The organism is Rheinheimera oceanensis, assembly GCF_018831085.1.
GTDB lineage: Bacteria > Pseudomonadota > Gammaproteobacteria > Enterobacterales > Alteromonadaceae > Alishewanella > Alishewanella oceanensis.
In genome coordinates, this window is record NZ_JAGPNM010000015.1 from 1 (window position 1) to 40500 (window position 40500).

The window sequence follows — 40500 nt, forward strand, 5'->3', positions numbered from 1 at the left end:
AATTCAACGATGGTGTGCCACCGGCAAAAGCGGAAGATCTATCTAATTTACTGTCCGGAATTAGTTGACCACTACACTTTGATTTGGTAAACGTCGACAATTAGCATGCAAAGGAGTGCAGGTGGTTTTTTCTACTGTTGAATATGACGGTCAAATCGATTTCAGCAAAGCGGCAAAGGCTGTTCGAGCTAAAAATGAAAAGTTGCTACGCGCTTACTTGAAGAAATTTGGCAGCAAAATAGCTGGCAGCGTAAGAATCGATTTCAGTAATTTGGATGGTATGGAGGAAGGTCGGCTTTTTAACGAAGTGGTATGCCATATTTTATGGCATGTGAAATTTAGTCGCGCTACGGATATCTTGCCATCTCTGTATTCTGCTTATGAGTGTGCAGTTCAATTAGATCCAGACGGAACTTACTCGAATGAACACTTCGCTATGCATTTCAGCAAACATATTCAAAGTATTACCCCGTCCGACGTTATGTCATTTTTCGAGAAGAAGAATACAAATGTTCCATTCTTATTCGGCTTTACCTTCTTTGCAGCCCAATATCATAGCGCGTGTACCTCGCATACTAAGCCTTCGTTGGACGATGAACTCCAGGCGCTTTTTGCGGTATTAGATGGTAATTGGAGCATCTACTTGCTCTTTGTTGCATTACGGCATGTCAACGACAGAGAATCACTTCATACCATCTTAAAAAGAGAGCTTTTGCATCTTGGGGAAGATCAATGGGGTATGGTACAAGCGCTGCTAACACCGGGTGATAATGCTTTCCTCCCAATAGCGGAGGGCGACATTCATTTAAGCGCCTATCGAGACTTCCTATGGACTCTTGAGAATGACGCTGAACCTGGATACAGCGATGTGAGGCGAGTGTTAGAAGCACTGCTCTATGTTCAGCAAAGTGTTACCTCGTTTTTCCGTGAATATCAGTCCATGTTGGATGATTTTCATATCATCATTCCGATGGTGATTTTCTATCAACGTCTTAAGGAATTTGATTGTATATATGCCTCCGCAATCAGTAAGTTGATAGAAGCGAAACATCTACCCGGCATGCCAGCTCGACCGTTTGAGACTATCAAGGCATTCTGCGACTATTTTTCCGATAGTGAGCGAAAATGGTTAGCAAAATGGGATATGACTCTGTGTTCCTTTGAACTGCAATATTATGCTGATGATTACAGCCATTCTGGGCTAAGAATGCGACTCATTGATTTACTGTGTTCAGTGGGGCAAGAAGACTCATATTTCGAAGAGTTCAATTTACTGGAAAAACCCGAGTTTGATGACGATGGCGAACAAATTAATGATATCAAAGCACACCTTAACGTTGCAGATTATATTAGGGAAGAAATGTATGGTAAGTGCGCTATCCAGCAAGTCCGCTCGGCATATAGGGTAGTCTACAGATGGCTTTCTGCCCATAGCCAGGCTACGTTAGCAGAGGAATGGGAGGACTCGCCTGACCCGGGAATACTCGATCCCTTCAGGTTGCAGTATTTTTACGACGAGATAATTGGCGATATTGTTCATCATCCAAAATACAATGACCTAGAAATTGCAGCCAAACTTACCAACAGTGTTTACGCTGCACTCGCAGAAACCCCATATTGCCTTAGTTTGCCACTTAAGTTCTTTAAAGCATATTTTTCAAAAGACTACGACGAGGCGATATCTCTATACCACGACGTTGTGAATAGCGACTCTGGTTACAGCAATTCGGCGGCCAACAATCTGGCTCTTATTTATATCAAACGTCAGGACTATGTGTCGGCTCAAAATGTAATTAATACTATGGATGAGGGGGAGTCGAAAGCTGCCAGACAAAAGCAATTGGAAGTTAAACTTAAAAAAGAAGCTGAAATTCAGAGTATCCTCGCAATACCGAAGTCAGAACTCATTTTATCCAATGTCAGCAATTTACACCTACTATATCTGGCAGCAGCCGTCTATATGGCGCATGCAAGCAAAGAAACCTTCATCCATCTCCGGCCAAACCCCATAGTGTCGTTGTTGGTACCCTATTATCACACATCACACACGATCATCAGAGAGTTAATGACTACTGAGGTACTGAGGTTTAGCGGAAATGGATTCGCGGACTTTGATCCTGAAACAGCGACTCAATATTCACTGACATCGCTTCCTCTAATACCCAACATAAAAGGCTATTTCAATATCGATATCTGCTTAGATTTGCTAAGAGATGAGATCAAGAAACGGACTTTTGAACAATCAGAAGTCACAGAGTGTGAGAACAAACTCAAGGTAGCATGGCTTCTGAATAGTTTCTATTACAACTTGAGTAAGGTATTTGACACAGAAGATGTTGTATTAACATCAGGCGATTATGAGGATATAACTCCTCTCGTAGAGCGTTTTACTCCCAGCCAGCTTTATTCCATTGCATGGAGCGCAGTTAACTTTGTATCCGGTAACATGACAATGTACGGGTTTGGACAAAAGACCGCTTGTGAGCGATTGCTGCCGAGATTGCTGAAAAGTTTAAGGGAGTATTCTCATATTGATTTTAAAGCCAAGACGTTTGGTCGCCCTAAACTACCAACTTTTCACCTAGAGCGTATACTCTTTTGGGTCGATGGAATTTCACCAGAAGATAGGTTCATTTGAAATTACATGTTTGAGATTAAAATGCCCTCAACCACTGCACGAGCTCTCTGTATTTCAAAACGAAAGAGCTCGCGTGCAGCCTCTTATTTCAAGACTAGTAAGGAGCTACGATATAATTTTGACTTGGATGCGTAGAGTACAGAACCCTGACTCGATAAACTCTAATCAGGACTCTTCGTTTTAGCCGCTTTTCTGGCTGCAGTTCTCTCTATTCGAGAAATCACAGAAGACATGGTCACTTTTCTCATACCTGCTTCTTGAGATGAAAAACTACCAGCTCGAAAGGTGCTAGAGAAAGCACTTCGTTTTTCCGCTGCTGTTTTGGTCATTTCAGTTTGCTCCAATTCTTGGTAGAGATAATCGACTTTAGTTCTAAGGTATGAAGTATAACGTAACTGATCAAACTCATCCAACAAATTGTTCATTTGTCGTACAAGATAACGCCCCGATTGCCAGATATCAATACTTCTCTTACCACCAGTGGCGACATCCTTGACGGAAGCATACCTCATCGCCCCTTCGAGGTTACACCCTAAATTACTGAGTTTCTTCTTTCTATGAGTATAGTAAAAAAAGTCAGCCGCATGCACACCTCCTGAACCCAAGTAAAATATAGGTTCATTGTTTATGCTTTTAGGATAGAGATTCGAATCTTGATGATCAATTATTGAACCGTCCCCTAAGCCAATAACTAGCTTTTCCAGTTTTTGTTCATGTTCAGAAACCATAGCCATCAATCTTAGATAATCATCGATCTGTATGACATCCATAGACCAAGCTTGATCAACGATTATGGCAATTTCATCACCTGCATACAGCATGATTTCATTATCAAAAAGGATAGCTTTTCTGGTATCGTGCGCATCGCTAAAATGATGGGTACCAATAAATGTCCATCGTGAATCAGCAGCCCAGAAATGCTGATTAATGCCAAAAACAGTTGTCATCTTAAAGTTGTGAGTTCCATTCTGACTCAGCTTAAATCAGGCATTGAATTGATGATTTACTGTGAATTTACATGACAATCATCGGGTTGTCATGCGTAATATTGATACTGAAAATTTAGTGCTCATAAATTATCCAGTTTCAGGAATCTAATAGCATGCTACAAATTTTAGGATGCATTTTTCTATTTTAGGTAAATTAACTTAATTCCCGAGGCGGCTATTAAGGGACTTGTTTAACGTCACCCGGCTAACACCAAAATGCTTTGCCACTTCGGTCTTAGTTATTCTAGGGTCCAACAGCATAGCAGCGGCTTTCTGAATATCCGCTGGGCTCATCGAGAGTTTCCGGCCTCCTTTGCGCCCTCTAGCCCTTGCGGCAGCCAAACCAGCGAGCGTTCGTTCCCGAATAAGGTTGTGTTCAAACTCGGCCAAAGCTCCAAATATGTGGAACACTAACTTACCGCCGGCGGTGGTCGTATCAATCGCCTCGGTAATCGAGCGAAAGCCGACCTGTTTTGCTTCAAGCTCAGTAATGAGCTCAACCAAGTCTTTGAGTGAGCGTGCCAGGCGGTCGAGTTTCCAAACAACTAGTACATCACCTTTACGAAGCATCCGCAGGCAGTTTTGCAGTTCAGGCCGCTCGCGCTGCTTGCCGGTGATCTTCTCACTAAAAATCTCCTCACAGCCGGCTGTTCTTAATGCATCGTTTTGGAGATCAAGAGATTGGTCTTGAGTACTCACCCGGGCATAACCAAAAATCATCGCACACCTCTGACAACAGACTCACCATTTGGATTCTAGCTCAAATGCATAGAAAAGGTACCTAACCTTTACATAGATTTATTTACAAAATTTATTTACACGTTTTGAGGTTGAAGGGAGTTGATTTGAGCGTCGGCAGGGAGTGTAAAGAAAACGGTCGTTTCCCTATTATCAAGACGACATAATACATTTCGTACCTTGAAAATGGCCGATTTATTCAAGAAATTAATTACAGTTCAGGTCAGAGTTAACAGGCACCCCTTAATAAGCTCAACATTATCTACTTCGGAGATCTCTGATGATAATAAAATCGACCAGTATTACCGTCATCACAACCAAACTTGAAGATACTCGAAAATTCTACGAAAACTACTTCCAAGCCTTTCCAGTTTTCGATTGCGGATGGTATGTAGTACTTCGCCTTGGATCCGTGAACTCCGGGCCAGAAGTTTGCTTAATGACACCCAGACCAGATATGGAGCCATTTAAAGGTGGCATTTTTCTAAATATTAACGTTGAAGATGCTGATATAACATACAAAAAATTAACTGACTCAGGGTTGTCGATATTAATTCCACTTGAAGACCACCCTTGGGGGGATAGGGGATTTGGATTAGTTGACCCATCAGGCGTAGTAGTTTACTGCTACCATCCAATTAAGCCGACCAAAGAGTTCCAGAAATTTATAATTGAGCATCATTAAATCGGCTAAATACACTGGGAGCAGTGAGTTTATCCGCCACTCGCTCCTTGTTATGACGTATCGCCCTCGGACTAGAACCGAACCAGTGTTGCATTTCTCTACTCATGTGAGCTTGGTCAGAGAAACCACTCTCAATAGCTATAGAAGCAAGAGGCGCTTCAGATCGTATCAGCTCCAAACCAGCATACCTGACACGAGCTAAAGCATTCCAAAATCTTGGAGGAGCACCAGTAATTTGGACCAACTTCCTTCTAATACTTCTTTCGCTCAAGGAATTGAGAGGGCTAACTTTATCGAACGATAAATCCTCAAAATAGTCATCAAGCCAAACTGGCGCAGGCTCAACCAAAGCTTTTACTGCTTCCAAAAGCTGAACAGCCACATCTTCGCTTTCAACATCGTTATTCAAGCCATGGCTTACCTTGGGAAAATAACTCGTCACGTCTATATCTTTAAGTTTGCAAGAGTTATGCCGCTTATCCCAAGAAAAAGACACCCCCGGGCTTAGCCTCACCCCGATGAATTTAGTGTCTTCTCTACAAGAAATCATCCTAAAAGTAGTATCCAATCCGCTACAAATAATATTGGATGAATGATCTTTCCCCAGAATGACGATGATATCTCTGCAACCATCCGGAAATATTGATTCAGTCCCTTTTTTAAGATATGCCGTCCAAGAGCAAATAATTTGTTCCACTTAGGTTTTCTCCAAGATCAATGATAGCCTAACCTTCATGAGGTATCATCTATTTACACTTCGGATGCGTTCCACCTGCAGACTTTATAGCCTTGCGTGGGGATTTAGACATAATTTTCTCTCCTTGAATAATATTCTCTCGACCAATGCTGAGTGAGTATAGATACGGAAATTGATTGTGCAAACTTTGGGTAAAAGATGCTTATTTCAAATGCCTCGTTGACCTGCACGGAAAAAAATGTCTTTACGACTAACATTTCTTTGGGTTTAGAAGTACAACCAACCAGAAAACTCATGACCCAACTTGCCTTTCTGGACTGATAAAAAACACACCAACTGTACATGTCTCTTTTTCACAAAAGATCATAGCCTTAAATAACACTTTGACAGCTTCATCATAACTAATTGACAAAGCATCGCCTCTTTGTTACCAAATAAAGAACAAAATTTAGTCGTTATTAAAGGAATAATTATGTCGGGAAGAGATTCAACGCCAGGTTCACTGACGCCAACGGGTGGTACAGGGGGAGTAGATTGCTCCCAGCTGCGCTTCAACACTTACATCAGTAGCCCTAAACCGACTGTGTTACCTCAGTTAAATCCAGGCACAATATTGCATGTTGACGTCTACAAATTGGGGGCAACGGAAACTGTTGCAGTGTTTCTAAATGGCACACTCGCCGGCGGTATCGTTGATCAGTCAGCAAGGCTTTTTCAGTGCATTACCAGTGGCTTCATGTTTAAGGCCACGGTGGTATCCAAAAATGGTGCCCAAATTGCTATTCGGATAGAGCCTGCTTAAGGAGTGAGCAGTTATGCGATTAAATATCGTTGGGGGATGTTACAAAGAGATTTGTGATTGGCCCGATAAGCAGGAGTTGATGGGCTCAGCTGGTCGTGCTGTTCAAGTGATCTCGCAACTTTCAAATGGCGGCGAGGTAACGCTACACACCAAGCTTGATCCAAAGCTGAAAAACGAGTTGCAGGGGCAATTACTGTTTACCGAGTGTAAATTTGAAATAGTAGACTCAGAATTTACCCCGACATTTCGCTATCAACACCCACTCGCCATCCCAGAAATCACTCCAGAAAAGTGTGTTTATGGCCATAAACCGCCATTTAAGGTAAGAGACCTATCGAAAGAGAGCGCGCTTATTTTTGGTATGATTGAAGCCGAAGCGGAAGTGAATGCTGATACCGTTGTTTATGATCCTCAAAATGCAATTTCACCAAAGCTGTTTAGAGAAACCAAGTGCTCAGCTAAGAAGCTGGCCTTGGTGTTAAACCACTATGAAGCATCCAGCGCCTACACCCGTATTACAGGCCAAACCCTGCCTGACACTGAGTCCCTCGCTGATTGGGTTTTAACACATCAAAAAGCAGACGCCGTCGTTATTAAGTGCGGTAAACGAGGGGCGTACGCCACGTGCGCGACCGGTGCGAATGGCTGGGTTGAACCCTACCAAACAAGCAATGTTTACCCTATAGGTTCTGGCGATACTTTTGCTGCGGCATTCTATTTTTATTGGGTTAGCCAACAGTTATCTGTTTACGATGCCGCCAAACGTGCCAGCGGTGTTGCTGCATTTTATTGTGATACAAAAACCTATACGGACGATCAGTCACTGAATGACTACCTTGCTAAACTTCAAACCCATAAGCCACAATCCCAGAAAAAGCTGAATGTTTACCTGGCCGGCCCTTTCTTCACGTTAGCGCAGATGTGGTTAATTAATGAGACCAAGCGCTGTTTGGAAGAAGCTGGAATGAAGGTCTTCTCGCCCTACCATGATGTTGGTGTTGGTACTGCGGAGCAAGTTGTACAGCATGATGTTGACGGCATCCATAACTGTGATGTTGTTTATGCGCTATTTGATGAACACGATCCGGGAACACTATTTGAAATTGGAATGGCCATACAAGCCGGGAAGAAAGTGGTTATTTTGGCTGAGAACTCGACTAACGAACATTTGAAAATGTATGAGGGGACTGGCTGTCAGATCTATAAGGACTTTGCGACTTCCATTTATGCCGTAGGATGGTTGCAATGAGTAACACCAGGCAAAATGTAGGCCTCCTGTTGTCTGGTGGCATAGATTCCATTTGCCTGGCCTATCTGATTAAGCCCAAAGTGGCCTTCACTCTAAATTATGGGCAAAACGCTGCTGAGGCGGAAATCCAAGCTGCTAACTTCATTTGCGGCGAACTTGCTATACAACATGAAGTCATTTGCGTTGATTGCAGTGTGCTCGGTAGCGGTGATCTTTCTTCGAAGGAAGAGTTGGCCATCGCACCTAAATCAGACTGGTGGCCATTTAGAAACCAACTACTGGTTACACTTTGCGCATCACGCGCTGTGACGCTGGGTTTAGAGTCATTAATCACAGGCTCAGTAAAGTCTGACGGTTACCACAAAGACGGTACGGCAGAATTTTACCAACGTCTGAATGATGTCATGTCCTTTCAAGAGGGTGGGCTTAAGATTGAGGCGCCTGGCTTAGACTGGACGACAGAAGAGCTCATTGCGTTGTCCAAAATTCCAAAGTCTCTCCTTTATGCCGCGCATTCATGTCACAAGGCGAACATCCCATGCGGAAATTGTCGTGGCTGTAATAAGTATGAAAGCATCATGGCGGGAGTAAAAAATGCGTGATTTACTTGAACCTGTGCCAAAGTTAAATCCGACCCCAATTTCCAGATGGAAGCCAGAGGGTAAACATAGTTTTCTATTGCAACGATTGGCCGGGGCGCGTCCGGAAGAACCATTCCTCGATGTGCTTCATAAGCGTGAATGCCGTCGCAAATTTAGCCCAGCTTCTCCCGCTCGATTTGGTGAGCTCCTCCACCTGGCACATTCCGCCAAAAGCAGTTATATAAATGACGCCGGCTTTGAGGTGGAACAACGAAATGTAATATCGTCTGGCGCCTTGCATGCAATCCATATTCTGTTTAACCAACCTTCTCAACCGAATTGGTATTGGTACGATCCTCACACTCACAGTGCCATCGAGGTAGCATTACCGCGAAGTGTGTTGGCAGATAAGGCCAGAGATTTCTTTAATTCGAGCACAGCCGCTACCGTCATTTGGTATGTTGCGGATTTAGATCTCATCTCAGCGAAGTACGATAACCCATTATCACTGGTGTGGCGCGATGCAGGCGCTGTGCAATCAGCACATTCGCTGATTAGTGAACATATTGGCCTGGCATATTGCCCACTTGGCATTTCTGGGATGGCCGAAGCGGCGCTCTTATCAGACGAGCGCCAACTGCAGGGCATGGGGCTGGCGTTGGTTGGTGATCGGATTATCTGATAATTCAGTCTGAAGCCCCTGCGCAGACTTTCTGCTTCTTAGAATGTCCAGAATAAAGGGGCTTTCCTGCATCTCAAACCACATCACAGCATCTAATTCAGATGCTTTGGCGCCAATAGCCTTAGCGACGTTAATAAACGTCTCCTCCAGTTCCAGATAATCTTTTTCAATCACTTTATCTTCAGTGAAAAAGCCACCGAGTAAGCCAGCACGATAAATATGGATATCAAGGATTGCTACATCGTCAGCGTCCATCCAGTTACGAGCAACCCACGACGCTGTTTTTAGGCCAATACCTTTGATTTTGGTCAACCTGTCTCTCAACGCACGGCCGGTTGATGGTAATTCAGTGTCAGTAGAGAGCTGCAATATCGCATCAGCCAAATATTTCGCTTTTTGCTTAGCAAAACGGTACTTGACCATTTTTCCTCTCGCATTGAAGGGAGCTGACAACCACTCGTAAAGTTGTTCCTCAGAAATCACTTCACCACTAAATGCCCCTAGCTGCTTCAAATGCTCATAGGCGGCCAAGCCAATATACGCTGGGATCCCATGACCTCCCAGTAGGCACGCGCCAACTTCCTCAAGCAATGAGCGACCCAGTTTATACTGCACAGTATTGTTCATGAGTCGTCGTTGCAGGACTTTATACGTCCAATATGCCAGGCTGGGAAACGCCGCAACGTTTCCCCAATGAACGCCTGGTAATACTTGCTCATTTTCGTCAGGCAACTCTATTTGTACCATGGAGGCACCAATGCTCAAGAAAGTCGTTTGGCACATGTCATTACCTCGCATATGTTTGTTGTAACCAGTCCATGAGCTCCAATCGCTCACAGGGTGGCATGGCTTTGAATTTATCCTTCATTCGGGATAAACGCCTTTTGATATTCTGTCGTTCTCTGAAATTCTTGCCTAAATACCTTGTGTCATGCAGCTCACCAGACAGACTGTAGTTAAACCATAGTGTCTCAGTCCGCGGCCCCACTTGACTCTGTGCTGTAAAGCAATATTTGTTCCATCCAACCAATTCAGCGTTATAAAGTGCGTTGTCGTAACCAGATAGAAGCACCATACAATCGAGAGACTTCAGCTTTCTCAGTAAGGTTTTATGCTGTTCCAGGTCGAATTCGTACTCATAAATCTTTGTCTTGCGCCTCACTTCTGGTACGTAAGGTGGGTCGCAATAAACCAAGGTTTCATGGTTATAGATATCGAGAGATAAAACATCTAAGGCATCGCCCACGTAGGCTTCCAGGCCGTCGATTTCAAGATTTAGTTCGCTGACGAATTTTGGGTTGATATCGTTAATGATGGTTTTATGAGCAGGCTTTTTATTGGCAACCACAGCCCCACTTCCAACAAACGGCTCTACATAGAGTTTATGAGGAGGCATGTGATTAATTATGTGCTGGAAGCTTTTACCTTTACCACCTGGAAACGCCACACTTAATTCCCTAACAAATTACGACCGGTCTATTATCGGCAAAATTGCCGATGGTTGCAAGCGTGAAGTCAACCTGAAACATCTATATGAAATGCCGTCCTGCTGCCGATATCGCGCGGACTCCGGATAGAGTCGCTATTGGCTTGGCGAGAGCAGTGTTGTAGAACTTAAGGAAGGTGAGTTGCCCCTCATATATCTTAACTAGGGGCTTACGGGTTTGGCCTGTCATAGGCAATGATTTTTACTAGGGAGCTGGCCGTCACTTTTGTGTGCCAATCAAGTGTCGACCCAAACGAGTGAGAAAGCACTGTTGAAGTCTATTGGTGATATGGCAAACCCACATCACTATTGATAGAGCGTTTTTTAATCGTGACTGTCTAAAAACTCTTTGGGGCGCCAACCACTTAGATATTTTTCAACCAAGTCACGTAAGTCTTGATCAATATCTACGCTGCTTTGCATAAGTGAGGCAATTCTTTCGTGAAGGACCTCTTCATTGCCAAAAACTTTAACTAAACCATCCCAGTAAAGACGTGGTGTTCTGGTAACAGCTCTACTTCCCATCGGCTGACTTCTCGTCTCGCTTTTTGCGGATTTGAGTAAGGACAACGTAATTGTTGGTTTATCAGGAATAGAGAGTTTAGGCTCATCAGCAGATGACTCTCCGATTACTGTAAGCAGCGTTGTTAGCAAATCTGCTTCTTGGGAAAGACGCTCGGCGCTGGCGGCGCGGACTTCAGCTCGCCACTCCTGTTCGAACTTTCCGGCTGCGTCCTCACTGACTAACTGGTTACCAACTTTTTCTCGATAACCTATGATGTTTATCAGAGCGAGCTTGTAAGACAGTTGTTGGAGCTGAGGCAGGATCTGCTGAGTAGCAGCTTCTATCTCGCTTGGCTCTTTAAGTGCTTTTAAAAGACGATACACCACCCGGGTAACTGTCATTTGGGGCCCAAAGTCATAAATGCTTAATTGAACGTTAGGAATGATTTGCTGCAAGTTCAGTAAGACTATCGAGCCAGAAACTGCGTGCTCTTGAGCATACGATTCTTCATATACTTCAAGCATTGAGATCACATCACGAAGCTGATTCGGAGGAAGAGAACGCATGTAAGCATCAAAAGAGTTCTGGTCAGCCAATATTGACCATGCAACTTCAGCACAGGTATAAGCCTGTAATTTCTCTCCAGCGACTCGTTCTAGGTAAAATCGGAGAATATCTTCATGCGCAACTTTCCGCTCCTTAAGCCATCCATTCTTCCATGCGGCACCAAAATGGGTGTTGCCAATGTGCCGTTGCGCAGCGGGGAATAACCGTATAATAAGATTTCGAATAACGTTCTGCTGCTCACCCGCAGATCCAATCAGCGCGACAATTTGCTCTTTCAAATACTCGGGTTCCCGCTCTCCATAGGTATGCTTAGAGGTTGTCGTTAATCCAGCAATTGATTGGTGGAGTTTAGTGAACACATCTGGCAAGAAGATCCTTACGGCTTCAAGTGCCAGACAGTCAACGAGTGCAACACCCCCACCAAGCTCTTTAACAGTGCCATGGATAGCGGCACCATATCGTCTAACATCACGCATATTCCTTATTAATGGACGAATGACCTCCATAAATACATCAGGCCATAAGGTCTCATCGAACGCCCCCTTGTTCTCAATTCCTGAGAGCGCACCTTCGATGCCGGCGAAGATTTGCGAATTCAGGACATCAAAAGGGACTGCTGGCAAATCTATACCTATCTGTAAAATTTTCTCCAGATAGTCTCGACCGGGAATACCATGTTCCCCGAGAGCTTGTTCCACTCGGGCACGATCAAAGGCCAACAAATAAATAATATTTGGGAAATTCGCGGTAAGGCGGACCAACTTGAATACATCGCGTATTTCCGCCGTGGTTAAGCGATCGATATCATCTAATACGACAACGATGGGCTTGGGGATATTGCTCAGCGCTTTTGTTACCTTTGCATGTCGGCTTCCAGCGCCCTCTTTTCTGCTCTGGAGTAACTTGGAGGCTGCTACAACAGCTTTATGACCGCCTTCAATCCATGTGCCAACAAAGGGCAGCCAACCAAGCCCTGAAAACGCCTCTCCATATTCCTCAATTTTCTCACCAATTTCTTTAAGATCCGGCCTAAGCTTCAATTGCGCAGTCAACTCGATGAAAAATGATTGCACCAACTGGTCGGCGCCGCTGAACATCCAGGGATTAAAATCAAGTACTGGAATACCTGAACCCACCAGATGATGGCGAGTCAGATTTACAAAAGACGTTTTACCCGAGCCCCATGGTCCCAGCACGCCAACGACTAAACCGTGCCGCGCATCCATGTTTTGGATTTGCTCTGCAAATGCAGACGCCATTTTAGTTCTATTTAACGCATCAGCGTCAGGACTCGATATGGGATTATCCGCGGTCACCGAGACAGCGGGCGCTTCCGGAGGGCTTTCGCTCTCAACCTCATCAGGAGAGCTCGCTTTAACACTTGAGCCCAGTGATAAAATCCGTTTTAACCAGCCTAGTCCAAGCATACCGTCTCCAAAACTCACCCAAATTATCTGATTCTATACATAATGTTTATCCGTCGCTTCACGAAATTCGTCGAGAAACATTAGCAGCCTTTGTAATGAATTTTAAGTTCTCTGTTGATCGGGGAGTCTTTGACTACTGAGTCTGACAAATGCCAGAACTGATAAGCTTCAACGCTGATGGCAAGCAACGTCCTATCCAGCACTTCCGTATTAACGTTTTTTCTGAGTGCAATCACAACAGCCTTATGAGCATTATCTGGAGAGAAGTTATGTTGTCTTCGGACACTTCGTATTTCGTCCAGAAGCTCTTCTGGGGGTGAAAAAGCCTTAATAGCTTCATTGGGATCCCAATCAGCGACAAATAGTGCTCTGATCCCTGGCGGAAGGACATTGGCAAATTTCAGGGCATCCACGACACTTAGCCGTCGTCTGAACGCCTGCAAAACACCAACGACCATGTTCCAGGCCATATTAGTCGTATTCAGATTTGCAGCATCCCGAGCGTCCAACATGAAATTCTCGAACTGCTCAGTCGCGTGATAATATTCCATGGGTGCCGGCATACTACTTACTTAACCTTCGTTACTGCATCTAACTCGACAAGATCCCATTTCCCGTTATGACGATAAAGCCTTTTCCCTTGACGAGGATAATCGCAAATATCTGTTGTTGTTTTATTTCCAATCACCAAACATTGGAGAGCCTCAGAACCTGTAACAAATATCGAGTGGGCAATGCCATTGGTTGGGAAACCAAGGAAATCGCCTTTACTGATATGAATTTCTTCATCACCAATTGTCGCAATTCCTGTGCCTGACAATACGTAGATTGCCTCTTCATCTATATGATGAAAATGATGCTCTGTTGTGAAATGCCCGGGTTCTACCGTAATGATGTGCACCCCCAAACTTTTTAAGCCGACGAGGTCACCTAGTGAAATATTCAGACGTTGAGCCTGGGGATTCAGGAAGTGCGTCTTTTTTTCACCTGGTTCGTCTGCAATTTGCTGGCGAGATAAATACATCTAACCTCCTCGAACTACTCTGAAAAATGACGATTGCTCACAAACATATCCAATTTTAGCGCTATCTCGCATAAGTCGCAGTTATTGTGGCGCGTGCGAGCGAACTGCTATTTAGCATGAAACCAACTAATGCGGCTGATGGCGCTTCAGGCAAAGGTAGCTTTTCCACATCTAAAGCCCAAACAGTAAACTGATATCTGTGCATGCCATTGCCAACAGGTGGACAAGCTCCACCATATGCAGAAGAACCGAAGTCATTTCTTATAGCACGGGCTTTGACGAGGTTGATATCCTGACCTTTTGATAACTTAGTGGCCGATGCGGGAATATCAACTACCAACCAATGCCACCAACCACTTCCGGTTGGGGCATCTGGATCGTAAACCGTTACGGCAAAACTCTTTGTACCTTGTGGAGCGTTTTCCCATTCGAGTTCTGGCGAAATATTTTCACCGGCACACCCGAAACCATTGAACACTTGCTGTGTAGCCATCAAAGTGCCTTCACTCAGATCCTTGCTTTTGAGCACAAACTCACTTGAGAAGACCGATGTAGAGCACATCAATAATAACGAAACGAAAACCTTGTTCACGATACACCTCGACTCATAACTACCTATTGTTGACAGGTTCTAACTCATGAAAACTAACTGAGTAGGCCACGACGATCTTGTAATGAAATATCAGCAGCAAATACTTAAAGTTCTCCAGTCCGAAGTAATCGAACTCGAAAAATAGAACGATAAACGCACAATATAGCGATGCAGCAACAGCTCTTGATATGTAGTTTGGCGCCAATATCGCGAACGTAAACGACATCAAAAATAGGGTGCAGTACGTCAGGAACCCGGACAGTGCCGGCTCATTTAAGAACAGAAATAAAACACAGATGTGCACCAGGTGCATGAGACAAAATAGCCACTTTTTTACCTTGCTGACACCGTCTCTGTTAAACCACTTACGCGCGGCAATCGTTTCATTCGTAACCACACCGCCTATTACATCAAATGCCAGCAGACAGAGTACGATGGTGTAGAGCAAGCCTTGCCCGAACAAGAACGCTGCCTGAGAGTAAACGAGAAATGCGACAATGGCCGCAGGTGCAAGAAACTGCAGCAAGATTTCTGTTCTGGTGGCTGTAGGGCCCGTCAGTTTTGCTAAATACCCCATTATCGAGTCCTTGCGATGATTTGAGACTCAATCCTTCGTGTGTCTAATATTTGGATGTGAGCTGATATTCGTTCAATGTTTTGTTGGGTAACCGTCAACAGCTCAGCGCATTCCGGTGTTGCGAAAAAGTCTTTGTTTGCTCTTGATTGGAATGTGAGTATGGATAACAGCAGTTTAAGCTTACCGCACGAGTCAGCAATTGAGTCAAACTCAGCTCGTGTTAGCGTTGCATAAGAATCATCCTCAGTACTCTTTTTTGAGCTGACCAGCTTTCTCACAAATAAAGATTTTGACATTCAGACACCCCCGAAAGCCTATCTCTTGCTGATGAACAATATAGCAGCGCGAAAACAGGCTACTGATGTACAGATTGCTATTTTAGTTAATGCACAGGTTCACTTCCTCGTCATCCAAAATCGCAGAACAATTGCCACAGTAGCACGGCCTTCCTTATGCCGCTTTCTCTGTAAGGGCTTTGGCCAAAGAGCCAAGTGTAATGAGGGCTCTCTCGACTTGTGGTGTCCATTGGACGGCACAAGACAGGCGAATGCAGTTATGGTACTTATTACTCGAAGAGAAAATATGACCTGGTGTAATACTGATCCCCTGGTCCAGAGCAAGTCTCGCGAGTTCAGCTGAGCTCACATTTTCAGGTAATTCGACCCATAAAACGAAACCGCCTTTAGGCTGGCTGATTTGGGTTCGCTCAGGAAAATATCGATAAATGAACTCTGCCATTTTTTGTATTGCATGTTCGTATTCAACTCGCACTTTTCTTAGATGTCGATCATATTTTCCCGACTGAATAACATCTGATACCACTAACTGATTGATAGATGACACCGACACATTCGTCATGAATTTCAGGTGCTCTAACTTCTCGTTCGAAAGCTTTGAGACAATCCAACCAATCCGTAAATCGGGAGAAATGGTTTTAGAGAAAGAGCCGCAATAGATGACATCTGCGGAGGAATCGAAGGACATAATACTCCTTGGTCTGTTCTCACCGAAATACAGATCTCCGTAAGTGTCATCCTCAATAATGGTGACGCCTTTTTCGGATAATATTTTGCTCAGCTGTGCTTTATTATCATCACTCAGCAGACTGCCAACCGGATTATTGAAGTTAGGGATGATGACGCATGCTTTGACATCAAAGCTCCTAACAGCCTCAGATAAATACGTTAACGATATACCCTCTTTTTGGTCAGTTGGTATTTCGATTGTCCTTAACCCGAGTGATTCTATTAGCTGAAGAAGCCCAAAGTAAGTGGGTGACTCTACTGCAACGATATCACCTGGTTTAGTGGTAACGCGAAGTGCCAAACAGAGTGCTTCCTGACATCCATTGGTGACGATGATTTCATCTGGGGAAGCGATATACCCGGTATCTGCCATTCTTCTGGCAAGTTGGTACCTCAGCTCAGGCGCCCCTGCATACACCTCATAATTGAACAATCTGTTTCTATACTTGCCAACCTTTTGCAGAGCTCGCTCTACAGCCCGAACGGGCAAATATTGGTGTGCTGGCACTGCTGCACCAAGTTTAATGATTCTGGGATCTGCTGCGGCTTTGGATAAAGCCGATGCGATATGCTGTACCGAGACTTTCTGTGGCTTTAGTACGGCTTTGAGATCAAGAGGCTTTATCGGACCGCTCTCTTTTCTATGCTTTACGAAATATCCTGATTTCGCTTTTGCGTGAATATATCCCTCATCCTCCAGTAACCGGTAGGCCGCGATTATTGTAGCAACACTGTAGTTGCCTCTTTTGCTCATTTCACGAATGGCTGGAAGCTTAGAACCCGGCATATAGGTGCCGTTTTGGATTTGCCTTTTTAAATCAGATGCCACGGTTTGATAAAGTGTGGTCATACGTCGGTCCTTCTTTATCTTTAAATCGAACATCAGAACACCACAGCGCCAATTATGCTCTTTAACAATTGGCATCTTGAGCACTGACTTTTTAGTAGTAGAAAATGCCGCTGTCAATTTTCAACAGGGTCTATTGCGGGTGTCCGCTTCACTTTTAGAAGATAATGTTTCTCTATGGCTGAGCGCTAATGCTATTAGGTTATTTGTAAACATTCATGATTGTTGCCGTCATTGTTGCGACGGGTTTGCTCTCGCCCAATGTTGAGCTGTAAAGCGTTGCATCTGCTACGGATATCGTTTTACCTGCTTTCACTACTTGGCCGATTGCTTTAAAGGTATCGCCTACACCAGGCCTAAGTAAATTGACTTTAAATTCAACCGTCAACACATCAGCATCTTCGGGAGCTATGCTGAGTGCTGCATAACCACAGGCACTGTCCAGTATGGTAGAGAGGATCCCTGCGTGCATGTAGTCATTCTGTTGAGTAAACTGCGCCATATATGGAAAAGTGATTTCGACACTGCCAGGGCTTTTTACGACGAGCTCAGCATTTAAAGCGTGCATGGCAGGCTGACGATTAAAGCTTCGCTGTGTTCTTACAATATACGCTTCATTTTCAGTGTGCATGCTTAATCCCTCGGGTTAAATTGATGCCGCCAGCATCAGTATGCCTCATCAGCAACCTTCTCACATTCTTCATCAATTAGGCTTTGAAAGTGTATCGAGATAATATTGAAGACATTTCCAGGACAGGTAGCAATAGGTCTGCCGTCTATAGACTTTACGGGTATTAAACGCGCACCACTTCCGCATATGAAACACTCGTCTGCGTTGTACAAGTCGTATTGCGTCATAGACATCTCTGAGATCTGAATACCTATAGAGTGTGAGATCTCAATAATGGCTTCGCGGGTGATCCCCTCAAGTGCACCATCGTTAACCGGTGGGGTAACTAAAACACCGCCTTTCACAATAAAAATGTTTTCAGCACTGCATTCGGCCACGGTACCAAACTGATTCAATAATATCGCTTCTTCAACGCCGGCTGCGTTTGCCTCGGCACGCGCCAATATAGAATGAAGGTAGTTTAGCGACTTCACACGTGGATCAAGTCCGGTACCAACAGCCCTTCTGATACTGCTGGTAATAAGACGAACCCCCTCTCGTCGTGCGTTGTCATTAACAAGAGATAATAACGCAGGAATAATAAAAACGTTTGGGGCGCGGCAATTATGCGGATTCAGTCCCATGTCACCTTCGCCACGGGTGACTAAAATTCGCAGGTATCCGTCATTCAGCGCTGAATTAGCAATGCACTCAGAAATGGCTTTCCTGATATCGTCATCGGAGTACTGGATTTTAATATCGAGTGCTTTAAGAGAGCGACGTAAACGTTTGAGGTGCCGGTCTAATCGAAATGGATTGCGATTGTAGAACCTCAGCCCCTCAAAGCAGCCATCCCCATATAAAAAACCGTGGTCATATATGGACACAACGGATTGCTCTGGGGTGATCATCTTGCCATTTTTCCAGCAAGCGTATTTAGCGCTCGTTTCTGTTTCACTCGGGGATTCCATAAGTTGTTCTCTTAAGCGTGCGCTTTATACACTCTTCTTAACTGGCTGTTTGATATGAAAAATCGTTAACTAAATACATCAATCGTACTTAACGGTGCGCACAGTTAAATGCACAGTTTCTGCATTTTTTTAATACACAGCGCTTGTGTTTAAAATTGGTGGTCTCGGAATGTCATGCTGATTACCGCTTGGGTGTATCTATAAATCCGCCCCCAATCTGTGTCTGTATGGGGACGCTATACTGTGTTTATAGTTGCTCAACGTTTACGGCACAAAGTACATAGGAGTATCGATTGTGGCTCAACCCCAACATAAAGGCCGGTGCCTGTGTGGTGCCGTGACACTTACTGCAACACCCAATAGTCACGTCTTTGGCGCCTGCCATTGCAAGATGTGCCAGAGATGGGGCGGAGGGCCACTTCTTGCTATCGTATGTGGCGCCAACGTTGTTTTGGATGGGGAAGACGATATTGCTGTTTTCGACTCTTCTGAATGGGCAGAGCGTGGATTCTGCCGGCAATGCGGTACTCATCTGTTTTACCGAATGAAGCAAGAATTGACCTATGCCATACCTATTGGTGTGTTCGATGATATCGAGAATTGGCATTTTGGTGAGCAAATCTTCATAGAGGATAAGCCGAGCTGTTATTCCTTTGCTGACCAAACGGTGATGAAAACAGGGAAAGAGGTCTTCGGGTAACGTTGTTGTGGACCATAATGATTGGTTTTATCGACGCCAGTCGTCTAGCAATATTGGCTTTCTTGCAGTGTTTTTTGCAAACTTTCATTCCGCCTATTCAGTTCCACAACAGTCAGTATTTAACGTAACGCCTATCTTCAGGATTGAATGGGCAGATGCCTAACAAGAAGCGTTGACATTCTGATAACGCCAGATATTATTAGGCCATTGGCATAGTCATGGCCAGCTGCCCACTATAGCAAACCCGGATGGGATGACTATTTAATCACACCTTATATCAATGCTTAGGTTTTTCAGCGACCGCGGCAGTGGGCACCGTAGACGCGTACTGGAGAACTAAGTCATGACATACGTCAAAATTATCACCACCAAAAATGTCGAGCTGATGAGGCAGAAAGCTCGTAAGCTCAAGCACGAAAAATCGATTTCACACACCCAAGCTCTCGATGAAGTCGCCAAAGCGGCCAGATTTAATCACTGGCATGAGGTGGTCAAGGCTAATGCCCACTTTAAACCGGCTGAAGCAGCACTCGCTGATGGCTGTGTGTTGGCTTTTGATGTCAAAGATGGAATGGATATCGATACCTCTGATGGCACTCTTATTGAGGACCACCTCCTGGAAATACTTACCCAGGACCAGCTGTTCGAGATCTATAAGAATTTCATTGAAGAGGATGACGAGCAAGGTAGGCCATTGAAAGACATTTATTCCGATCAAGAGCTCAGGGAGTTTTTCGTCAGCGAGTGCGATTTTATGTACTTCCGGCTAACCAATGCCAAATATCAAACTATCAACGATGTCCTGACGCTTACCAGACAATACAGTTTCTGGCCTCCGTATTATATATGGCTCAAGGGCGAGCTTTATGATACACGGGCTCTTCCTGCTGAGGATGTGGACGGTAATACTGTAGGTGTGCGCTTCTAGCCGCCTACCCTTTGCAAACGGTGGCAGACGGATTTGCTACCCTTGTATCATTAATCACTTCGGGCATTTTCCTCGACAAGTACTTGATCGGTTAATCCACAAATTTTTTAAAGCTATCCAAATCGTTCCACTGCCTAAAATGTGAGAACAAACGGCCATCGCCCGGCTCCAGACCTTCGATATCCATCAGCACATTTTGCCTCTTAAACACCGAATCAGCGGTGTCATGGCAATACTTGATAAGACTCGTCGTTAAATGTTCCGGGCCCCCCTTATCGCTACCGTAAACAATAGTGACATTTTCAGGTAAGTAATCATCCATAAATATGGGTTTTTCACGGCTATTAAACGACGCATGCTCTCCCAGATCAGAGTCAACGACCAAAGCAATTTTGCCGGGATAAAAATCTGCCTGCTTTGATACTGCGCCCAACACCTGCCACCAGCCGTGATTTTCAGGTTTCTCGATAACGTTCCATGCTTCAAAAACAGATAAGAGTGTCGTCGATGCGGACATTGATTCACCGTGCTTCCCAGTAGGAACGAGATGAATTGCTGCGGTCACAGAAACCTTTGAACCCTGAATTGTTCGCGTGTTTGTATCAACTGCAATTACATGGTTGTAGGTCAATAACGGGTCATTCGAATTTAAATGCACCTTCCCATTAGCGCTGATACTTTCGTGCAGGATCTTGTCACCACCATTCTGTCTTTTTCGTTTGTACTGGAGCTTTGATTGCCCTATCAATGGGTATAGCGTGCCGTTTTTAACACCAAACAGTTGTTGTTGACCAAAATCAAGAGCAAGCCCGTCGAAAACTTGGAAGTTCGCCGGATTTAAGCTGATTGAAATCGACCTCTGGTTTTGCTGCCTAGTCTTTTTCATACGTGTATTATGGGTAAACAATCGTGGAATTGATGATGCATGTTTCTCACAGGGGTCATGGCCTCCTCATACCCCGTTAGAATAGACAGCATCTGCAAATTAATCGCAGCAACTGCATTGCAATTTCTCAGGGCATCGTAAATCAGTTTCTCTTCATAGCCTATGCCATTGTTTACCAGTGCGATTAGTCCGCTATGCGTAAAACTGTTTAGTGTTGAGTTGGTAATGGCTTTGAAATCTTGTAATTGTCTCAGGATATGGCCAGGCGCATCGGATTTATCGAGCGACTTTAACATGTCGGCTATCATTGGTGTTTCGAGCTTATTAAGCTGATTTGGCCCGACCTGCCCAGCTGTTCTGAGTTTGCTGAGCCATGGATAGATATCGGCGTGCATCAACCAAAACCCCCGCACGAGGCTCTCATACTGTGGTCGCATTAATGCGAGACCGGATGATATAAAGCCATCTGCAATTAATTTAAGCGACGATAGGCCGTGCTCAAATGAGAGGATCCCTGATTGAAAAGCCATTTGAAATTTGAGTTCTGAGATCGGTCCATTCTGTTGTAACTGCTCGATGTGCTCAGCAATAAAACCGTACATTTCACAACAGCGGGGCAACAGCGTCTCTAATTCCTTTTGATACACAGCAAATCCTTCTTTCTGGGGTATCTAACACTAACACCATAGCAGCCGCTCAGCCAGTTTCTGCCCACGCGAAGTGACGATTAATGAGGTGGAAAGCAGTGGTTTGAACATCATGCCTGCGTTACCGACTTACAAAGAGCCTGCCGTAGAAGGTCAGATTGGTGGTCTTAAGTTAGAACTGGGTTGTTAGTCGAATCACTAACGCCCTTGATAAGCATCTTAGGCGTTACTCATCTACTTTAGACAAATATGTTAAGCAAATCCTCGTCGAAGACCGCACCACTTAGGTGATGTCGTTCACATGTTACTTTGAACTGTTCGTTCACAAAGAGCGTTTTACACCCCTCTAGCTTCGATTTAAATATTGCTTTGTCTACGACGTCATTTTCATTAAATACGAGCGACTCCAATCCAATTGGAAAACCATCCTGATATTTAAGTAGGCACTGCGCCTCGATTTCCGCACCCAACGTAACACAGTTGAACAAGGTTAAATCGTAGCCCTCAACATCAATTGGTAAGAACTCGCCATACCGTCCGATGACGGGTGAAAGATGTTCAAATGCGACTCGATTGAGCACTAGAAAATTTCCCCAGAACGAAATATCTGGCAGCGGATGGTCATGATAATGTTGATGTGGTTCACAATGAGGTGCTTTCCACCGCTCGCTCAGAGATTGGCAGGAGCTGGATAGTTTCCTGACGATCTGATACTTCGGATCATCAAGCAACTTTGCTAGCTGCAGGATACTTAACTGGACTATCTCATAGCTATTTTCGGGTCGCTTTAGACGATAGATCATTGATGATTAGCCCCTATGCCTGCTTCTGAAGAATTGATTTAGGGTGCTCACCCGTTTTCAGTAACGCTTTAACGTGCCGTAATCTGCTGATAAAAATGCTTTCTGGCAGATTATCATTTAAAAAATGATCTGCTATCCAGTTTTCATAGTTTTGCGTGTGTATAGGCCGGTGAGATGGCGATTTTGGCGTCGCCCAGTCATCCGTTTTATTTTTCTCAAAGTTTCTAAGCCACACACCGTTGAGTGGATCATTGATCCCCACACCATGCAAATGCAGGTTAAGCCGGCATTCCTCCATCATCTGTTTTAAATGCCGGCCGGCACCAGGAATAATATGATGCGCCTCATGGAAAGTGGTCGGTTTCGCTTCACCAACAGCCCTTAAGTTCCTTGCCAGGCGACGTGTTGGGTGGTGCGGCTCGGCGAATAGCGCTTCTACATCACGCTCCTGGTTTGACTCGCGGTACTTACTTAGCTGTGTTTGCATTTTAAAATGTGCCGCAATTTTTTTTCGCTCTAAACGCAGATGTTTCCAGTCTCTCTCGCACTTGGCAACCCGGGCCTGCTTGGCTTTAGGGCATTCATTCGCCGGCGCCGCTTTGTTTCGCTGATTGTGAAATTTACGAGCTTCTAATTCATAGTTATAAATTATCATCTCTAACGGTGTTGGATTAAGCGGCCTTTCTGGCTTTGGAATAGCAACATACTGTGGTGATGTCTGAGCTTTCATCCTGAAATACACTCCTGCTTTAAACGATCGGTAACGGCCATTTTAGTATTGCCGCCATTTGACAGCAATGATTTGTAAATCTAATTTTAACTTATAATTCACTTTAATGGTCTTGGTTATGGATAATCAGCGCGTCACCGAGCAACAGGCCGTGCAACTTCTCCAGCAATGGGACGGTATTGGTCGCGATCTGCCATCATTGGCAAAACTCTCGCCGGTCAAAGATCAACAAGCAATACTTTTGCTGCTGCCCGGCTATCTTTGTAATCAATGGTATCAAGTTGGCGAAACCTATAGCTGTTATACAGAGGCACTAACCTGCTTAGGCACTTTAATAGATAGAAGTCGAACGGCAACTCAGTTGCCAAACTGAACATGTAATTACACTTGTCGGTATCGGAATTGCCAATTCCGGCCTGACTGATATACTGTATATGTATACATATATGAGGTGGATATGTCAGCAGTATTTATTGGTAATGCCGATTTCTGGCCGAAACAACAAATTCCCTTCTATAGCGAACCGGTAAAAGCAGGTTTTCCCTCACCGGCACAGGACTATGTAGAGCGCACACTGGATTTAAATGAACTCTGCATTCGCCACCCCAATGCCACGTTTTTTGTCCGAGTTGAAGGTGATTCGATGATAGAGGCCGGCATTTATGACGGTGATGTGTTGGTTGTAGACCGCTCGGTAGATGCCGAGCATGGTGATATCGTAGTTGCTGCAGTTGGTCACGAGTTTACGGTTAAAGAGTTATGCACCCGCCCTTCACTTTGCCTGTTGCCACGTAACCCAGCCTATAAACCAATTCGTCCGCGTAATGGCGAAGAACTCAATATCTTTGGTGTCGTGACTAACGTAATCAGGCAGATGAAACGCAAATGACAACACCGGTATTTGCGCTGGTCGACTGTAATAACTTCTACGCCAGCTGTGAAAAACTGTTCCGGCCTGATTTAACAAACACACCAGTAGTGGTGCTCTCCAATAATGATGGCTGCGTGGTTGCGCGCTCAAAAGAAGCTAAAAAGCTCGGCATCAAAATGGGTGTACCGGTGTTTCAGGTTCGTGAGTTAATGCAAAAGCATGGTGTAGTAGCGTTCTCTTCCAACTACGCCTTATATGCTGATATGTCACAACGCGTCATGAACACGCTGGAAAGCCTGGCACCACGGGTGGAGGTGTACTCTATTGATGAGTCGTTCTTGGATTTAACCGGCGTTGATTTTAGCCAGAGCCTAACCGACTTTGGCCTGCAAGTACGAAAAGTAGTGCAAAAGTGGACCGGCATTACTGTCTGCGTAGGTATAGCACCAACCAAAACACTGGCAAAACTGGCTAACCATGCAGCCAAGACCTGGCCTAAAACCGGTGGTGTCGTCGACTTAACTGATAAAATGCGACAGCGTAAGCTGCTTGCCTTACTGCCCGTCGAGGAAGTATGGGGGATCGGTGGCAAGCTGACTAAACGTTTACAACAACTGGGCATTCATAACGCGTTGCAGCTAGCTGATGCAGACCCAGAGTATATTCGCCAGCAATTCTCGGTAGTGGTTGAGCGCACCGTACGAGAACTTAACGGTGAGAGCTGTATTGCGCTGGAAGAGATGGCACCGACTAAAAAGCAGATAGTCAGTAGCCGCGCCTTTGGTGAACGTATCACCGCTAAACAGCAGATGCGTGAGGCGATAAGTGAGTACATCAGCAGGGCCTGCAAAAAGCTGCGCCAAGAGCAGCAAACCGCAAAACATCTTACGGTGTTTCTTCGCACCAGCCCGTTTAGCGATAAAGACGCCCCCTACAGCGCAAGTAAAAGTATTGAACTCGACGCCCCAAGCAGTGATACCCGCATTTTTCTGACTAACGCAATGAAACTGCTCGATGGCTTGTGGTTGGAGGGTTACCGTTACGCTAAAGCCGGCGTAATGTTATCCGACTTTTACAACCCCGGTGTTTACCAGCCAGGCCTATTTGACGAGCCCGTAGTACAAAAGGAAACCGATCAAAAACTGATGCAAATGATGGATACCCTTAATGCTAAACAGGGTAAAACACTATGGTTTGCCAGCCAGGGTATGAGACAGGAATGGGGCATGAAACGGGATCTGCTATCACCTGCATACACCACGAACTGGCGAGAATTGCCGGTGGTGAAGTAACGTCTATAAAATTAGACACTAGCGTGTATCTGCCCAAAGAGCCCAACAGCCTCGCTGCAGGACTCTTTGACCAACGACTATTGGCAAGCCTCTGGCACATTCGTCAACTCTAATGTCGACAACTGTATTGGCAACTCACATTGCCCGTTATCGTCGCATTTTTGAGCGAACGCCCTTCGATTTTCGAACACCGCTTTGCCTAATATAAACCTGGTGCTCTGGAATTGGCCGACTAAACCAGTACGGTCAGCAATAGTTTGTCCATCTAACAGCGCATGCACTTCAATGACTTCATTTTCAGCCAGTTCAGGAATAGTTAAAAGCTCTATCACCGCCTGATCACACAGAGTCTGGCCTTTTGGCAGATTATCTATCATCCACTGCTGACGACAAGCGGGCACCGCGTTTAGCGACAGCGTTAAACTGTCCAGTGTCCCATCCTGCATCCTCTGTGCATTCTCGTAAAATTTCGCCGCATCAAGCACACCGTATGCACATCCTAATGTTTCACAGCGGGCGCCTTCAACCCAACGATTGACCGAAGAAATCGGCATCAATGTCTGCCATTGATAAGGTGTAAAGGCAAAGTCTTTGCTGGCATTTAAAATCATACCGGCAACCAAAGGTGACGCTAAGCTTGTGCCGTCCCAATATCCGATCCCATTATCTTTTCGCAACCCCAGCACTTCTTGACCAACGGCCATTACATCCAGCACTTCACCGTAATTACTGAATTGGGCAATATCAGCATCTCTGCTCTTGTCTGTTGCTGCGCCCACGGTGATCACTTTGTCACACTTGGCTGGGATATAGAGTGATGCATTATCCGACTGGTTACCCGCTGCGACCACAACCGTGAAACCCTTTGCAGTAACATTATCAATTGCCGATTGCAGATATAACGGACAATCGATTTCGCCAATTTTGCCACCCAGACTCATGTTGACCACACCCGGCTCACCATTGAAATCAGGGAAACCGTCTACAGACTGACCACTGAGCCAATTCAATGCAGACGCCGCGTCAGACATAAAGCCTGTACCACAATGCATAACACGCAAAGGATGAATAATTACGTCCCCTGTTGTGCCCGTCACCCCGATCCCGTTGTTGATTTTCGCACCAATCACACTGGCAACACCTAAACCGTGCATGTTGTTACAGGTTGCTCCCTCGGGGATAAATTCCAACTCTAAAAATCCTGGGCCTGGTTTAGAGAACGGTTGACTGTTCTCAAAGTTAAAGCCAGCAGCGTAATCCAGATCATCTGCCAAATGGAAACCCGTATCTAACACATAGGCATTCACGACATTGGCCGGGTTTTTCAGCATTGACCATTGCGTCAAAATTGAAGATCCCGTCGGGTTTTCGACACTGTTGGGTTGGAAGTAATACTGCTCATCAAAATATTCTTCATCTGGATTTGTCTCATTCCAGCTTTGCACGCTAATGGCCACATCCGGCTCAACGCCACTATAGAAACCGGTTTGTGACAACAGGTTTATCGCTTGCGAGACAGTGAGCTCGGCCGGCACCGTTATTGCCCGGCTCGTCAAAGGGGATTTTTGCAATGTTGCCTGGTGTATCGCCGCTCGTTCGTTACTCTTGAGAGGCACCGGCACACACCAGTTAGTGCCGCTGTCTAGTGTTATACAGTGCTCGCTTTGCTGCGTCGAGGTGGTCTGCGACGTTACGCTCCCGCTTACCAGTGGAAAGCTAACCACCAGACGCTGAGGGCGCTCTTCTATTGAATCTACCTGTGAATTTGCCTGGGCTATTGCCACTGCGCTGAATGCGATAGCAAACAAGGTCGTGTAAATGCACTTCATGTAAAACTCCTTATTCGTCATCACAGTTCACAGCCTGTGTTGGCCAGTAAGCCGCCAATATAGGCAACATCATTGTTAAATACCCAGGCACCGTCGTTGACAGTACCCAATGCCGCATTTCCAACGAATAACGAGACAGTGCCAAGCTCAGGGTTAATGTGGAACTCACCTGCGGTAACAGGCGCCATACCTTCCGCTGACAGCACAGCAAGATAGGCATTGATGTCTTGTTTGTATGAGGCGGAGAAGCTGCTAAAGCGACTCAGAGCATCGTCAAATTGGGCCTGCAATTCAGCATCGCTGCTCTGGCCAAGAAGGTAGTTTTCTAACTGAGCGGAGAGCGTTTGAAAGGCACTTACAAACGCCTCTTCAAGCTCAGTGTTATGTGCACTCTGAGTGCTTAATGACGTGTCACTGCCTAAAACGAGTGCGACATCATGAAGAGCTGCCACCAAACGCTTTTCTTCATCCAGACCGAGTAGGCGCTCATCGTTGTCTTTAAACGTTTGAATGGTAGCTAACTGATTGGTAAAGGAGCTGTTGGCAATCGTCAGATTGACGGAGCCGCTTAGCTGGCGGGTAGTATCGCTGCCATCTTGAGCGGTCCAATTAATCGTTACGTTCACATCCCGATCAATTTCTGACGCAGTGTAGCGGTATGTGGTTTCACTTAGCTTCGTTAATGTCAGCGCACTATCGCCCAATGATACCGTCAGGTTACTGGTCACGGTGCCGGTGGCATAGTTGGTATTAATCACGAACTCGCCACTGCTACCTTCGGCAAGACTGTCTGATAAGCCACTGATCGTGGCTTCAAACGGCCGGATAACAAAACTGGCCTGCACTGAGCAGTTTGAATTTACTGAGCCGGTACGGTACGTGCTGCCCTGTAGGCTGCCTGCGCAACCGGTGACACTTTGCACGGTGTAGTTTGCATCCGGCTGAACGGTGAACGTGACCGTACTCCCCTTAGCAACACTCTGTGACACCGGGGTAATGCTGCCGCCAGAGCCCGCGGTGGCGGTCACGGTAACCTGGCTATCACCACCGCCACCACCGCCACAGGCAGCCAATAGCATGCTGAGACAACCAATTGAGATAATCCTTTTTCGTTTGCCCGATGTCGCTTTTTTATACATAAATATTCTCCGATTGTTGAGTAAATCTGAACGGTGTGTCCCTAAGACGCTTCAAGCACTTCGCGCTTTTGTGAGCGTTGCTTGACAGCATTACTCGTTGCCTCGTTAAACAAGCGCTTGATATCACCCTGAATGAAAAAAGCATGGATATTGCGCACGATAACGCTCGCAATCATGCCGGCGGCAAACGCGATAAGACCTGTCATAAACCCTTCGCTGTACCAGCCCACACCTCCTGCGATAAACGCTAACAATATGGTCAGAACACAGGGCGCAGCATTGCGGGCGAAATTACGCGCAGCCGGTTTGTCGTCAAAGCGTGCTATATCACCGGTGCTGTAATTGAGATAGCCGACATAATCGGCATTACCGCCATCATCCGCCACGATTACCATCGCAATCTCATGCCCCATGCGCGCATCGACTGCGACATTACCCAGCGTGATTTTTTCCTCATTTCCATCGCGGGTTTTCAGCCAAAACTCCTGAATGGTGATTTGTGCAGATTCAATCTTGATGGGGCTATCACGGGTGCCATTTCCAGTTGAATAAACATGTGTTTTGGAATGCTTACTGCCTTCAAGGTAGGTGCCTTCGAGCAAGCTTACGGTTAATTCCATTGAGTTCTCCTGCCAGTGTTGTTAAATCAAAAAAGCATCCAAAGCAGCAATAGCGCACCGCCGATGATGACAGCGACTTTCAATTTCACGCCCTTGGGATCTTGCTGATGTGCGGCTTTAAACCGGTTGATATGTTGCTGAAATTGACCCGGGTAATTGGCCTCTTCAAGATGTTGCTTAACCTGAGAGGATGCCTGTGCGATTTTCGAATCTAATTGATGGGTTTGCGCGAACGCTTTAGCACTTTGCAGGCCTGACGCACTTGTTTCTTGCACTCGTTTCCCTATGCCACCAAATTGCGCCCACACCGCAGAAGCTGGCAATGGGTTAGACTGGTAGCCCCAGGTATACACCGTAATACATACCAGGCTTATCAAGTTAACTGCCAGGGCCGCGAGTAGCCAGGGCGAAAATAGATCAAACACATCGTTAAAGCGCCGAAGCTCAGCAAAGTAAGGGCGTAGCTCAAAAAGCTCGGTTAAGTACATGAAGCCGATGAGGTAGAAAACAGCAGATATAACAAGTGCGGGTATGCGATTTAGCGCCAGGCCATAAGCCAAAAAACCGGCTATCGAAAGCAACCAAACGAGCAACACTGACGAGTCTTCTTCCTCGAACAGGGACTCTGGCGTCGCAATGTCTACCAACTGGAAGGAAATAGCAAAGGCCAGCAGGCTTGCCAGCATACGTTTATTCATTAAGGTTGGCAGGCTAACCGGGTGAGTACGAAAATAGGTAGCGACTTTAGGGTAAAGCAACACGATTAGTAAGCTGACTAGCAGTGGAAATGCGCCAGGCGACTGGAAAAACGCCATTATCGTGGACAGTATTTGGGTCAGCACAATAACAACTGCGATCATCATTATGCTTGGGATTGGGATTTGCTTTTGGAAGATCTGCCATCCTTTATAAACGGCTAATCCAAACAGGTAGCAATAAACCAGTAGCCCCCATAGGTGAAAGGACACAAACAACAGGGCGATCGCGCTTAAGATGGCGGCAGCCTTGCGTGGTAAAATCAGAAACAATATTGCGGACAAGCAAACCAGTTGAGGTAGGTTAGACATCAATAGCATGTTATCTCTCTATAAAACGTTTGATTTGCATATATTTTCTGGTCTCGCACTTCACTGAGCTCGCCATCTAAATACACACTGTTCGCAGCCGTAACCCGCCCATTCATAGACCCATCGAAGTGATGCATGCGCAGAATGCTAAGTAATTACTTAACTGAAATATAAAGAGCCAGAACGAAAAGTGTCAAGAAATTACTTAACAAAATTGGGAGGCTATTTTTCGAAAACAAGAAAGCATAGGAGCTACAAAGTAGAGAAATTAAAGGGAGTGCTTATCGCGAAGACATGGCATTCAGACCTGCAATTTCGGAGTATACAGCAGTAAATGTTGTTACTTAAATAACATGAGGTATACGGCAATCGTGATCATTAATATGCCATAAATGCTCCTGAAGATCTTATCTGTACTCTTATTAAAGTAGCGATCTGTAACTGCTTTTGCCATGAGGGCATACAACAGTTTTACCCCTCCAACGCCGATGGCGGTTAATGAGAAAACTATAATCGTCTCCGAAAATTTGAGTCTTTCGCCGTCGAGTAAAATTGGCAACAGACTAAAGTAGAAAATGACCGCTTTTGCATCACACAGGGTGATGATGATGCCGGCGAAAAAGCTTGACGAATACTCAACAGAGTTTTGCCGAGCGACTTGGCGCTCTGGCGATTTAGTCGGCCACAGCAGTCCAACACCAACACAGAACAAAAATAATGCAGCGACGTATTTTAAATACTCAAAGATCGCCTTTTCGACCAGGAGACTGAGCCCCAATATCGCTATCAATACAAAAATCAGATCAGCAACCACAATACCCAAAACAGCAAAAGCACCGTTTTTGAATCCTGCTGATGCAGCCTTAGCGACAACCAGTGCATTGCTGGCACTGGGAATACTCGCCAAAACAACCACCGCTAAGAAAAAAGTTAAAGTATCGAAAACAACCATGGATCACAAACTCTAAAACGGGAATTGAACCTCAATATACTTTTATTGCTACGTACATAAATTGCAACCGTAAAGCAAAGACAGACGAGCATACCCCTACTAAAAGTTAAGTAATTACTTACCAATAACTATGGAGAATCAGCACGCATGTAAACAAATTACTTAACAGCGGTTGCCCGGAAAATTATGCTCACCTTGTCGAAATACCTGGATGAACTAAAGGTGCTAAAAGGCTTAAAAAATGATTCGCAACTTGCCGAGCATTTACACATGTCCCGGGCTCATGTAAGCCAACTCAGAGGTGGACTTCACATGGGTGAAGTGAAATGTTTTGAGATAGCAAAACTTCTCAACCGAGAACCTTTAGAACTCCTAAGCCTAAACAGGGCTATCCGGAATCAGGATAAACGGCTGAGTAATTATTGGCTAGAAGTACACAATAAAGTCGTGCAGAACCAATTTGGCTAAAGCACTTAGGGTCTTTGCCAAAAGACCAGTAACGCCATTGCACTCATAGATTGCTCAGTAATAACACTGCATTCCAGGCAGCTCCTGGCCCTGTCCTCAAAATAGCTATGTATATCCTGTGTCCACTTTTAGCATCTCAAGCTGTGCCTATAAATTTGATAGGGTTCATGTTGAGATAGCCACTGAGCAATACATGAGAGCATGGTATGAATGAGCAAACTGTCTATATCATCGGCTGCGGGGCAATAGGCTTTCCACTCGCAGCATTTTTAACGAACATGGGTAGAAACGTCGTTGCAGTGAGAAGCTCGTTAAGTCTGCAATCGGCGCACACCTCTTTAATTACGACCCATCAGAAAGATGCTATAACTCAGACTCTGGTTCCAGTTATAAGCTTAGACAAACTGGCAGATACCGCGGGGGTGTACGTCATTACCTCGAAATCTACTGCCAACCACGATATTGCCGAAAGGCTTAAAACAATTGGTGCAAGCGGCCCAATTATCATCATGCAAAATGGGCTTGATGTCGAAGCTGCATTTATTGAACGTGGCTTTGAGGATATTTATCGGACAGTGCTTTATTTCACCAGTGAGACAAAGGAAAACCACAACTATTCGATAAAACCAGTCAAAGCCTCACCAATAGGCATCGTAAGAGGCTCATTAGAGCGGTTTAACGATACCGTTTCTCTGCTGCAAAACTCCACGCTAACACTTGATCGTACCGACAACATTGCCGCTCACGCCTGGCAAAAGACAATTGCAAATGTGGTTTTCAATTCTCTGTGCCCACTTTTAAATCAAGACAATGGGATTTTCCATCGCGAAAGTAAAGCAATGGTCTTAGCCGACGAGTTAATCAGAGAATGCCTGATTGTGGCACATGCCAGTGGTGTTAACCTTGAGCATGAAGTGATTAGAAATCAGGTGTTATCTATCAGCAAAGCGTCAGACGGGATACTCATCTCTACATTGCAAGATCTCAACGCCGGCAGACGAACTGAGATGGATTACATCAATCTTGCCATAGCACGCAAAGCTAATAGTTACGGTCTTTCATCAAGTGTTCCCCGCATTAATTTGCTCGGGCAATTGGTGCTTCTAAAAGAACAGTTAGGTCTTCGCCAGGAGATTGGTTAAGTCAGAAATTATCCGCTTTCAAATGTTTGGTGCAAAAAAACCTGCAACCAAACGCAATAACTGTGCACCTGATAAAGTGGCGATCTGTAACTACTCAAAAAGCGGGATGCTGACAAACTAGGCTTGTTGATTAAGTGAATGCGCACATAGTCAACTTGCCAATTAGTAGTCCCAACTATCATCGGCACCCGCTCTTATCACATAGTTTCCTGGAGTAAGAGCGGACTTTTCTTCCCAGGCTAATCGTCGTAACACCTCTTTGTGTACAGAAGCGTTACATTCCTTGGGCAATGTGCATTTGCTCCTCGATAAGATCTGGGTTAAATGACTAGCTCGCAGAAAAATAATCAACTGAAAGAAACTGACTCATGGGTATATTGGACTTCACAGAAATTTGTTCCGCAAATCCTTCTCATAAGAGCGTAAAACAGTCAAAGCCAGGGTTATCACGCTGTCCAAGTGACTTTGAATTGTTCGCACAAGAGTTTTTTAGCGAGGTTAAAGGCTTCGAAATATTCCGAACGGTGTCCGTAGGTCCTGATCTGGGCATCGATATTGGAGTTGAACAACGCACTGAGCATGGATCTATAAGATGGCTGGTCAGCTGTAAACACTACGCGCATTCAAATGGAAGTATCCCAGTGACGCATGAATACGGCATCGTGGAAAAGGTAAAAAGCTGGCATTGTGATGGCTTTATCCCGTTTTACACAGGGGTACCTACGTCATCATTGTCTCAACTTATTGATGGCGCTGAAGGGTTCATTAAAGTTGAGCGCTACTATAAAGATAGAATTGAAAGGGAGTTATTAACTGACCCCGCAGGCAGTGTTATTGCCGCACGATACTTTCCAAAATCCTTGGCTAATCACTACCGAAAAATTATTAGTCCTGTCGAAAAATACACGGAACGCGATGTCATTCTGGAGAATAATGCTGCCAATCTTTTGGGTATGTCCTCTTATTATGGTGATGACACATCTCAGATCCCTCATAGCGTTTCTAGGTTAGTGAAATATGCAAATATCATGGCTGGTTTTCAGAAGCACAAACCCTACTTTGACATTGCCATGAATGATGCCGTTGCATTATTCCCTGCAATGTTTAACGTCATAGATGCGTCGAAAAACACGTTTGAACCTACATGGGACTTAATGTCCCTGATTGAGCTGGACAGAGCCGCGGCGCTCTCAGACGTCTATTTTGTCTGCTCAGTCTGGTCCTTTTGGAATTACAGAACAGCCAACATTTTATTTGCTGATTTTATGGTTCTGCGGGAAGAAAGAGACATCAACAGTGCTGACGAGTTTGAGCAGTTTCGCAAGAGCCCTCAATATAAAGCAGCACATTACGCTATTCTGAAAAGGGGCTTACTGACGCCTGGTTGCATTGGGATCCTACTACAGGATGACAAGCGTGATATTTTAGCCCGGCTGCTCGCTTTTGCTAACTCTATGAAATAATTTTTTTAACTCTGAAACTAAGAGCAGAGTTTACTCTGCTCTTAGTGTAAAAATACGTTCATCCAGATAGTGATTATAACGATACTTTGGCAATCCCTTCTTTACGTCGTATTTTATTGAGGCCAGTATTTCTCTGATAAAGGGTGTCTCTGGTCCGTTCACGCCACTGAACACTATAGTGACATCATCGAATGTCTTGCTGACGTCCAGACGAACATCATTACCCAGGTGAAGGGTTTCACCATTAACTAACGGAAGCCTCTCACCTTTAACGAGTAAGAACTCTGAACTTCGAATACCGCCGGTCGTACTTTTTATCGTTAGCACAAGTTTGTCTTTCAGTTCAAACTGGTCAAAATGGCCTAAGTTTGTGTCAGAGAAGACCGTCGAACCATCCTTGCTTTTCAGAGTGAACTGGCTATTTTCCACTGCAGCCATAGCAGATTGAAACATTGTCAGGAATGAAAGACCCAGCACAAGAATTTTGTATGACCGCATAAGAACCCCCTAAATATTGACTTCATCAGGGTAGTCCCATGGGGGAAGAATAGTAGACTCAGTTATACGCTAAGTTTGCGATACAGTTCTGGATCTGTGTTTGTGAGTATAGAAGAAACTGTACATGTCCATAAATGGCTAATCACCCTATTATCAACACAGCTTAATGTTGAAATTCACATGACTGACAAGCCTGCTTGAGTAAACAGTATGTTTTGGAGATATCATGTCAAAGATTACGTTATCTGTATTGGACTACCTGAGAAAACTGGTTTCTGGAACAATCTCAGACGGGGAGTCCACATTCATGCGATATCCTACAGCGATATCGAAAACGTTAAAAATGAGCATTGCTGACATTGGAGAAGGTAAAGCGACGGTCGCCATCGATGCTGATGCTTCTGTACATGGTAATCAGCAAGGCACGGTACACGGTGGCCTTTTAGCTGAGTTAGCTGATGCAGCCATAGGAACTGCACATTCAACCCTCATGAATGAGGGAGAGAGCTTCACCAGCATAGAGCTAAAGATAAATTTCTACCGGCCTGTCTGGAATGAGCAATTAAAGGCGGTCGCATTCCCCATCCAATCAGGTAAAACCATTACGCATTATCAATGCGACATCATCAGGCCTGACGGAAAAGTCGTTGCCAGAGCAACCAGCGTTGTTATGACATTAAGAGGCGACAAAGCGGCCGGCAGATAGCATTCAGGCCGGCCGGCTTTATTAGGCCAAAAGACCTCTCCCGCAATACCACATCCAATGTTCCGTGCGGCATTTCATACTTAATAGCGTTCCGGGCCAGTTATCCAGGCTTGTACTGCTTAATATTCAAACTTCTGTACCTATACACTTTATTAAAACAAGGTCCATTATAGATACAGGAATGCTAGCGCTGAGAAGGCCACTATGTCGCATCTGTATGAGCAACTTGCAAATGAACTAAAGCAAAGTATCGAATCAGGTCTGTATAAGGCAGGGGATAAACTGCCTGGCGTCAGAGAATTAAGTGTTGCCAGGGAGCTCAGTATCATCACAGTGCTAACCGCCTACCGACGGTTAGAAGATCTTGGCTACATAGAAGCCAGGGCACGCTCAGGGCATTTCGTCAGTGAGCGGCCTTTGTTGCGAAAGTTACAATTGGTGCAAACAAGTACAGAGAGCACAAAGCCCTGCAACCTATCAAATCAAGACATGATTTTGGCTATGGCTAAAGCAGTCACTGATATTGACTGTGTGAAGCTTGGCTCTGCCGTGCCGGCGCCCTCTTTTTATCCGCTCTCTATCGTACAGCGGGAAATTCAGAAAGCCGCCAAACATCTTGAGCGTCTTGGAGGCTATGAAAAGTCAGTGGGTTCAAATGAATTAATCCTCCAGATCACGCGAAGAATGGTCAGCCAAGGACACGATATCAGTGCTGATGACGTTGTTATCACTAATGGCGGCCAGGAGGCTTTGGCGCTGGCTTTACGAGCTGTTACCCAGCCCGGTGACCTCGTTGCTGTTGAGAGCCCGACTTTCTATGGCATCTTACAAGTGCTCAACATGCTTGGATTAAGGGTGATTGAAATACCCACCGATCCGGAGCTGGGTATTTCACTTGAATCGCTGAAAATGGCGGCTGAAGACTGGGATCTCAAAGCATGTGTACTCATACCGAATTTCAATAACCCTCAAGGTTTTCTCATGTCTGACCAACGGAAGTTGGAAGTCATCAGGCTATTAAGCAGTAAAGGTATAACCATTATTGAAGATGATACGTATGGCGACTTAGGCTACTCTCACCGGCGGCCAAGTACCTTGTTAAGCCTGTCTCCCTCGTCAGACATCATTTATTGCAACACCTTTTCAAAAACACTGTCTCCCGATCTGCGAATAGGTTGGGTTGTGTCTGGAAAACATAAATCGAAAATTGAGTTTTTAAAATTCAGCTGCAATATTGCAACTTCGGCGATTATCCAACTAGCTGTAGCTAACGTTCTCGAATCAGGCAAATATGACCGACATTTACGTAAAGTGCGGAACCAACATGAGCTTTCGGTAGAGCGGATGATTAACCGATTGTCCCAAATATTGCCGCAAGACTGTCGCATAACCATCCCTAAAGGTGGGTTTGTCGTCTGGGTTCAATTACCTGAGAACGTTGATAGCATGAGGCTTGCTACAGTTGCACTAAAAAAAGGGATAAGTATCGCCCCAGGTCCTTTGTTTACCCCGTCGAGAAAGTACCGCAACTTTATTAGACTATCTTGTGCTATACACTGGGATGCCAGAATCGAGTACGCACTGCGTATGCTTTCCGAGCTTATTGAAGCACATGACCTAAACGTCGCCTAGGAGTTATACCAATGCGATTGAGCTTATGCACCATTAAGCACTAATGGCACCACAGAGAAAGCCAGCAATAACGCCATACAGACGTTAAAGACCCGGTAGAAAACGACATGTTTAATGAGTCTGGAAATCATATGGCCACCCGCAAGCCAAATGATATTCGAGGGTAAACCAATTACCAAGAATGCCAGGGTGATTAACGAAACCTGCAACGTCATATTACCGTCTGTCGACGTGAAGGTTGATGTCACACTCGTGATCACTATCCATGCTTTAGCGTTCACCCATTGATAAAACGCCGCCCCGAAAAAGCCCAAGGGTTTGGCTTCATTTTCAGTGTCACTTACCGTCTTGAGCATCGCGATTTTAAGTGCTAACCAGAGTAGGTATAACACCCCTACCGTTTTAATGATGCTGTGCAGTACTTCATATCGTTGAAAGATGCTGCTTAATCCAATCCCGACGAGAAATACCATCAGGCAAAAACCAAAATTCACTCCAAACAGATGGGGTAAACTCTTTTTAACACCGAAGTTCAAACCTGACGTGAGCAACATAATGTTATTAGGCCCTGGCGTGATGGCAGCGGCCAGGCAGAACATAGCGAGAGAAACGAGATATTGGATATCAATAACCATGATGCTTCAAAACACTGAGGATTTACCCGTAATGGTATCGTCAGGTGACATCGGTACGATAAGTACACAGTATGTTTATTAGGTATATACAGCCAATTTTCTGCAAAAATTACTTTATGATTTCTGGTACGTCACAGATAAAGCCAAATTAGAGCGAGCAATTTAAATGAACAAACTCGTCATTGTAACTGGAGGAAGCCGGGGGATCGGCGCCGCAACCGTAAACCAGCTAGCCAAAGATGGTTTTACTGTTTGTTTTAGTTATCGAAAGAGTGCATCTGACGCAATGCAATTACAGGAACAGCTCCTACAAGCGGGCATGAAAGTGCGAGCCTACCAGGCGGACATGTCCATTGAAGCTGAGGTGATTAGTTTTTTCGATAAGGTCGAATCTGATTGGGGCCAGTTATCTCATTTAGTCAACAATGCCGGCATACTGTTACCGCAAACCAAGCTTGTTGATATCAGCGTTGAGAGATTCACTACGATGTTTAACAACAACCTGCTGAGTTGCTTTTTATGCAGTCGCGAAGCAGCTAAGAGGATGGCAAACGGTGGTGCGATAGTGAATGTATCTTCTGTTGCCGCAAAAACCGGCGCCCCATTTGAGTACACGGACTATGCGGCATGTAAATCTGGAATGGACGCGTTGACCAAAGGGCTAGCCATGGAGCTTGCACAGCGCTCGATTAGGGTCAACTGTATCCGCCCAGGCTTTGTCTATACAGACATGCATACCGATGGCGGTGAGCCTGGTCGGGTAGACAGACTAAGCTCTCAAATCCCTTTAAAGCGGGGCGGGCAACCTGAAGAGGTAGCAAATACAATATCCTGGTTACTCTCTGAGCATTCCAGCTACATCACAGGAAGTATTATTGACGTTGCCGGAGGTCGATAAACTAATAGCTGCCCTTTTGAGTGATATTTATTAGTTATATGGATTAACAATGATGCAATACTGCAAGTTAAAACTTCATTCTGACACTACGTGGCTAAGGTTAACAGGCCGCAATGAGCGAAAAGCAGAGATTCAGCACCTCAACACAATCCGCATGCGAATGACCGCTTTTACCGCAAAACCGGACATGAAGCCCGGTTTATTTAAAACGAAATTATCGGTCTATAGGGCTAATTGTCCCTGATGAATGTTGACCGATGACATGTGTATATATTTGAGTTGTCTTCAAATCCGTATGCCCTAACAGCTCTTGAACTGTACGAATGTCTGTTCCCGCTTTTAAAAGCTGCGTTGCGAAAGAGTGCCTGAATGTGTGTGCGGTAACGTGTTTCTGAACACCTGACCGTATAATACCATTCCATCTTAAAGTTTGTTCAGTACAGCCCACTCTCTAGAGCACATATTGATCACTCGATGGGTATCGCTGATAAAGCTGTTCCAGTCAATGCCGACCGCTCCAATTTCAACTTCACCATGCTTTCTAATGCCAAGCCGCAGCATGGTCAATGTCCGGTTAAAATCGATTTTAGTGCAAGAGCCGCAGAGCCGCGCGATGCGATTAAAGGGCAAATCGCTCGGATTTACTTTTACATGCACGACCGTTATGACCTCAACATGTCTCGCCAACAACAGCAGCTTTTAATGGCTTGGGATAAGCAGTTTCCCGTTACCGAGTGGGAGCGCGAGCGAGATAGACGCATTGCAAAACGTATGGGGCATTCAAATCCCTTTGTAACCGGAGAGCGCACCTGGTCTCTTGGGCATAAAAACCGCGCTGAGGGTGTGGTAACCCAGCTGCTATCAAGGCAAACACAGCAAACCCATGCACCCATTGAGATAAAAACATCTTTTAAAACAGATTTTTGCTCCATAGCACCGATTCCTTTTTGTGCAACGTAATTAAAAAGTTAAATTATAGTGATTAATTTATGCATTAAAAGAGGCGAAAGCAAGAAATGGTGTCAGGGTAACTATCTAATAACAAATGCGGGAAGGTAATGCTTACTAGATTCTGCAACCAGCAACGTTATACTTACTCTCAAATAAGGGCTTGGAGCTAGCTATGACTGAACCAACTACTTATCCCGGTAACGAGCAAGACTACAAAGGCTATCACGCCGACTGGCCGCAAACCGTACGTGAGTTGGAAGGATGCTGGCAGGAGTTACCGCAGCAGGAAGAACTGCGTGCAGGGCAAGGCAAAGCAAAGATATACCGCGAGAGTCGCTTTGATTTTTGGGCTAAATCCTTTAAATAGCGTTCCTACTTTGCCTGCTTACCATTGCAATAAAACCTCTTTGTGAATAATTTTGCTACTGCGCCGGGTTGACTAAAAACCCCCGCTTAACGCCCTTGCTGGCGCTGCTGCAACCGGCCAGAATAGCGCCATCTTGCAGTTGAGGTGGTTATGGTTAATCTGGCGTTGCTGGGCGCGTTTATTCCGACGTTTTTGTTTGTTTCGGTTACCCCGGGCATGTACATGACACTGGCGATGACGTTGGGCATGAGCCAGGGCGTGCGCCGTACGCTGTGGATGATGTGGGGCGAAATGCTCGGTGTGGCGCTTGTGGCGATACTGGCGGTATGCGGTGTGGCGGCGATAATGCTGCAGTTTCCGGCTTTTTTTCAGGGTTTTAAAGTTGCCGGTGCGGTATATCTCACTTACATAGGCCTGCAAATGTGGCGTGCTAAAGGCAAACTGGCGTTGCCGCAACCAGGCGAGCTGCCTGCCAGGCTGGCGCGGCGTACTTTATTTAGCCAGGGTTTTATTACGGCAGTGTCTAACCCCAAAGGCTGGGCGTTTCATATGGCGCTGCTGCCGCCCTTTATCGATAGCCAGCT

Annotated in this window: 44 protein-coding genes; 19 read left to right on the forward strand and 25 right to left on the reverse strand. The window is 45.2% G+C overall.

Annotation, left to right across the window (positions count from 1 at the left end; translation table 11 throughout):
* The first annotated feature begins 121 nt into the window (after nucleotides 1-121).
* Entirely contained in the window at nucleotides 122-2638 is a 2517-nt protein-coding gene (locus J3B89_RS19790) for a tetratricopeptide repeat protein (protein ID WP_215399366.1), read from the forward strand.
* Between the two features lie 161 nt (nucleotides 2639-2799).
* Here J3B89_RS19790 and J3B89_RS19795 read toward each other — a convergent pair whose 3' ends face one another.
* Nucleotides 2800-3585, reverse strand: a complete 786-nt coding sequence (locus J3B89_RS19795; RefSeq protein WP_215399367.1) for a hypothetical protein — start codon at nucleotides 3583-3585, stop codon at nucleotides 2800-2802.
* A gap of 201 nt (nucleotides 3586-3786) precedes the next feature.
* Nucleotides 3787-4347, reverse strand: coding sequence for a recombinase family protein (locus J3B89_RS19800; RefSeq protein WP_215399368.1), 561 nt, complete (start codon nucleotides 4345-4347; stop codon nucleotides 3787-3789).
* 298 nt (nucleotides 4348-4645) lie between these two features.
* Here J3B89_RS19800 and J3B89_RS19805 point away from each other — a divergent pair, with 298 nt between their 5' ends.
* Nucleotides 4646-5050 carry a VOC family protein gene (locus J3B89_RS19805; protein ID WP_215399369.1) on the forward strand — a complete coding sequence of 135 codons (405 nt, stop codon included), beginning with the start codon at nucleotides 4646-4648 and terminating at the stop codon, nucleotides 5048-5050.
* Here the strand turns inward: J3B89_RS19805 and J3B89_RS19810 are convergent.
* The gene (locus J3B89_RS19810) at nucleotides 5031-5747 is read right to left on the reverse strand and encodes a helix-turn-helix domain-containing protein (RefSeq protein WP_215399370.1); all 717 of its coding nucleotides are present in this window, start codon (nucleotides 5745-5747) and stop codon (nucleotides 5031-5033) included. The genes J3B89_RS19805 and J3B89_RS19810 overlap by 20 nt on opposite strands.
* Before the next feature lie 424 nt (nucleotides 5748-6171).
* Here J3B89_RS19810 and J3B89_RS19815 point away from each other — a divergent pair, with 424 nt between their 5' ends.
* The 4 genes from J3B89_RS19815 to J3B89_RS19830 are packed head-to-tail and all read left to right on the forward strand — an operon-like array spanning nucleotide 6172 to nucleotide 9061.
* Nucleotides 6172-6549, forward strand: a complete 378-nt coding sequence (locus J3B89_RS19815) for a hypothetical protein (RefSeq protein ID WP_215399371.1) — start codon at nucleotides 6172-6174, stop codon at nucleotides 6547-6549.
* Between the two features lie 13 nt (nucleotides 6550-6562).
* Complete coding sequence (locus J3B89_RS19820; RefSeq protein ID WP_215399372.1) at nucleotides 6563-7798, forward strand: PfkB family carbohydrate kinase; 1236 nt, start codon at nucleotides 6563-6565, stop codon at nucleotides 7796-7798.
* Entirely contained in the window at nucleotides 7795-8400 is a 606-nt protein-coding gene (locus J3B89_RS19825) for a 7-cyano-7-deazaguanine synthase (RefSeq protein ID WP_215399373.1), read from the forward strand. Before J3B89_RS19820 ends, J3B89_RS19825 begins: the two co-directional genes overlap by 4 nt.
* Complete coding sequence (locus J3B89_RS19830) at nucleotides 8393-9061, forward strand: nitroreductase family protein (RefSeq protein WP_215399374.1); 669 nt, start codon at nucleotides 8393-8395, stop codon at nucleotides 9059-9061. Before J3B89_RS19825 ends, J3B89_RS19830 begins: the two co-directional genes overlap by 8 nt.
* Here J3B89_RS19830 and J3B89_RS19835 read toward each other — a convergent pair.
* The 10 genes from J3B89_RS19835 to ilvE all read right to left on the reverse strand — a co-directional run bounded on the left by J3B89_RS19835 (nucleotide 9002) and on the right by ilvE (nucleotide 18692).
* A complete protein-coding gene (locus tag J3B89_RS19835; RefSeq protein ID WP_215399375.1) occupies nucleotides 9002-9808 on the reverse strand; it encodes an 8-oxoguanine DNA glycosylase in 807 nt (268 codons plus the stop codon). The two genes, J3B89_RS19830 and J3B89_RS19835, sit on opposite strands and share 60 nt — an antisense overlap.
* 40 nt (nucleotides 9809-9848) lie before the next feature.
* A complete protein-coding gene (locus J3B89_RS19840) occupies nucleotides 9849-10508 on the reverse strand; it encodes a DNA adenine methylase (RefSeq protein ID WP_215399376.1) in 660 nt (219 codons plus the stop codon).
* Nucleotides 10509-10871: 363 nt separating this feature from the next.
* Nucleotides 10872-13046 (reverse strand): KAP family P-loop NTPase fold protein, encoded by a 2175-nt coding sequence (locus J3B89_RS19845; RefSeq protein ID WP_215399377.1) that lies wholly within the window; start codon nucleotides 13044-13046, stop codon nucleotides 10872-10874.
* Nucleotides 13047-13126: 80 nt separating this feature from the next.
* On the reverse strand, nucleotides 13127-13597 hold the full coding sequence (locus tag J3B89_RS19850; protein ID WP_215399378.1) for a DUF2267 domain-containing protein: 471 nt from the start codon (nucleotides 13595-13597) through the stop codon (nucleotides 13127-13129).
* 17 nt (nucleotides 13598-13614) lie between these two features.
* The gene (locus J3B89_RS19855) at nucleotides 13615-14070 is read right to left on the reverse strand and encodes a cupin domain-containing protein (protein ID WP_215399379.1); all 456 of its coding nucleotides are present in this window, start codon (nucleotides 14068-14070) and stop codon (nucleotides 13615-13617) included.
* A gap of 61 nt (nucleotides 14071-14131) precedes the next feature.
* The gene (locus J3B89_RS19860) at nucleotides 14132-14662 is read right to left on the reverse strand and encodes a YbhB/YbcL family Raf kinase inhibitor-like protein (protein ID WP_349814239.1); all 531 of its coding nucleotides are present in this window, start codon (nucleotides 14660-14662) and stop codon (nucleotides 14132-14134) included.
* Between the two features lie 19 nt (nucleotides 14663-14681).
* Nucleotides 14682-15239 carry a hypothetical protein gene (locus J3B89_RS19865; protein WP_215399380.1) on the reverse strand — a complete coding sequence of 186 codons (558 nt, stop codon included), beginning with the start codon at nucleotides 15237-15239 and terminating at the stop codon, nucleotides 14682-14684.
* Nucleotides 15240-15689: 450 nt separating this feature from the next.
* On the reverse strand, nucleotides 15690-17189 hold the full coding sequence (locus J3B89_RS19870) for an aminotransferase-like domain-containing protein (RefSeq protein ID WP_215399381.1): 1500 nt from the start codon (nucleotides 17187-17189) through the stop codon (nucleotides 15690-15692).
* 124 nt (nucleotides 17190-17313) lie between these two features.
* Nucleotides 17314-17742 (reverse strand): PaaI family thioesterase, encoded by a 429-nt coding sequence (locus J3B89_RS19875; RefSeq protein WP_215399382.1) that lies wholly within the window; start codon nucleotides 17740-17742, stop codon nucleotides 17314-17316.
* Nucleotides 17743-17777: 35 nt separating this feature from the next.
* Complete coding sequence (ilvE, locus tag J3B89_RS19880) at nucleotides 17778-18692, reverse strand: branched-chain-amino-acid transaminase (RefSeq protein ID WP_215399383.1); 915 nt, start codon at nucleotides 18690-18692, stop codon at nucleotides 17778-17780.
* A gap of 295 nt (nucleotides 18693-18987) precedes the next feature.
* Between ilvE and J3B89_RS19885 the strand changes: the two genes are divergently transcribed.
* Both J3B89_RS19885 and J3B89_RS19890 read left to right on the forward strand, forming a co-directional pair.
* Nucleotides 18988-19392, forward strand: a complete 405-nt coding sequence (locus tag J3B89_RS19885) for a GFA family protein (RefSeq protein ID WP_349814240.1) — start codon at nucleotides 18988-18990, stop codon at nucleotides 19390-19392.
* A gap of 343 nt (nucleotides 19393-19735) precedes the next feature.
* Nucleotides 19736-20320 (forward strand): plasmid-related protein, encoded by a 585-nt coding sequence (locus J3B89_RS19890; RefSeq protein WP_215399384.1) that lies wholly within the window; start codon nucleotides 19736-19738, stop codon nucleotides 20318-20320.
* A 91-nt stretch (nucleotides 20321-20411) separates the two neighbouring features.
* Here the strand turns inward: J3B89_RS19890 and J3B89_RS19895 are convergent, their stop codons facing one another.
* The 4 genes from J3B89_RS19895 to J3B89_RS19910 all read right to left on the reverse strand — a co-directional run bounded on the left by J3B89_RS19895 (nucleotide 20412) and on the right by J3B89_RS19910 (nucleotide 23386).
* On the reverse strand, nucleotides 20412-21206 hold the full coding sequence (locus J3B89_RS19895) for a hypothetical protein (protein WP_215399385.1): 795 nt from the start codon (nucleotides 21204-21206) through the stop codon (nucleotides 20412-20414).
* Entirely contained in the window at nucleotides 21203-21853 is a 651-nt protein-coding gene (locus J3B89_RS19900; protein ID WP_215399386.1) for a DUF6988 family protein, read from the reverse strand. The genes J3B89_RS19895 and J3B89_RS19900 overlap by 4 nt, the downstream gene beginning before the upstream one ends.
* Before the next feature lie 239 nt (nucleotides 21854-22092).
* Nucleotides 22093-22656 (reverse strand): hypothetical protein, encoded by a 564-nt coding sequence (locus J3B89_RS19905; protein ID WP_215399387.1) that lies wholly within the window; start codon nucleotides 22654-22656, stop codon nucleotides 22093-22095.
* A 13-nt stretch (nucleotides 22657-22669) separates the two neighbouring features.
* A complete protein-coding gene (locus tag J3B89_RS19910) occupies nucleotides 22670-23386 on the reverse strand; it encodes an AHH domain-containing protein (protein WP_215399388.1) in 717 nt (238 codons plus the stop codon).
* Between the two features lie 118 nt (nucleotides 23387-23504).
* Here J3B89_RS19910 and J3B89_RS19915 point away from each other — a divergent pair, with 118 nt between their 5' ends.
* The 3 genes from J3B89_RS19915 to umuC all read left to right on the forward strand — a co-directional run bounded on the left by J3B89_RS19915 (nucleotide 23505) and on the right by umuC (nucleotide 25549).
* Nucleotides 23505-23759 carry a hypothetical protein gene (locus J3B89_RS19915; protein WP_215399389.1) on the forward strand — a complete coding sequence of 85 codons (255 nt, stop codon included), beginning with the start codon at nucleotides 23505-23507 and terminating at the stop codon, nucleotides 23757-23759.
* Nucleotides 23760-23843: 84 nt separating this feature from the next.
* The gene (gene umuD, locus J3B89_RS19920) at nucleotides 23844-24275 is read left to right on the forward strand and encodes a translesion error-prone DNA polymerase V autoproteolytic subunit (RefSeq protein ID WP_215399390.1); all 432 of its coding nucleotides are present in this window, start codon (nucleotides 23844-23846) and stop codon (nucleotides 24273-24275) included.
* Nucleotides 24272-25549, forward strand: a complete 1278-nt coding sequence (gene umuC / locus J3B89_RS19925; RefSeq protein WP_215399391.1) for a translesion error-prone DNA polymerase V subunit UmuC — start codon at nucleotides 24272-24274, stop codon at nucleotides 25547-25549. Before umuD ends, umuC begins: the two co-directional genes overlap by 4 nt.
* A 77-nt stretch (nucleotides 25550-25626) precedes the next feature.
* Here umuC and J3B89_RS19930 read toward each other — a convergent pair whose 3' ends face one another.
* From J3B89_RS19930 to J3B89_RS19950, 5 genes are all read right to left on the reverse strand, one after another.
* Entirely contained in the window at nucleotides 25627-27378 is a 1752-nt protein-coding gene (locus J3B89_RS19930; protein WP_215399392.1) for a S8 family peptidase, read from the reverse strand.
* Nucleotides 27379-27398: 20 nt separating this feature from the next.
* The gene (locus tag J3B89_RS19935; RefSeq protein ID WP_215399393.1) at nucleotides 27399-28517 is read right to left on the reverse strand and encodes an InlB B-repeat-containing protein; all 1119 of its coding nucleotides are present in this window, start codon (nucleotides 28515-28517) and stop codon (nucleotides 27399-27401) included.
* A 41-nt stretch (nucleotides 28518-28558) separates the two neighbouring features.
* On the reverse strand, nucleotides 28559-29137 hold the full coding sequence (locus tag J3B89_RS19940; RefSeq protein ID WP_215399394.1) for a hypothetical protein: 579 nt from the start codon (nucleotides 29135-29137) through the stop codon (nucleotides 28559-28561).
* Nucleotides 29138-29163: 26 nt separating this feature from the next.
* Nucleotides 29164-30213: a hypothetical protein gene (locus J3B89_RS19945; protein ID WP_215399395.1), complete on the reverse strand. Its 1050-nt coding sequence runs from the start codon at nucleotides 30211-30213 to the stop codon at nucleotides 29164-29166.
* Nucleotides 30214-30544: 331 nt separating this feature from the next.
* Nucleotides 30545-31156, reverse strand: coding sequence for a LysE family translocator (locus J3B89_RS19950; RefSeq protein WP_215399396.1), 612 nt, complete (start codon nucleotides 31154-31156; stop codon nucleotides 30545-30547).
* 674 nt (nucleotides 31157-31830) lie between these two features.
* Between J3B89_RS19950 and J3B89_RS19955 the strand changes: the two genes are divergently transcribed.
* Together J3B89_RS19955 and J3B89_RS19960 are read left to right on the forward strand one after the other, a co-directional pair.
* The gene (locus J3B89_RS19955) at nucleotides 31831-32766 is read left to right on the forward strand and encodes a ketopantoate reductase family protein (RefSeq protein ID WP_215399397.1); all 936 of its coding nucleotides are present in this window, start codon (nucleotides 31831-31833) and stop codon (nucleotides 32764-32766) included.
* Nucleotides 32767-33134: 368 nt separating this feature from the next.
* A complete protein-coding gene (locus J3B89_RS19960) occupies nucleotides 33135-34229 on the forward strand; it encodes a restriction endonuclease (RefSeq protein WP_215399398.1) in 1095 nt (364 codons plus the stop codon).
* Between the two features lie 30 nt (nucleotides 34230-34259).
* On the opposite strand, the gene J3B89_RS19965 is transcribed toward J3B89_RS19960, so the two are convergent.
* On the reverse strand, nucleotides 34260-34727 hold the full coding sequence (locus J3B89_RS19965; protein ID WP_215399399.1) for a hypothetical protein: 468 nt from the start codon (nucleotides 34725-34727) through the stop codon (nucleotides 34260-34262).
* A gap of 226 nt (nucleotides 34728-34953) precedes the next feature.
* On the opposite strand from J3B89_RS19965, the gene J3B89_RS19970 reads away from it, so the two are divergent.
* Nucleotides 34954-35433 carry a PaaI family thioesterase gene (locus tag J3B89_RS19970; protein ID WP_215399400.1) on the forward strand — a complete coding sequence of 160 codons (480 nt, stop codon included), beginning with the start codon at nucleotides 34954-34956 and terminating at the stop codon, nucleotides 35431-35433.
* 204 nt (nucleotides 35434-35637) lie between these two features.
* Entirely contained in the window at nucleotides 35638-37065 is a 1428-nt protein-coding gene (locus J3B89_RS19975) for an aminotransferase-like domain-containing protein (protein ID WP_215399401.1), read from the forward strand.
* Between the two features lie 23 nt (nucleotides 37066-37088).
* Here J3B89_RS19975 and J3B89_RS19980 read toward each other — a convergent pair whose 3' ends face one another.
* Nucleotides 37089-37700: a LysE family translocator gene (locus J3B89_RS19980; protein WP_251372598.1), complete on the reverse strand. Its 612-nt coding sequence runs from the start codon at nucleotides 37698-37700 to the stop codon at nucleotides 37089-37091.
* A gap of 166 nt (nucleotides 37701-37866) precedes the next feature.
* On the opposite strand from J3B89_RS19980, the gene J3B89_RS19985 reads away from it, so the two are divergent.
* Nucleotides 37867-38598 (forward strand): SDR family oxidoreductase, encoded by a 732-nt coding sequence (locus J3B89_RS19985; protein ID WP_215399402.1) that lies wholly within the window; start codon nucleotides 37867-37869, stop codon nucleotides 38596-38598.
* A gap of 214 nt (nucleotides 38599-38812) precedes the next feature.
* Here J3B89_RS19985 and J3B89_RS19990 read toward each other — a convergent pair whose 3' ends face one another.
* Nucleotides 38813-39046, reverse strand: coding sequence for a tyrosine-type recombinase/integrase (locus J3B89_RS19990; protein ID WP_008950847.1), 234 nt, complete (start codon nucleotides 39044-39046; stop codon nucleotides 38813-38815).
* Nucleotides 39047-39072: 26 nt separating this feature from the next.
* Here J3B89_RS19990 and J3B89_RS19995 point away from each other — a divergent pair, with 26 nt between their 5' ends.
* The 3 genes from J3B89_RS19995 to J3B89_RS20005 all read left to right on the forward strand — a co-directional run.
* Nucleotides 39073-39558, forward strand: coding sequence for an endonuclease I family protein (locus tag J3B89_RS19995; protein WP_215399403.1), 486 nt, complete (start codon nucleotides 39073-39075; stop codon nucleotides 39556-39558).
* Nucleotides 39559-39721: 163 nt separating this feature from the next.
* Nucleotides 39722-39916 (forward strand): hypothetical protein, encoded by a 195-nt coding sequence (locus J3B89_RS20000; RefSeq protein WP_215399404.1) that lies wholly within the window; start codon nucleotides 39722-39724, stop codon nucleotides 39914-39916.
* A 150-nt stretch (nucleotides 39917-40066) separates the two neighbouring features.
* The coding region (locus tag J3B89_RS20005; RefSeq protein WP_215399405.1) for a LysE family translocator at nucleotides 40067-40500 on the forward strand (434 nt) is incomplete at its 3' end.

What these genes read in the sequence shown, in the direction of transcription:
- ilvE (WP_215399383.1), bottom strand. Translation starts at nt 18,692, where the DNA reads ATGGAATCCCCGAGTGAAACAGAAACGAGCGCTAAATACGCTTGCTGG.
- J3B89_RS19865 (WP_215399380.1), bottom strand. Translation starts at nt 15,239, where the DNA reads ATGGGGTATTTAGCAAAACTGACGGGCCCTACAGCCACCAGAACAGAA.
- J3B89_RS19995 (WP_215399403.1), top strand. Translation starts at nt 39,073, where the DNA reads ATGGGTATCGCTGATAAAGCTGTTCCAGTCAATGCCGACCGCTCCAAT.
- J3B89_RS19975 (WP_215399401.1), top strand. Translation starts at nt 35,638, where the DNA reads ATGTCGCATCTGTATGAGCAACTTGCAAATGAACTAAAGCAAAGTATC.
- J3B89_RS19890 (WP_215399384.1), top strand. Translation starts at nt 19,736, where the DNA reads ATGACATACGTCAAAATTATCACCACCAAAAATGTCGAGCTGATGAGG.
- J3B89_RS19940 (WP_215399394.1), bottom strand. Translation starts at nt 29,137, where the DNA reads ATGGAATTAACCGTAAGCTTGCTCGAAGGCACCTACCTTGAAGGCAGT.
- J3B89_RS19950 (WP_215399396.1), bottom strand. Translation starts at nt 31,156, where the DNA reads ATGGTTGTTTTCGATACTTTAACTTTTTTCTTAGCGGTGGTTGTTTTG.
- J3B89_RS19805 (WP_215399369.1), top strand. Translation starts at nt 4,646, where the DNA reads ATGATAATAAAATCGACCAGTATTACCGTCATCACAACCAAACTTGAA.
- J3B89_RS19835 (WP_215399375.1), bottom strand. Translation starts at nt 9,808, where the DNA reads ATGGTACAAATAGAGTTGCCTGACGAAAATGAGCAAGTATTACCAGGC.
- J3B89_RS19960 (WP_215399398.1), top strand. Translation starts at nt 33,135, where the DNA reads ATGGGTATATTGGACTTCACAGAAATTTGTTCCGCAAATCCTTCTCAT.
- J3B89_RS19945 (WP_215399395.1), bottom strand. Translation starts at nt 30,213, where the DNA reads ATGCTATTGATGTCTAACCTACCTCAACTGGTTTGCTTGTCCGCAATA.
- J3B89_RS19970 (WP_215399400.1), top strand. Translation starts at nt 34,954, where the DNA reads ATGTCAAAGATTACGTTATCTGTATTGGACTACCTGAGAAAACTGGTT.
- J3B89_RS19855 (WP_215399379.1), bottom strand. Translation starts at nt 14,070, where the DNA reads ATGTATTTATCTCGCCAGCAAATTGCAGACGAACCAGGTGAAAAAAAG.
- J3B89_RS19850 (WP_215399378.1), bottom strand. Translation starts at nt 13,597, where the DNA reads ATGGAATATTATCACGCGACTGAGCAGTTCGAGAATTTCATGTTGGAC.
- J3B89_RS19820 (WP_215399372.1), top strand. Translation starts at nt 6,563, where the DNA reads ATGCGATTAAATATCGTTGGGGGATGTTACAAAGAGATTTGTGATTGG.
- J3B89_RS19955 (WP_215399397.1), top strand. Translation starts at nt 31,831, where the DNA reads ATGAATGAGCAAACTGTCTATATCATCGGCTGCGGGGCAATAGGCTTT.
- J3B89_RS19895 (WP_215399385.1), bottom strand. Translation starts at nt 21,206, where the DNA reads ATGAAAAAGACTAGGCAGCAAAACCAGAGGTCGATTTCAATCAGCTTA.
- J3B89_RS19845 (WP_215399377.1), bottom strand. Translation starts at nt 13,046, where the DNA reads ATGCTTGGACTAGGCTGGTTAAAACGGATTTTATCACTGGGCTCAAGT.
- J3B89_RS19965 (WP_215399399.1), bottom strand. Translation starts at nt 34,727, where the DNA reads ATGCGGTCATACAAAATTCTTGTGCTGGGTCTTTCATTCCTGACAATG.
- J3B89_RS19910 (WP_215399388.1), bottom strand. Translation starts at nt 23,386, where the DNA reads ATGAAAGCTCAGACATCACCACAGTATGTTGCTATTCCAAAGCCAGAA.
- J3B89_RS19985 (WP_215399402.1), top strand. Translation starts at nt 37,867, where the DNA reads ATGAACAAACTCGTCATTGTAACTGGAGGAAGCCGGGGGATCGGCGCC.
- J3B89_RS19795 (WP_215399367.1), bottom strand. Translation starts at nt 3,585, where the DNA reads ATGACAACTGTTTTTGGCATTAATCAGCATTTCTGGGCTGCTGATTCA.
- J3B89_RS19830 (WP_215399374.1), top strand. Translation starts at nt 8,393, where the DNA reads ATGCGTGATTTACTTGAACCTGTGCCAAAGTTAAATCCGACCCCAATT.
- J3B89_RS19870 (WP_215399381.1), bottom strand. Translation starts at nt 17,189, where the DNA reads ATGCCAATTGTTAAAGAGCATAATTGGCGCTGTGGTGTTCTGATGTTC.
- umuD (WP_215399390.1), top strand. Translation starts at nt 23,844, where the DNA reads ATGTCAGCAGTATTTATTGGTAATGCCGATTTCTGGCCGAAACAACAA.
- J3B89_RS19825 (WP_215399373.1), top strand. Translation starts at nt 7,795, where the DNA reads ATGAGTAACACCAGGCAAAATGTAGGCCTCCTGTTGTCTGGTGGCATA.
- J3B89_RS19935 (WP_215399393.1), bottom strand. Translation starts at nt 28,517, where the DNA reads ATGTATAAAAAAGCGACATCGGGCAAACGAAAAAGGATTATCTCAATT.
- J3B89_RS19980 (WP_251372598.1), bottom strand. Translation starts at nt 37,700, where the DNA reads ATGGTTATTGATATCCAATATCTCGTTTCTCTCGCTATGTTCTGCCTG.
- J3B89_RS19915 (WP_215399389.1), top strand. Translation starts at nt 23,505, where the DNA reads ATGGATAATCAGCGCGTCACCGAGCAACAGGCCGTGCAACTTCTCCAG.
- J3B89_RS20000 (WP_215399404.1), top strand. Translation starts at nt 39,722, where the DNA reads ATGACTGAACCAACTACTTATCCCGGTAACGAGCAAGACTACAAAGGC.
- J3B89_RS19930 (WP_215399392.1), bottom strand. Translation starts at nt 27,378, where the DNA reads ATGAAGTGCATTTACACGACCTTGTTTGCTATCGCATTCAGCGCAGTG.
- J3B89_RS19875 (WP_215399382.1), bottom strand. Translation starts at nt 17,742, where the DNA reads ATGCACACTGAAAATGAAGCGTATATTGTAAGAACACAGCGAAGCTTT.
- J3B89_RS19800 (WP_215399368.1), bottom strand. Translation starts at nt 4,347, where the DNA reads ATGATTTTTGGTTATGCCCGGGTGAGTACTCAAGACCAATCTCTTGAT.
- umuC (WP_215399391.1), top strand. Translation starts at nt 24,272, where the DNA reads ATGACAACACCGGTATTTGCGCTGGTCGACTGTAATAACTTCTACGCC.
- J3B89_RS19905 (WP_215399387.1), bottom strand. Translation starts at nt 22,656, where the DNA reads ATGATCTATCGTCTAAAGCGACCCGAAAATAGCTATGAGATAGTCCAG.